Source organism: Collimonas antrihumi (assembly GCF_018304965.1).
Lineage (GTDB): Bacteria > Pseudomonadota > Gammaproteobacteria > Burkholderiales > Burkholderiaceae_D > Collimonas > Collimonas antrihumi.
In genome coordinates this window covers 57,206-107,176 of sequence record NZ_JAGQED010000013.1, presented here as the reverse complement: position 1 = coordinate 107,176, position 49,971 = coordinate 57,206, and the positions used below count along the sequence as shown (strand labels likewise).

Here is a 49,971-nt window from a genome sequence, read left to right as displayed (position 1 = left end):
AGATCAACGGGGATGAGGCTAGGTGCTTTCTGCTTCTTCGGTTTCTTTGTGGTCATTACGTCGGTCATGGAATTTCCCTTTCGGTATTATTTCATAACCCCGTTCACACAGAAAATCTGACAGGCTCGAAAGCGGCTAAAATATTTGACCGCTATGGCACCTGAGCTGCGGCGCAAGACATCATCTCTGCACGTGCGCCACTCATCCACTAAGTCTTCAATACCGAGTACAGCGTTGCTCTTGATACTCCATACTCATCAGCCAGCGCGGTCTTGCTCTCAGTTACAGCGCGTTGCTTGATTGCTGCAATTTGGTCGGCGGTAAGTTTCGCGGTACGTCCCATGTGCTTCCCTTCAGCTCGTGCCTTGGCTTGGCCCTCAGCTCGTCGCTCATTGATCATCGATAACTCGAATGCACTGATAGCACCGATGATGGTGAGTAGCATTGTATTCATCGGATTATCTTTGCCTGCTGCAAACGTCATCGATTCTTTAATGAAAGACACCGTCACGCCTTTGCCGGTCAATCGCTTTACGAGGTCGAGCAGATCGGCAGTGTTACGTGCTAATCGGCTTATCTCATGCACCACAACTGTATCGCCTGATCGAGCATGTTTGAGCATGGCCGTTAGTTGCGGCCTATCTGTCGTGCTACCACTGCACTTGTCCTCAAAAACTTGATCTAGCGCAATGCCGTCAAGTTGCCGCGCTGAATTCTGTCCAGCGGTCGATACGCGAAGGTATCCGATTGTCTGCCCTGTTGCCATTCTGTTCCCCTCGTTTGATTATGTATAACAAGTATTTAGTACTTTATAGAATATGTAAAGAAAATCTTAAATGTATACTTGTTGGACAAAAGCTATGGGGCATAGAACGTTGGGTATTGAATGACAAGAAAGTATGCCTTGTTGGACGGGCTGGCAATATCAATATCAAGCTGAAAATTATCAGCACTTGAGCAACACTAATAATTGCCACATGCAATAGTGCATACTCCGGTAACGATGGCTCTCTCCTATAGAGGTACAGCAAGCATGACACATGAACCTTCTAGTCGCGACTGGCACGGCGCACATCACCCGTGGTCATATGGGCCTCGCTGCTTTCTGTGGTTAGGCTCCGATATTGCTGGTATCAACTTTCTGCCGCTTGCGACAGAGATGCGGGCGTGGCTTAAACGAAAAGGAAACCTCTCGCTTGTACTGGAACGCGGGGAGGAAGGTAAAGGTGGCTACAGCAACCCATATACATTCAGTGGAGCGTCACTGGGCGTTATTTTTAGTCGCGTTGTCAACTCTTGGCATGACTACACCAACTCGGAATCCATTGATCACGATGAGGTCGCTGCAGAGATTGAGCGGCTGCGCATCTACAACGAAGTGGTCCTTTACGCAGCAAGGTTCTGCGAAGCAGTGATTAAGCAACTGTTGTACTGCACACAAGTTCCCGAAAAGCGGTTCAAGGGTATGGCTCTTGGTGCATTGCTCGAATCGCCGTGTCCGAGTTGCAAGAGGGCGAATGGCAAACAACCACACAGCGTCTCGATGGTTGGTACTTTGGCGCACCCCTTTCACCTGTGCCTAGAATTTGAGCATTGCGCGATGGACCACATGGCATTAGTCAATACGCTGCGGAATACGGAGGCGGCTCACTCGGACATTCAGATGTTGGACATCCGAACTGTGGCGGAGTCAAAAGCTCAGCTTGCCAAGGATTGCGACGAGGTTCTATCGGGGTTCCTCCACATGCTTTCGCACTTGGAAAATTTAGAACAATGCATGCTTGAAGATTTGGCCCTAAAGGGTGATGCAATCATGCTGCTAAAGCTAAAGGGGCTCGCCCCCGAGGATTGCAACTTCGATTTGGTCCCGGGACAGGCCGTGGTGGTTCAAAAATCGGGCGATTAGTAGCCCAGAAGTAGTTGCTGCGTATGACTGCCCGCTTAGGGGCGGCGGCTCAGCGCAATACGCGTCGGTCGGTCATTCATGAGTAGTAAGGTTAACGCCATCAAGATAAGTTGGCGCAAACCAGCACGACAGGTCGGCCTAAACCAGCGCAGTGGTCAATTTGCACTAGCGTCTGTCGCAACGACACTTCCGCTCCTCGTTAAGGACGAAGCATTTCCCAAAGCGGCAGTTCTACCGCATCTGCCAATCGCTCCATGTTATCAATGGAGATATTTCTTTCTCCGCGTTCCACTTGCCCAATATAGGTACGGTGCAAACCAGCCATTTCAGCTAAAACTTCCTGCGACAACTGTAATTCTTCCCGAGCGTGACGAAGCACCAAACCAAATCGTATTTTGGCAGGCTGGCGTTTTGACGGCTTAGATTCTTTGGTTTGCACGAACCAAAGGTTGATTATTTGATGACTTTAGGTCTACAGAGTTTAAGTAGCAATGCTAAAATCTTGCGAGCCCGTCTGATATCTCAGCGGAACTAGGGACACCAAAATAACAACGTCAGGACAAGCCACATGATCGGACTAAACACCTCCTCCGAAGAAGCATCGAATCATCCTAAGTTCAAAAAATCAGCTTCTATAGGGGCTCTAATATGTACTGGACTGGGCACAATTGCCTTTTTTGGCTACGGAATATTAGCCTTTACCGAGTGGAATTTAGTGGCGGGAACTGTTGCATGGCTTTTCGGTGTTGGGTTCTGGTTGGTAGGACCAATTGCTTGGAATTTAGGCGACGCGTTTCGACGTTTTGCGCACCCTGACTTCATATTTGCAAGCGGCGCGCAGGACATGTTTTCGAAGAAATTGTTTTGGATGTTTGGACCCCAGATTGTAGGAGTTTGGTTTGCTTTTCTCCTTATGTTCATTCTGGCGGGCTATATTAGCCCGAAATCAAATCCCGAAGTTTTGCGCGCAAAAGCTGAGAGAGTGAAAGCTGAAGAAGCACAAGCTCTTGTTGATAGAGTGAAAGCTGACAAAGCGTATATTCTAGCCACACAAATGAACAGTCGGCCTGTCGCTACTGTGGTGAAGAGTCCACCTGTCGCTGTTGAAGTGAATAGCCTGCAACCAACAACAAGTCCAGCGCAAGCAGAACCAGTAAAACAGCCGTCTCAAATCGCCAATTTGCCGGTCGCTACACCGCCAGCACCAGCACCAGCACCAGCACCAGCACCAGCACCAGCACCAAGTGTGCCGGTAGCAGTTTCAAATTCAAATAACTTTGCAACCACTTGGTCTCCGAGCTTCGACTGTGGAAGGGCTTCAACCAAGTCTGAACATCTCATTTGTGCCAGCCATGAACTATCTCAGGCGGACATGAAGCTCACGAGAGCATATAGGACAGCGCTTCTTCATTCCTCCGACAAAGACACGCTTCAACTTCAACAAAATGCTTGGCTAAAAAATGAACGGGACCAATGTAACGATGAGACTTGTATGCTCGAAGCGTATAAAAACCGGATTGCGCAATTCGTCACGAATTGATTTCCGGTTTCGCTCTGAGTACGAATTTCGGTTTTATTTAAAGCCATGGATGGCTGTTTTATAGAATTTTCAGAATACGAAAAGACGACGGGCATTTAATGAAAGATATTGGATACATCTACGTACTCGCAAACGGCTCGATGCCAAATGCTGTCAAAGTTGGAAAAACGACTCGCAGCAGTGCGGAACGGGCACGGGAGCTTTCCGGAGTGACAAGCCTACCTACAGCGTTCATTGTCGTCTACGAGCAGCTTTTTGAGGACTGCACTGCTGCTGAAAATTTTGTCCACGCGCTACTTGAGCAAAAAGGATTTCGAATTTCTGCCAACCGTGAATTTTTCAGCGCACCAGTTAGCGAAGTCGTTAAGGCCATCACTTTAGCCCCAGGTGCAATTCAGGGGAGTGAAGCATTGCCAGCGGCATACACCGACGAAGAAGATGAGCTTTTTGGCGAGCACGGCCAAGATGAACTAGACGACCTAATTCTTGAGGATGACTTTCTTCCGGAATCATATCTGTGGTATCCGCTGTTTGAAGAGGCAGAGAATTACCGCTATGGACACGGCGACACCATCCAAGATTATGCGGAAGCGCTACGTTTGTATAGCAAGGCTGCAAAGTTAGGAAGCCTAGCGGCTTATGCGAAGATAGGAGAAGCGCATGAGTACGGAATAGGTACAGCAAAGAGTAAAGAAAAGGCGCTAAGTTATTATAAGGAAGGTGCTCGGAGAGGAAATGCCTACTGCTACTGGCTAATGGGCTCTATCTTCACGGATCAAAAACATTACTCAAATGCCAACAAGGCTTTGTCGCTATTTCTCAAAAACCAAAAAAACGAGCTTCCAGATAAGCAGCATAGGTTTCTATTTGATGAAGCGAATATTATCTATTCGTGTATTACATCTCTCGTCTTGGGCCTATGCTTCGATACTCCAATTCCTGATGTGTTACATCAAGTTATTGTCGAAAGAAAAGATGTTATTTCCCTGCACGTACAGAAATCAATTGACGAAATCATTGAATCTACCGAAGAGGATGACGAACAATGCGTTAGAGAGTTTAGAGTGGTACTTTCTTACTTAGAAGATATCCACGAATATAATGACTAGCTTAGCGGATCTATAATCACATCCTCAATACTGCGCAAAATATTTTGCATGATATGTGCTGCACCATAGAGGCGCAAACACATTTATAGAATAAATTTTGGTCTAATTTATATTGCAATATGAAATTAGCTATCATTTGACTCGCCCTTCACTCTTAAACTACCAAAAATAACTAATTCGGCACATTAAATCTCTGACAAATGCCTATATAAAAAAAAGATTGGAGTCTCCAAACCCGACTCTTTTGTTTCTTGGTGGCTTCCTCAAACCTGACTGCTTACTGCCAGACTTCCTCTCCCTGGAACCAGAATAGATATTCGAGATATCAGTTGGCTTTGATCTTTTCTTTACCAAGTAGGATATCCAGATTAGGCAATCGGCTAATTTCTCACCTGCTAAAGTGGCGTAGTTTAACTGGCTGCCGTCTTTTGCATGGTGAATTGGGGATTTTGGTGGCGCAATGTAGTACTTAATACCTCTTTTTAGAGACATTATATTCAACCACCCTTGTTTGTTGTGATTGAGGATAGAACAAGGATTTATGTATTTCGCTTCAACTAAAAAAAATACATGATAGTGCAATCCTTTGGTTTCATCGACTTCTATACAACCCCTCCACTTACAAGGAATATTGTTCCTTCTTAGTTCAAAGCGTAGTGCCTTTAAATGAGATAAATACTCTTTTTTTATCTCGCTGCCCATTAAAACAAGATGATAAAGCCGGGGGTGTACATAGCTGTGCTCGGTGAGCATGGCCTTCATCTTTGCATAGGCTTTTTGGCTGTGCATACCGCCATTCATTAACGTAATTTTTGTTTCTTCTTTTACCATAGTTACCTTCTTTAGCTTGTTTGAATTAGTTATCTGAATAGATCACTTACTAATACAATAAAATTTTTAGGACAATAAATTCCCTTGCAAGCCTTTTAGGTTATGCATTTGGGTCATTTCATTTTAAATTTAAAAAATAGATAATTGGCGACAATAAAATTGCCGATTACCATAGAGGGAATTTCGTAAATTTCACGAAAATTGGAACATCTTCTAACAGAGCGAATGTTGGTACATATTTTCTACCGCCAACCAAGCCGGAATTTGCAATAAGTACCAACTTCTTTGATGTTTTAAATTAAAATTTCAAATCCACGATTGCGACTTGCTATAAACGCTTTGAATGCATCAAAATAAATTGCCGCACCTCACCCATTACCCACCCCCAATAAACCGCTCAAAACCTCTTCTAGCGCATCCAAATCGATAGATCAAATGTCCTACAGACTCAATATCTCGAGACGATAGGAATTATTTCCATAGAAAACTGGATTTTGAAAAGCTGTTTGAATTGGCGTTACTGATTATCAGATAGCAAAACCGCGAACTTATGCCGGAGTACTATTGAATTGATGCGCTGTTGGAATATGCTTTTTTACGGCATTTTTGATGCAAGGGGGTATTACTGAAGTATATGGCCGATTAAAAAATCAGCATTGTGATGCGTATTTGAATGACTTAATGCATTAGGCTTTTTTGTCGCTCTGAAAGTACCCACTCATCCACGTCACTTTCGAGATAGTACACACCTCTTCCGCCCATCATTGAAAATCCAACGGGAAATTCAGCTTCTTGATTCTGGATCAGTTTGTAAATGGTACTGCGAGACATACTCAGCTTCTTCGTTAACTCTTTCATTTGTAGACATGCTAAAGGTGTTGTCATAAATCTCCTGTGACTAAATGGTTAAAATACAAAAATGGCCGATCCAAATTTGTGTTTATAAATATTGAAATACTCAAATATTTCAATATTCACTTGACAAATATTGAAAAACAATGTTTGCATTAAGTGAATAGCGAGATTATACACAAATGTCTCGCTTTAGCAACATATTTTTCATTTAGTCGAAATTCATATTGTGCTTTAATAAGATTTGAGTACTGCGCTGCTACGTGATTGTTTAAGAAATAATTTTTGCAGATGTCTTCGATGCGTAAACAATAAATCTTTATGTATAAGGCATTCTGGCCTTTATATGAGTCTGCCAAGTACTAGGCTGCAGCCTTACCAAAATTCCCAATTACAATCTTCCTGCCGTCGTCTATCTGCTCATCAACGAAATTCGCCCAGAGCTGTAGGATTTTGCGTCGTTCCTCCGCGTATTGTGCGCGGTTATACACGCCCTTAATACCCCTGATCGAATGTGCTAAGGCTTTCTCGATAGCATCGGATGACAAGCCCATCTCATGCAAGTGTGTTGACGCAGTACGGCGGAAATCGTGAATGACGAAATGTTGCACGTCACTATTCATGGCTCTAACGGCGGCATTGAGGGTTGATTTGGCGATTGGTCGATCATCACCGTAGCCGCGACGCATTGGCAGTATGTAGCGATCACTATGCGACAACTCTCGCAACTCAGTTAAGAGTGCAACAGCTTGGCTGGATAGATGCACCCAATGCTCGCGATCTTTTTTCATCCGCTCGGCAGGAATGCGCCAGATGCTAGCGCCGAAATCAAACTCGGACCATTCTGCCTCAATCAATTCAGATTTCCGGACCATTGTGATGAGTAGGAGATGTAGTGCCAACTTTGACGCCCGCGCCATATCGGAAGCGTACACGGTACGCAGTACGCTTCCAATCTCGTCTGGTGTAAGAACTCGTGTACGGCTTTGGGGTGTTGCGATAAATCGTGCGACTAGTTGCTGGGCGGGATTGGTTGTTGCTACCTGTCGCGAAACCGCATATTCATACATACGCTTAATGACGTTGCGGGTGACGAGAGCAGCCTGCGGCGATCCTCTGCCTTTGATTCGGTCGCAGATAGCCAGCACGTCGCCCGCATTGACGTCCGATAGCGCTTTGTTGCCGATGGCTGGGAAGATGTCTTTATCCAGCTGACGCCGAGTGCTATTGCGGTATGACTCCGATTTGCTCGCGATTTCTGCTATGTACCAGAAGTCAGCAAATTCTCGTACCGAGTTCAATGCCTTGGATGCGCCCCGGTCTCTCTTGGCATCGGCTATCGGAGAAACGCCAGCTGCAACGATCTCTGTGTAGTGGCGTGCACGCTCCCTGGCGTCGGCTAAGCTGACGGCGGGGTAGTTGCCAATCGTAACTGGCGCTTGTCGCTTTGCGTTGAGTGAATAACGGTAGCGCCAGATTTTCGAGCCCGACGGCATCACTTCAAGAATCAAGCCGCCGCCATCAGAGACTGGATAGCGGCCAGCCTTGGGTTTCAGGGCCTTAATGCGTGTATCTGATAGTAGGGGAACAGTTTTTGGCATACGTACTTTCGGAGTGCATGATTTGTATGCCTACTTGTATGCCAAAAATAAGTGGATGTCAATTGATTGCGTTGGACGATACGAGACAGTAAATCTAGGTTTTATAAGGGATAGCAGGAAATTAGGAGACGCTATTGGACGCCATTAGACAGCTACTTATTTTCCGATACAAAACCGCGAAAAAATCACCCCCAGCAAATCATCCGGCGTAAAAGCCCCCGTAATGCTGCTGAGCTTGTCCTGCGCCAGCCGCAACTCTTCCGCAAACAAATCAAGCGACTGATCGTTGACGCGGTTGTCGAGAGACGCGTGCTGATCGGCAATATCCAGGTGATCTCGCGCCGCCTTAAGCGCAATCAAATGCCGCTCGCGGGCCAGATAGCGCGATTCGCCGGTTTGCTGCCAGCCGGCGATGCGTAGCAACTCCCCGCGCAGCAGATCGATGCCAAGATGGTCGGTGGCCGACAGGTAAATATGGGTGGCGTCATTCATCACATCGACCGCAGGCCGGTGGCCGGACTGGTCGATCTTGTTCCAGATGCGGATGATCGGCGCGCTGTTCGGGAAGCGGGCAACGATTTTTTCATCCGCCAGCGACGGGCCGTGATTAGCATCCAGCATGTGCAGGATCACATCGGCGCTGGCCACTGCGGCCCAGGTGCGTTCAATGCCGATCCGCTCCACTTCGTCGTTGGCGTCTTCGGCATCGCGGATGCCGGCGGTGTCGATGATGTTGAGCGGTATGCCTTCCAGCTGAATGGTTTCGGTTACTTTGTCGCGGGTGGTGCCGGCGATCGGCGTGACAATGGCGACATCGGATCCGGCCAGTACATTCAGCAAGGACGATTTGCCGACATTCGGCTGACCCGCCAGCACGATGTTCAAGCCGTCGCGCAGCAAGGCGCCCTGCGCGGCCTGGCTGAACACATTATCCAGCGTGCTGCGAATAGTCGCCAACTGGCCGCGCGCATCGGACTTTTCCAGGAAGTCGATTTCCTCTTCCGGAAAATCCAGCGTTGCTTCAACCAGCATGCGCAGATTGGTAACCTGCTCTACCAACGCGTGGATCACCTTGGAAAACGCACCGGACAGCGATTCCGAAGCCGATTTGGCTGCCGCCTCGGTGGACGCTTCAATCAAGTCGGCCACCGCTTCAGCCTGGGCCAGATCCAGCTTGTCGTTGATAAATGCACGTTGCGTAAATTCACCCGGCTCCGCCATCCGCAGTCCGATATCTGCACCCGCCTCCAGGCAGCGGGTCAGCAGCATCTGCAACACCACCGGGCCGCCATGACCTTGCAGCTCCAGCACGTCCTCACCAGTGTAGGAATGCGGTGCCTTGAAATAGATAGCCAACCCCTGGTCGATGACGCTGCCGCCGGTATTCTTGAAAGGCAGATAGGTGGCGTGGCGCGGGATCAGCTTGCTTTCCGGTACGCCGCAAACGGCCTCGATCAGGGAGCCCAGCTGCTTGCCGGAAATACGGACTACGCCGATGCCGCCGCGTCCGGGTGCGGTGGCAATTGCGGCGATGGGAGAGGAATCGAAAGACATGGAATTATTCTACGAGGGTTGTTGGATAATAGAAACAACGATAAGCAAATGGCCACAAAAAAGCCCGTGAATTTTTAATTCACGGGCTTTTTTACGACAATCGTATTACCGATTTAAGCCTTGGCCGGACCTGCGCCCATCTTGCGGGTAATCACCCACTGCTGTGCAATCGACAGCACGTTGTTGGTAACCCAGTACAGCACCAGGCCGGACGGGAAGAAGAAGAACATGACCGAGAAAATCAGCGGCATGAACATCATCACCTTGGCTTGCATCGGATCCGGCGGCGTCGGGTTCAGCTTGGTCTGGATGAACATCGAAATCGCCATCACGACCGGCAAGATGTAGAACGGATCCGGTGCTGCCAGATCGTGGATCCAGCCCAGCCACGGCGCGTTACGGATTTCGACGCTGGCCAGCAACACCCAGTACAGCGAGATGAACACCGGAATCTGCACCACGATCGGCAGGCAGCCGCCGAGCGGGTTGATCTTTTCGGTCTTGTACAGCTCCATCATGGCCTGGTTCATCTTTTGCGGTTCGGATTTGAAACGCTCGCGGATCGACGTCATCTTAGGCGTGACCAGCTTCATCTTGGCCATGCTGCGATAGCTGGCAGCCGACAATGGGAAGAACGCCAGTTTGATCAGCACGGTCAGCGCGATGATGGTCCAGCCCCAGTTGCCGAGGACTTTGTGGATCTGCGTCATCAGCCAGAAAATCGGCTTGGCGATGATCGTCAGCCAGCCATAATCCTTGACCAGTTCCAGGCCAGGAGCGATCGCTTCCAGGTCAGCCTGCACTTCCGGACCGGAATACAAACGCGCATCCATGGTCACGCTGGTGCCGGGAGCAATCGTGCCCAGCGGCAGGATGTTACCGACTGCATACAGGTTGGTAGCGATCTTCTTGGTGAAGATTTCGCGCGGCGCCTTGTCTTGCGGAATGAATGCCGAGACAAAGTAATGCTGGATCAGTGCAAACCAGCCGTCGTCAGACTTGGTCGCATGGTCGGCTTTGCCGCTTTCGATCTTGTCGAAGGCAAACTTCTGGAACTTGCTGCCTTCGGTATACACCGAAGCGCCAGTGAAAGTATGCACAAAACGTTGTTCGCCTTCTGGCGCATTGCCATCACGCACCAGTTGCAGGTACAGCGATGGCGTGACTGGCGCACCGCTGTCGTTGGTGACTGTGTGCTTGACGTCGATCGAGTAATCGCCGCGTTTGAAGGTATAGGTCTTGGTCAACTTGACGCCGCCTTCAGTCGATTCCAGCACCAGTTGCACCTGGTTGCCGTTGTCCAGGGTGCGCGCACCTGGCAAGACGGTGAAAGGCGACTTGTGGTTAGGGAAAGGACCGCCGATCAGGCCGGTTTCAGCCAGATAGGTACGGATCGGGCTTTGGTCGAACAACACCAGGTTCTTGGTCGGGTCGACCGTGTCCTTGTGGTGCAACAGTTCCAGGCGCTTCAGTTCACCGCCAACCGTATCGATGTCAGCTTTGAAGACATCGGTAGTGATGGTGATGACTTCGCCCTTGGCTTCCGCGGCAGTAGCAGGCACTGCGCTAGCCGATGCACCGGCGGCGCCGGTGACAGCAGAAGCAGCAGAAGCATTGGAAGCTTGCGGCACCGAAGTGCTGGCGTCGGCCGACGCAACAGCGCTGGCAGAACCGGCAGGACCGGTTGCAACAGGCGCAGTCTGGTTAGCGCTTGGAAAGAATAGTGACGGCTGGCCGTTATGGCGCTGCCATTGATCCCAAAGGAACAACAGCGAGACCGAAAATACAACCCACAGGACGGTACGTTTGATATCCATAAGAGTATTTATCTATGATTCAGGAATGGCCGCAACCACACGATCGGGAAACCGATGCGGGTTTGGTTGCAGAGGGAGATGTGGATGACTGGTGTGGCGGTACCGGATCGAGTCCGCCCGCATGCCACGGATGGCATTTGCACAGGCGACGTCCGGCCAGCATGCTGCCCTTCAGGGCGCCATGCGTGCGGATTGCTTCGGCTGCGTAATCGGAGCAGCTGGGATAAAAACGGCAATTCTGTCCCAGAAACGGGCTGATGCCCAGTTTGTAGAGGCGCAACAGGAACAGTAGAGGCATTTTCATGACAGCTTTTTTCCTTCTTCTTCCGGGCCTGGACTATGGGCTAGTGCTATCTATAGCCAGGCTGGAACAATACAAGCCCTGAAATACAACGTTACAAGGCTGCACTGCTACGGCGTGCCAGCCGCCAGACGTTGCGACGCGAACAGTTGTTTCAGTTCGCCATGCAGCTCTCGCTTCAAGCGCGCAGTCGTAGCCGGGCCTGCTTTGGTGTTTACCGGTTTGGATAAACGCACAACGCAGTCGATTGACGGCAATGGTGTCAGACGAAACAACTCGCGCGTAACCCGTTTTACCGTGTTACGCGTCACAGCGCGTGGTGCCAGCCGTTTTGCCGCCACTACGCCCAGACGGGCATGCGGCAGCGCATTAAGGCGGGTATACAACACGAAATGCGCCGTTCTAAAGACAGGGCGCAAACGAAAAACGGATGAAAATTCATCCGTTTTAACGATGCGCCGTTTACGTGCAAAGTCTTGGACGCAGTTCTCGCACTTCTTTAAACGGTCGTCTGGATTCTCTGTCACGCAAGCAACGCTTTAAGCGTCAGGCTTGAGATTAAGCTGCCAGACGCTTGCGGCCTTTAGCGCGACGTGCATTGAGCACAGCGCGGCCACCGCGGGTTGCCATACGGGCGCGGAAGCCGTGAGTACGCTTACGGCGCACGACGGAAGGTTGGTAAGTACGTTTCATGTTGGTCTCGCTAATCAGCAAAAATAAATCGGATCTTCACACTCAGAGCGCTGGGTTTTTACCCTTTCGCCATTGGATCTGAGCCTGGTCGCCACGGTATCGAACAACGAAATCGGGACAAGTACAGAGAGCAGTCAACGCGCAAACCGGCAATTCAGCGGACAGTGAACCTTGAATTAGAACCCATTTTCTGCTTGTTTGTCAATCACTTAGCGCCCTTTTACACTTAGGCTTTTTACTTTAATAGTCAGTATTAATTGGCCGTGCCTGTGGATAACTTGCGCCGGCAAGGGTAGAATAGCGGCTTATGTGTGGCACGCCCGCCAGTTATGCATTGCTCAGTAGTACGGAATTCATTACTGAACCCAGCGTGCAATAAAAATACCAAGCCAGGGCGTAGAACCTCATCCCGCACACCTTCACATAGAACGATTCATGGAAAATTTCTGGCAGAGCTGCTCTACCCAGTTGGAGCAGGAATTGACGCCTCAACAATTTAGCGCGTGGATAAAACCACTGACGCCACTCGATTACGAGGATGGACGATTGCGCATAGCTGCGCCGAATCGCTTTAAGCTGGATTGGGTCAAAACACAATTTGCAAGCCGCATCACGACCCTGGCGCACCAATATTGGGAGGCGCCGATCGAAGTGGTGTTCGTGCTCGATCCACGCAAGTCGACGGCAGCGCCGGCCAGCTCCGGCATGCCGGTCGCTATTAACAATAGTAATAATAGCGAGCAGTCGAGCGGCCAGTCGTCCGCTGCCAGCGGTGGCAGTTATGGCAACAGCAACTTCGATCGCCTGCCGGAAGTGCAGACCGAGAACAGCGCTGTCAGCGCCAGGCGTGACCAGTCGCGCATCAATACCGCCCTTAGTTTTGACAGTTTCGTAACCGGTAAAGCCAACCAGCTGGCACGGGCGGCAGCTATCCAGGTAGCGAATAATCCAGGTGTTTCCTATAATCCGCTGTTCTTGTATGGCGGTGTCGGACTCGGTAAAACCCATCTGATCCACGCCATCGGCAACCAGCTGCTGGCCGACAATCCGAACTCCAAGATTCGCTACATCCACGCAGAACAGTACGTTCGCGACGTAGTGACCGCTTACCAACGCAAGGGTTTTGACGATTTCAAACGTTATTACCACTCGCTTGATTTGCTGCTGATCGATGATATCCAGTTCTTCGGCGGCAAGAGCCGCACCCAGGAAGAATTCTTCTACGCATTCGAAGCATTGATTGCAGCAAAGAAGCAAATCATCATCACCAGCGATACCTATCCAAAAGAAATCACCGGTATGGATGACCGCCTGATTTCCCGTTTCGACTCCGGTCTGACGGTGGCCATCGAGCCGCCGGAACTGGAAATGCGGGTAGCGATTCTGCTCAAAAAAGCGGCATCGGAAGGCGTCACCTTCTCCGACGACGTTGCGTTTTTCGTTGCCAAACATTTACGTTCCAACGTCCGTGAGCTGGAAGGCGCACTGCGCAAGATTCTTGCTTACTCACGTTTTCATGGCAAAGACATCAGCATCGATGTTGTCAAGGATGCATTGAAAGATCTGCTGTCGGTACAGAACCGGCAGATCTCCGTCGAGAACATCCAGAAAACCGTAGCCGACTTTTTCAACATCAAAGTTGCCGATATGTACTCGAAAAAGCGGCCTGCCAATATCGCCCGTCCGCGCCAGATCGCCATGTATCTAGCCAAAGAGCTGACCCAGAAGAGTTTGCCGGAAATCGGCGAATTGTTCGGTGGCCGTGATCACACCACGGTGTTGCATGCAGTCCGCAAGATCGCCGGCGATCGTACCAAGAATCCAGAGTGCAACCACGAATTGCACGTGCTGGAACAAACGCTCAAAGGCTAATTTCAAGAGTGCCTTGTCCACAGCCTGGGTTGCCTGCAATCCTGTGGATAAGTTTGGATAAGGCAATTTTGAAAATCGGTTGCAAGTGTGGTTTTTTTGTCGTTAAGCCAAAATAAAGATGATCGGCGGAAACTGTAAAAAAACCTGAAACATGCGCAGATTTGCTTGGTTTATGAGTCGTTGGCAGTCGAATTAAGTTACATTTATAGACTGCTTGAAAGTAATCGCAAAGTAATAAGCAAAGCATGCAAGCAAGTGGCAATATTTGATTTTTAAATAACAAGGATATAGCTATGCAATTGGTCAAAACCAACCGAGATACCCTTCTCCGGCCACTGCAGATCGTGAGCGGTATTGTCGAGCGTCGGCACACATTGCCGATTCTGGCCAATATCCTCATTCGCAAAGACGGCGAAAAGGTCTCTTTCCTGTCGACCGACATCGAAGTGCAAATCACCACCAACGCCAAGGTCGGCAGCGGTAGCGAAGTTGCAGCAACGACTGTTGCAGCACGTAAGCTGCTGGATATTCTGCGCGCCTTGCCGGACACCGGCGAAGTCTCGCTGACCCTCAGCAACAAACGCATGACAGTGCAATCCGGCAAATCCCGTTTTGCACTGCAAACACTGGCCGCCGAAGAATTTCCGACGGTAGCCCAGGCAGATCATTACAACGCCACCGTCACCCTGCCGCAAAAGACCCTCAAGCATTTGTTCAACATGGTCCATTTCTCGATGGCCCAGCAAGACATCCGCTATTACCTGAACGGCCTGTTGCTGGTACTCGATGGCAAGAACGTTATAGCCGTCGCTACCGATGGCCACCGTCTGGCGTTTTGCCAGGTCGCCACCGAGCAGGAATTTGCGCGCCAGGAAGTCATCATCCCGCGCAAGACCATCATCGAACTGCAGCGCCTGCTGGAAGAAATCGACGAACCGGTCCAACTCGAAATCGCCAACAACCAGGTCAAGCTGTCGTTCGCCGATATCGAACTGATCTCCAAGCTGGTAGAAGGCAAGTTCCCCGACTACACCCGCGTGGTGCCGAAGGGTTACAAGAACGACTTCACCATCAGCCGCGACCAGTTGCTGCGCTCCCTGCAACGCGCCGCCATCATGACCAGCGACAAGTTCAAAGGCGTGCGTTGGGTAGTCACCCCGGGCAGCCTCAAAATCAGCTCCACCAACGCCGATCAGGAAGAAGCGATTGAAGAACTCGAAATCGATTACGGCGGCGATAGCGTCGACATCGGCTTCAACGTCACCTACCTGTTGGATGTACTCAACAACCTGAAAGGCGACAACGTCAACATCGCCCTCGGCGACGCCAATTCCTCAGCACTGATCACCGTGCCGGAAAACGCCGACTTTAAATATGTCGTGATGCCAATGCGTATTTAAGCAACGAAGCAGCGATTTTGCCAGTTAGTCGCCGTCATCCCCGCGCACGCGGGGATCCATTTTACTGACTAAACAACCGGCAAAAGAATAGATTCCCGCTTGCGCGGGAATGACGCACCGAGAATTATTCGATCGTCCCACAGCGCATACCCAGTGTCCCGAAATCAGTAATCCGAAGTAAGCTTTTCAGAAGGTAGCCATGTCATCAGCCCCTCAAGACAACACCAATCAGCCGCAACCCAATGCATACGGAGCGTCCTCGATCCAAATTCTCGAAGGCCTGGAAGCGGTACGTAAACGCCCCGGGATGTACATCGGCGACACCTCTGACGGCACCGGCCTGCACCACCTGGTATTCGAAGTGCTGGACAACTCCATCGATGAATCGCTGGCTGGCCACTGCACCGAAATCCACGTCACCATCCATTCCGACAATTCGATCTCGATCACCGACAACGGCCGCGGCGTGCCGACCGGTATCAAGTTCGACGACAAGCACGAACCAAAGCGCAGCGCAGCCGAAATCGTCATGACCGAGCTGCACGCCGGCGGCAAGTTCGACCAGAACTCCTACAAGGTATCCGGCGGCTTGCACGGTGTGGGTGTGTCTTGCGTTAACGGCCTGTCGAAACTGCTCAAGCTGACCATCCGCCGCGACGGCAAAGTGCATTACATGGAATTCGTGCGCGGCGTACCGCAAAATCGCGAAACCGAAATGCAAGACGGCGTGCTGGTCTCCCCGATCAAAGTCATCGGCGATACTGACAAGCGCGGCACCGAAGTCCACTTCTGGGCTGACGAAGAGATTTTCACGCACGTTGAATTCCACTACGAAATCCTGGCCAAGCGCATCCGCGAACTGTCCTTCCTCAACAACGGCGTGCACATCAAGCTGACCGACCAGCGCACCGGCAAGGAAGAAAATTTCGCCTTCGAAGGCGGCACCCGCGGTTTCGTTGAATACATCAACAAAGCCAAAAGCGTCCTGCACCCGACCATTTTCCAAGCCACCGGCGAAAAAGACGGTGTCACGGTCGACGTCTCCATGCAATGGAACGACGCCTACAACGAACAAGTACTCTGCTTCACCAACAACATCCCGCAACGCGACGGCGGCACCCACCTCACCGGCCTGCGCGCCGCCATGACCCGAGTGCTCAACAAGTACATCGAAGAACATGACTTCGCCAAGAAAGCCAAGGTAGAAACCAGCGGCGACGACATGCGCGAAGGCCTGACCTGCGTCTTGTCCGTAAAAGTGCCAGAACCGAAATTCAGCTCGCAAACAAAAGACAAACTGGTCTCCAGCGAAGTCCGTCTGCCGGTAGAAGAAATCGTCGCCAAGACGCTGAACGATTATTTGCAAGAACGTCCGAACGACGCCAAGATCATCTGCGGCAAAATCGTCGAAGCCGCTCGTGCGCGTGACGCTGCCCGCAAAGCGCGTGAGCTGACACGTCGTAAAGGTGTGATGGATGGGCTTGGTTTGTCCTCCAAACTGGCCGATTGCCAGGAAAAAGATCCGGCGCTGTGCGAACTCTACATCGTCGAGGGTGACTCAGCGGGTGGCTCCGCCAAGCAAGGTCGCGATCGTAAATTCCAGGCGATTTTGCCGTTGCGCGGTAAAGTGCTCAACGTTGAAAAAGCACGTTTTGAAAAAATGCTGTCGTCGGAGCAGATCACTACGCTGATCGCCACCCTCGGCACCAGTATCGGTGCCGATGAATTCAACGCTGATAAGTTGCGCTACCACCGCATTATTATCATGACCGATGCGGACGTTGACGGCGCCCACATCCGTACGCTGTTGCTGACATTGTTTTATCGCCAGATGCCGCAATTGGTTGAGCGTGGTCACATCTATATCGCCCAGCCACCGCTGTACAAGGTCAAGCATGGCAAGGACGAGCGTTATCTGAAAGACGACGCCGAAGAAGTCAGCTATATGATGCAAGTCGCGCTGAACGACGCCGCCCTGATACCAAGCGAAGGCGCGCAGCCGATCAGCGGCCCGGCCTTGGCTGAGCTGGTGCGTCAGTACAACATGGCGAACTCGATCATCACCCGCCTCACCCGCGCGGTAGACGGCGCCGCCCTCACCTCCATCATGACCGGTGTTACGCTCAAGCTGGATACGTTGGTAGATGCACAAGCATCGGCGAAGGCACTGCAGGCATCGATTAATGAGCCATCGGTAGAAGTCTTCGTCAAATCCGATGAGCTCTCCGACAAGCATGCTCTGCGTATCCACCGCCGGTACCATGGCAATATTAAAGCCAGCGCTATTGATAGTGATTTTGTTGCTAGCCCGGATTACACGGTGTTGGTTAACGCTGCAGAAACCTTCAAGGGTTTGATCGGTCCTGGCGCAGTGATCCGTCGCGGTGCTGGTGAAAAAGTAAAAGAATCAGCCATTATCGATTTCCACCAAGCCATGGCTTGGCTGCGTGACGAAGCAGAACGCGGCGTTAGCAAGCAGCGCTATAAAGGTCTGGGAGAGATGAATCCTTCGCAATTGTGGGAAACTACGATGGATCCGACTGTGCGCCGGTTGTTGAAAGTGCAGATTGAGGATGCTATTGCTGCGGATCAGATCTTTATGACGTTGATGGGGGATGATGTTGAACCTCGGAGAGCGTTTATTGAGTTGAATGCGCTGCAGGCTGGGAATATTGACGTTTGATTTGTGTAGCTTGCCGAATGGGGCAGAAGGTGAAAACCGTACCAAGAAAATGAAAAATCTGTGTCACAGATATTGAAAAAGCCAGCCCATTGAGGTTGGCTTTTTCGTTCATGGAGCTGAACAATACTTATAAAACCTTTGGAAGCTTAGATGCCCAAATGAACACGGCCCCGAGGGGCCGTGTAAGAATTGCTGCCACTTATGACGTTACGCTATAGGTCAATGCTTTTTACTTCCCTTACAGTCGCAGACGCGAAGAAGCAAAGCGACAACGTAGGATCGTGAACATAACGGAAACTGAGGTCTAAAAAGGCAACTACGGTATTTCTAACTGGAGACGAATTGAAGCTCAGGGATGACGTATATAACTTGTTCTCTTCAACCGATATTGACGGAATCTCGTTTTCATCAGCAAGGAACGAGTCCTCAAGCAGTTCGATCGCGCAGGAAAAACGGTTCTTTCCACCAGCAGTTATCTAGCCCCCGACTTCGTCCGCTCTTTTTACTAAATGCCTTGTATCAGTCTCTGATTGAGCATGGTAGAAAAATCTCGGCTGGTGTCTACAAACATATGAACATACACGTCGTGTTCTTTGACTTGGTAAATGATCCTGGTTTGACCAACGAGCCGTTGGCGATAATCAGTTAAACCAAGCTCTGAAACTTCCTCTACTATCAGTCCAGCGAAAGGCATTTCGCCAATTTGAGTCAGAATTTTTTTGAAATCGGCTTCAACTTCCGTCCAGACATGTTCACCAAATTTCATCCTCAACCACTTCTTGATTTCCCGATAATCAATCTTGGCATAATCAAGAACTTTTACTTTGTGAGTCATTGCTGATCTTCTTTCTCCATCTCAGCAAAAAAGGCAGCGGCATCTTGAAATTTACCTTGTTCGATCTGCTTTTGACCAAGTGCAAGAATTTTTAACAGTGCCATCGTTTCCTGTTGTTGCTCGTAGCTGCGGATATCGATGACAACCATCTTGGCTTCGCCATTTTGGGTGATGATGAGAGGATTTCTGTTGTCGTCAAAATCCCTGATAATTTCGGCAGCATGGGATTTGAGATAAGAAATCGGTTTGATCTGTTCAGAAAATTTCATGGTTGCTTCCTTGTGACTCTAATTGTTAAGGTAACGCCCCAGTTTTCCTCAATAATTCGATGTGGTCAAAATATAGACCAAATTTAGTTTTATATCTACTTAAATTGCATCGTAGCTTACGTCGACGCACCGGTACCAAGCCACCACGTGCTTTACCTGTCGACAGACCTTGCCCTGCTAGCACATCGTCCGCTGCCAGCTTGTTCGCCGCCGCACGTTCGCCTTCTAGCTGTACGCAACGCAGCCGGGAGCATACCGATCAGGCAGCAGCGATGAAGAATCTAGTCCTTGGCTTTCATGCTCATTTGAGCTAATATTATTGCTCAAAGGAGCGAATCATGACAGTTTCAACTGAGAAACGCCCTCAAGCCAAAAAAGCCCTTCGGGTAACAGCGTTTGCCGCCGAGTCCAGCTTGATTTCGCTGACTGACTTTCGTAACGTGTATGGCTCTACCCCGGCTTTGCGTGTGAGATTGATACGGCAAGGTGTGCGTGCCGTTGAGGTGAAAGACATGGTGCGCATGATGGATACCCCCCAGGACAGGGTTTTCAAGTTTCTGAGGCTGTCAACGGCCACCGTCAATCGCAAGGCGAGCAGGGATGAAGAGCTTTCCGCGGAAGACAGCGAGCGTGTGGTCGGCATGTCCAATTTGATCGGACAGGTGCAGGCAATGGTAGAGCAATCCGGCAACCCGGAAGGATTCGATGCCGCAAAATGGGTTGCGCACTGGCTGGAAGAACCGATTCCCGCCTTAGGCGGTGAATGTCCGGCGAGTTACATGGACACCATGGAAGGTCAAAAACTGGTTTCCAATCTTCTGGCCACAATGCAAAGCGGGGCCTACGCTTGAGTCGGGTGGTGTGGCGCATTGCTGCCGACACGCCTGACTATACTGCTGACGACCTGACTGGCGCCGGTGCGAAGGACACCGGCGGCCGCTGGAATCGCGCCGGAACTGCTTTACTTTACTGTGCAGAAAACATTGCTCTGGCTTGCCTGGAAACATTCGTCCATGTGAAGTCAGCCGGGCTGCCTTTAAATCGTTACCTGGTGCGCATCGAGATCCCTGACGTCGCATGGAAAGCGGCCGTACAGGTAACGGCGACAAGCGCGCCTGTCGGATGGGATGCCCTTCCAACAGGCAGGGTAAGTCTTGATGCTGGCGATGCCTGGGCTGCCAGTGGTGTTTCTGCCTTGCTTCTGGTGCCGTCTGTCATTGTTCCGGAGGAACAAAACGTCCTGATTAATCCGTTGCATGTGGATGCCAAAGGCATCACCGCAACCAAACTTCGGAAATGGCTATATGACCCGAGAATGGGTTAAGGTCCACTCTGGATGAACATGTCATGGTGCTGTTGCACGGCTTTATTAAAAAGTCTCAGGCCACACCAAAAGACGACTTAAAAACAGCGAACAACCGCAAAAAAAAAAATAAGGGGCTAGTGATGAACAGAAAGCATATCGGCAGCAATTTCGATGATTTCCTTGCAGAAGATGCGACGCTGCAAGACGTAACGGCTGTGGCCGTTAAGCGTGTAATTGCATGGCAAATTGCGCGAAATGAAGGGTCAAAAAATGACCAAGACTGCACTGGCCAGGAAGGTGCATACCAGCCGTACTGCGCTGAATCGCCTATTGGATGAAAGCGACACCAGCCTGACACTAACTACGCTTGCCGGCGCGGCGGCGGCACTGGGAAAGAAAATCAAGATAGAGCTGGTTCCGGCCTAATAGGCACGGGGTGCGCGAATGCCAGTCTATGTGCTGCGCATTCTCAATCTCCTAGCTCCAGCACTGTCACTAGCGGCACCCCCTCCGGCGCTTCATAAAGCGCAATCACCCAAGCCTGCCCCGGATTGCCAACAACCTGATTCAACATCTTCACAACAAAATTGATCGACGCCTTATCCAACCCTGCAAATGGATCGTCCAGCAAATTAAGCACCGCCTCGGCGGCAAAAGCCGCAGCCAGCCAGACCTTCCGTTTACTTCCTGTGGATAACTTATACAGCTGCTTGTCCAGATGCGGCGTCAGCGACAAACCCTCAGTGAGTACAGGCAACAGCGCGTCATCAAACTCCGGATACGCAGCATGCAACGAAGCAAAATACTCATGCGCCGTCATCTGATCGAACGCTTCCGAACGCGGATCTACCCAAAATACATGCCGCCGATAAGCGTCGGGCTGCTCCTGCAAGCGCATATCGTTGATTTGTAACTCCCCCGACTGGGCCGGCAGGTTGCCCGCCAGCAGCCGCAACAAACTACTCTTCCCTCGCCCATCGCCGCCGCGCACCAGCGTGATGCCGGCAGGAATTTCGGCTGACCAGTTGCTGAATAATTTTTGCTCGGGATAATGAAAAGTGAGATCGACGGCTTGAAGGATGGTTGTTTGATGGTGCTTCATGGCATGTTTTTTAAATATAAGCGGGAGACCGGGTAATGCTTGAAGCGAGTCAGCCAATGCGCTTCCGTGAAGCCCGGCGAGGGTCGCAGGAACAGGTCGAAACCATTTGTAATCGGTCAAGACGTGCACTAATCTTCACTCAGTGAAAACACATTTTGACGATGAATTCAATGCGTCACTTACGTTCATGGAACGTCTCAATGCTGAAGCACAACATGTCTCGATTGTAAGTACTCAAAGGATCTGCTGACCTGCTTCAGGCTCGCATGTTGATCGCGTCGAACTACGATGCGTTCACAAACACTGACAGGAGAATAACATGGCACAAGCTGACTGGCGCCTCGAAGGCGAATGGATCAAGAACTGCACCTGCGCATTCGGATGCCCTTGCGACTTCAACGCGAACCCGACGCAGGGTAGCTGCAAGGGCCTCGCAGGCATGCGTATCACCAAGGGCCATTTCGGCACTACCAACCTGGATGGCTTGAGTTTCTTCGTAGTGGTGTCGTTCCCGGGTGCATTGCATTTAGGAAACGGGCAGCTGCAGCCGATCATCGAAGAACGTGCCACACCGGCTCAGCGCGAGGCATTGTTCAACATCATGTCGGGGCAGAACTCGGCGGAAGGTACGCTGTTCCATATCTTCAGCCTGATCGTGACGACGATGCACGATCCCATTTTCGCGCCCGTCACGTTTGAGTTTGACAAGGCTGCCAGGGTCGCGCGCCTGGTTATCCCCGGCGTGCTTGAAACCGAAGTGGAACCGATCAAAAACCCGGTGACCGGTGCACCGCATCACATCCAGGTGGTGATGCCGGAAGGTTTCGAGCATCACGGGGCCGAGGTAGCTTCATCCAACATCCGTAGCAACGGGGCCATCAAGTTTGAGACGAAGGGTGGGCACAGTACGCTTGCCAACGTTGTGCAGACACCGCAAGGCGTGGCGGCTTGAGTGGCTGATAGCGCATTCATGCAGCGCGTGTTGCAACGAGGGCTGAAACACGATCGTGTTCTGGTCGTATCCGGACTGCTGGTCGTCGTCATCCTGTCCTGGACGTATTTGCTGACTGGCGCCGGGATGATGCAAGCGATGGGCGACATGCTGATGCCGATGAGCATGGGGCCGTGGACGCTCGGCCATGCAGTTCTTGTGTTCGTGATGTGGGCGGTAATGATGGCGGCCATGATGCTGCCAAGCGCCGCGCCGATGATCCTGCTCTATTGCACCATCGCACGGAACCAGGCAGCAAGAGGTGAATCGGTGACCGCGTCGGGCGGCTTCATGCTTGGCTATGTCGCGGTCTGGGCTACGTTCAGTCTGGTGGCCGCCATGCTTCAGTATGGGCTGGAGCAAAGTGCGCTGATATCGCCGATGATGGAAACCACCAGCACCGTCCTGGCGGGAGCGGTGTTGATTACCGCTGGCCTGTATCAGTGGACGCCGTTAAAGCAGTTTTGCCTGCGACACTGCCGTTCGCCGATTGAGTTCCTGACGACGCATTGGAGAACAGGGGTGCGTGGTGCATTCATGATGGGTTTCCGGCACGGAGCTTACTGTGTCGGTTGCTGCTGGCTGCTGATGCTGCTGCTCTTCGTCGGCGGCGTGATGAATTTCACGTGGATCGGCGGCATCGCTCTGTTTGTCCTGATCGAAAAACTCGCGCCCGCTGGCCATTGGATCGGCCGCGGCGTCGGCGTCCTGCTGATGGCTTGGGGTGCAGCGACCTTATATTCCATCGCCTGACTGGAAAACCTCGTATCGCGGGCTTGCCTACTGGCTCGTCTCTACCTCGCTGGCAACAGATGCGCAGTAGTCAGTTTTATTTCGCCTGCAACCTGCGCACAATCGCATCGGTAAACTCTTGCGTGGATGCCTTGCCTTTGAGATCGCCGGTAGCAACGTGATCCTTGTTAAGCGTGTCGGTGATCGCGGTGCGCAGTCGCAGGGCGAGATCATCATGGCCGACATGGTCAAGCATCTGGCCCGCTGCCAGCAGCAGGGAAATCGGATTAGCGATGCCCTTGCCCGCAATGTCCGGCGCCGATCCGTGCACTGCTTCGAAGATCGCGACGTCATCGCCGATATTCGCGCCGGGCGCCATGCCGAGTCCGCCCACCAGCCCTGCCAGTTGATCCGACAGAATATCGCCGAACAGGTTGGTGCATAAGAGCATATCGAACTGCCACGGATTCAGCACCAGTTGCATCGCGCAGGCGTCGACGATCATGTCGTTCATCTGCACTTTGCCTTCGTACTCGCGCGCTATTTCCCGGGCGGCTTCGAGGAAGATGCCGGTCAGCGCCTTGAGGATGTTCGCCTTATGCACCACGGTGATTTTCTTGCGGCCGTTCTTTACCGCGTATTCGAAGGCGAAGCGGGCAATCTTCTTGCAGGCTTCGCGTGTGTTGATGCCGGTAGAGACGGCAACTGCGCGGGGATCGTCGCCGACCGGAATGTAGTATTCGTGCGCCACATAGAAGCCGCCGATGTTTTCCCGGATCAGGACGACGTCGATGTCTTCGAAGCGGCCGGGAACAATCGTCCGTGCCGGCCGGACATTGGCATATAGCTGGAATTCTTCGCGCAGACGGACGTTGGAGGAGCGGAAGCCTTCGCCTATCGGTGTGGTCAGCGGGCCTTTGAGGGCGAGCTTGGTCTTGCGGATGCTGGCCAAGGTTGCTTCCGGCAGCGGGTCGCCGCTGGCATTGACGCCGGCTACACCTGCTTGTTGTATATCCCAAGAGAAAGGGGATCCCAACGCGGCCAACACCTGGACCGTGGCCTCGACCACTTCAGGGCCGATGCCGTCTCCGGGGATCAGCGTGGCGGGAATTTGTTTAAGTGTCGGGTTATTCATGGAATCCTCTTGAGAGCGCAGTGATAGGACAAGCCGGGACAGCAAGCGAGACTGACAATATTAGCACCGTGAAGCTTTCGGTCAGTTTACAAAGAGGTCGTGCAGGGGAAGGCGCGCGGCATTGCTGCTGCGTTGTGTTTCAAACAAATAAGGATGGGATTAAAGGCAGGTCGCTTACTTATGATGACCTCTAAAAACTCCGTCATCCCCGCGAACGCGGGGATCCAGTTTACTGATTTAAAATGGATTCCCGCGTTCGCGGGAAGGACGGGGTCGCCTAGACGGGGGCGCCGAGCTGGGGGCGCCAATGACATAACAGGGGTTATTCGAAGTTCCCTTATGCAGCGACAGTCTCGGCTTCGCTGACAACATCCTCTTCATCCGAGTCCGAACTACGGATCAGATAATCGAATGCGCTCAGCGAAGCCTTGGCGCCCTCGCCCACCGCGATCACGATCTGCTTGAATGGCACGGTGGTGACGTCGCCCGCGGCGAATACACCCGGGATCGAGGTCTGGCCCTTGGCGTCGACTTCGATTTCACCATGACGCGACAAGGCCAGCGTACCCTTCAGCCATTCGGTATTCGGCACCAGGCCGATTTGCACGAACACGCCTTCGAGTTCAACGGTATGCACGGCATCGGTCTTGCGGTCCTTGTACACCAGGCCATTGACCTTCTTGCTGTCGCCGGTGATTTCGGTAGTCTGCGCCGAGGTGATCACGGTGACTTTGGCCAGGCTGTGCAGCTTGCGTTGCAACACTGCATCCGCACGCAACTCATCGCCGAATTCGATCAAGGTGACATGACTCACCAAACCAGCCAGGTCGATCGCCGCTTCCACGCCGGAATTACCGCCACCGATCACCGCAACGCGCTTCCCTTTGAACAGCGGGCCATCGCAGTGCGGGCAGTAGGCGACACCGTGGTTACGGTATTCGCGTTCGCCCGGCACGTTGATTTCGCGCCAGCGGGCGCCGGTCGCCAGCACCACGGTTTTGCTTTTCAGCGAACCGCCGTTGGCCATCTTGATTTCAATCAGCTTGCCTGGAATCAGGGCCGACGCCAGTTGCACATTCATGATGTCGACTTCATAGGTCTTGACGTGCTGTTCCAGTGCGGTGGCGAACTTCGGCCCTTCGGTTTCTTTTACCGAAACGAAGTTTTCAATCGCCAGCGTATCCAGCACCTGGCCGCCGAAGCGTTCCGACACCACACCGGTGCGGATGCCCTTGCGCGCTGCATAAATCGCAGCTGCCGCGCCGGCAGGACCGCCGCCGACGATCAGTACATCGTAGGGATCCTTGGCGCTCAGTTCGACCGCTTTGCGGGCGCCGGCGCCAGTATCCAGCTTGGCGAGGATTTCTTCGACGCTGGTGCGGCCCTGGCCGAATACTTCACCGTTCAGGTAGGTAGTCGGCACAGCCATGATTTCGCGCTTTTCCACTTCATCCTGAAACAACGCGCCGTCGATCGTGACTTGACGGATGCGCGGATTGATCAACGCCATCACGTTCAATGCCTGCACTACTTCAGGGCAGTTCTGGCACGACAAGGAGATATAGGTTTCGAACACATAATCGCCATCCAGATTGCGGATCTGTTCGATGATGGCTTCGTCCAGCTTCACCGGATGGCCGCCGACTTGCAACAAGGCCAGCACCAGCGAAGTAAATTCGTGGCCCATCGGAATTGCGGCAAAGCGGATGCCGGTATCGACGCCTGGGCGATTGATGGAGAACGAGGGTTTGCGTTCGTTGTCGTCGCTACGCTCGATCAGCGTAATGCGTTCCGACAGCGTCGCGATTTCTTGCAACAGCGATTGCAGTTCACGTGATTTGTCACCGTTATCCAGCGACGCAACGATCTCAATCGGCTGCACGATTTTTTCCAAATAGCTTTTCAATTGGGTTTTGAGATTTGCATCAAGCATGGCGGTTCCTTGCGTTTGTCACGATGTTTGTGACGATTTGAATAGGGGTACTGCCGGTTCGAGCCCTGCTTCAGGCTCGAACCGTAAAACACTTGCAACTAATATCTAGCGGATATCAGATCTTAGATCTTGCCAACCAGGTCCAGCGATGGTGTCAGAGTCGCTTCGCCTTCTTTCCACTTGGCTGGGCAAACTTCACCTGGGTGCGATGCAACGTATTGCGCTGCCTTGACTTTGCGTAGCAGTTCCGAAGCGTCACGGCCGATGCCGTTGTCGTGGATTTCGTACAGCTTGATCAGGCCTTCTGGATTGATCACGAATGTGCCGCGCAGTGCCAGGCCTTCTTCTTCGATCAGGACTTCAAAGTTGCGCGACAGAGTTGTAGTCGGGTCGCCGATCAGCGGGTAGTTCACTTTCTTGATCGCGTCCGATGTGTCGTGCCATGCCTTGTGAGCGAAATGGGTATCGGTCGAGATGCCGTAGATTTCCACGCCCAGTTTTTGGAATTCAGCGTAGTTGTCGGCCAGGTCTTCCAACTCAGTTGGGCAGACGAAAGTGAAGTCGGCCGGGTAGAACACGAATACAGACCATTTGCCCTTCAGGGTGTCCTGAGTGACTGGAACGAATTTGCCATTGTGCAGGGCAGTTGCCGAGAACGGCTTAATTTGGGTATTGATCAGAGACATAGTGTTTTCCTTACTAAGTGCTGGGTTGAGAAGTCTAGGTAGCAACGATAAACCAGGTTGGTCCATTTGTATAATTGATTTAATTTTGTGTTTCGATTTGAAATAACTATCGATAACAGATTAATTCCTCCTCTGAGTGCATTTTGCCTTGGTACAAATCATGCTTTCCAGGCAATCAAAAAACTGACCAGAAATGAATGGACGCTATATCGGCCCATAAGTTTAAGCAAACTGCTCCGATTAGCAAATGCAACGCAATGTAATGAACGGGAAATATTTCCAAAATATAATTTCCGCCCGGAACGCCCTCAAAAAGTGCGTGTTAGTGGTGCCAGCTTCTTACCAAGATCAGCCCCGTAAATATTTCCGAAAGTTATCATGCATAAAAAGATGCGTTTGCCCGCCTTGAACGTCCTGGCCGCAGTGGCCGCACTGGTCGTTTCAGCCTGTAGCAGCAACGGTGGCAGCAACCTGGAGGTTACCATTCCGGAGGGCACGGTACTCAAGCTGGCATTGCTGGAAACCACCGACATCCATCAAAACGTCCTCAGTTACGACTATTACGGCTTGAAGGCTGATACCAGCCTCGGCCTTGAGCGTACCGCAACCCTGATCAAAGGCGCGCGCCAGGAAAATCCCAATAACCTGTTGCTGGACGATGGCGACGTTATCCAAGGCACGCTGCTCGGCGATTACCAGGCGGTTGCCGCGCCGGTTACCTGCAGCGGCACGTTGGCGGTGCATAAGGTGATGAATGCCTTGCAGTACGACGGCGCCGGCATGGGCAATCATGAATTCAACTACGGCCTGGATTTCCTTAGCCAGATCACCAATACCGACTTCGGCGTTCCGGGCGTGCAAAAAGGCAGCAACTGCGGCGCGCCGAATTTCCCGCTGGTGTTATCCAACGTGGTTGGAGTCGCATCGGGCAAGCCGATCTTTAATCCGTATGCGCTGATCGCCAAACAATTCACAGCCACCAAGCCTGATGGCAGCACCATGAATGTCGCACTGAATGTCGGCATCATCAGCTTTGTGCCGCCGCAGATCATGGATTGGGACCAGAAGAACCTGGCCGGCAAGGTGATGGTCAACGGCGTGCAGGAATCGGCGCTCAAATATGTGCCGGAGATGCGCAGCAAAGGTGCCGACCTGGTGGTCGCCCTGTCGCACGGCGGGCTGGATGCTTCGCCGTACAGCCCCAAGATGGAAAACGGCAGCTTGTATCTTGCCACCACCGGCATCGACGCACTGATGCTGGGTCATTCCCACCTGATTTTCCCGCAAGCGCGTGAAGCCGGCGCGCCAGCCGTCGATGCTTCGTTGTCGGCCTTGCCGAGTAATCTGGTGGATACCGGCAAAGGTTTGGTCAATGGCATTCCGGCAGTGATGGCGCAAAGTTGGGGGCGCCGCCTGGGCATCATCAAGATGGTGCTGAAATATCAAGGCGGCAAATGGGTGGTGCAAAAAGACCAGACCAATGTTGAAGCGCGCGGCTTCAAATATACCGACGGCAAGACCAACATCAATGCCGATCCTGCGATTGCGCCGCTGGTCGCCGCCGAGCATCAAGCCACGCTCTCCTACGCCACGCAGCCGCTCGGCACCACGACCGATTTCGAGATGTCGGCCTATTTTTCGCTGGTCGGCGATGTTAGCGCGATCCAGATCATCAACCAGGCGCAGATCGACTATGTGAAGAATTTCCTCGCCAATTCCACCGATCCGGTACTGGCCAGCTACAAGGCGATCCCGGTGATTTCCTGCAGTGCGCCGTTCAAAGCCGGCCGCAACGGTCCGACCGACTTTACCGATGTCGCTCCGGGTGCATCCCCGGCCGCGCCATTCGGTTTGCAAGTACGGAATCCGGGTGATCTGTACTTATATGGCAACAACAACCTGCAAGCGGTGAAGATCAAAGGTTCCGACCTGAAAAAATGGCTGGAAACCGCGGCGAAACAGTTCGCCATGATTGATCCGGCCAGCACTGCCGAGCAAGACCTGGTGCCGTCCTACTCGACGATCTTCAACTACGACGTGTTCTATGCCGAAAACAACGCGATGCAATATCAGATCGATGTCACCAAACCTGTCGGCAGCCGCATCAGCAACCTGACTTATGCCGGCAAAGCGGTGGCTGACGCTGACGATTTCATCGTCGCCACCAATGACTACCGTGCCGGTGGCGGCGGCAATGTGCCGGGCATCGACGGCAGCAAGACCATCATCAAATCGCCGGACGCCAACCAGGCGGTGGTCAGCGCTTATCTGAAAAAGCAGGGCAAGATTACCAACGCAACAAACGGCAGCGGGCAAAGCTGGAGCTTCGTCAAGGTGACCACTCAAGGTCCGGTCATCCTGCGCTCGGCGCCGGGCAAGTTGCCGGTTGCGCAAGCGCTAGGCTTGAGCCGGGTGAAAGCGGAAGGCGCGCTGGATGCCAGCGGGTTTGCCAAATACGCAATCGACTTGAGCAAGTGATGGGAAATAAAAAATCGCATCTGATTGCAGTTTTACTGGCTACGACCGCCTTGGGTGCATGTACGCAGAGCCAAGACATGGGACCAGACAATGCCCGCATCGAATCGGTGGGTTTGCTGGCCTTGCACGGCCGCCAGGCAAGTGCGATTGCCCAACTGCGGGTCTGGGCCGTCGCAGGCCGGCCGGTGGCGCAACGTGAACTGGCGTTGGCGCTGGCTTCGCTTCCTGAGGAATCCACTCAAGCTGGCGCATGGCTGCAGAACGCGGCAGCCGCAAATGATATTGAAGCGCAGTTTCAGCTGGGGCAAGCCTTTTATCAAGGTGGCCTGGGGTTCCAGCTTGACTACGGCCAGGCCTGGAACTGGTATGAGCGCGCGGCCACATCAGGCAATGCAAAAGCCAGTTTCATGCTGGCCCGCATGGCGAAATATGGCGAAGGCGTGCCACGCGATCTCAACCATTCGGCCAAATGGCTGCTGGAGGCGAGCGTCCAAGGCAATGCGCAGGCGATGTTCTTGCTGTCGAACGCCTATGCCGCAGGTGAAGGCGTAGAACAGAACCCGCAGTTAGCCCGCGATTGGCTCGAACGCTCGGCCGCAGGTGACTTCCCGGTAGCGATACAGGCGCTGGCCATGAGCCTGGAAAGCGGCGACCAGCATGCCAAACCCGATCCGGTGCGCGCTCGCCATCTGATAAAGGAAGCCACCGACGAACGCAGCATGCGCTGGAACAATTACCAGTAGGGTGGGCACCCCGTGCCCACGCGGACCGTGATAACCGGAGCGCAGGCGCAAGCGGCATCGAGACGAGCATGTACGTAGAGGAAGTTCACGCGTGGGCACGGGGTGCCCACCCTACAGAGAGTAGAATTAGCCAGGAACCTGTGTGCCGATCCGGCGTCAAATGCCGGCTTCATCCGCACACACCTGACCTGCTTCTCCATGAGGAATTTTCATGCTTTTGTCATTACGACGCACTTTCGTTGCCGCCCTGTTCCTCACCGCCACACAGATTACCTTCGCGCAAACGCCGAAAACCGTCGTCCTTGAAGACTTGACCTGGACCGAGCTGCGTGCCCAGATCGCAGCCGGCAAGACCACCATCATCATTCCCATCGGCGCCACCGAACAAAGCGGCCCCGACGTCGCGCTGGGTAAACACAACGCCCGCGTGAAGATCCTGTCGCAGCGGATTGCCGAAGGTTTGGGCAATGCACTGGTGGCGCCGGTGATCGCCTACGTACCGGAAGGCAGTTACGCACCGACCACATCCCACATGCGTTTTCCCGGCACCATCACGGTGCCGGACGATGTCTTTGAAAAGACACTGGAATCCGCCGCCAACAGTTTCAAGGTCCATGGCTTCAAGAACATCGTCTTTCTAGGGGATCATGGCGGTTATCAGAACGATATCAAGAAGGTGGTGGCGCAGCTCAACAAAGCCTGGGCCGGTTCGCCGGCGCGAGCTATCCTGCCGTCGGAATATTACGCTGCCAGCTCGGACGGCTATGCCCAAATACTACGCAAACACGGTTATCGCGATGACGAAATCGGCACTCACGCCGGGCTTGCAGATACTTCATTGCAGCTCGCCGTTGCGCCGCAGATGGTGCGCCAGGACAGCTTGCGCAATGGCCCGAAACTCGGGCTGGCCGACGGTGTCTATGGTGGCGATCCGCGCCGTTCAACCGCCGAGCTTGGTCAATTGGGGATTGATGCGATCGTGACGCAGACCATCAATGCTCTCAAGACGGCTACTGCCGCCCGCTAGATTTTTCCCAGTATTCGTTTACAGTTGCCACATACTCAGTTGCCACAAATTTAATCAAGGAATCTCTCATGGATTTTCAACCACGCCGCCTGTCGCGCCTTGCTTCCTCCATCAGCGTTGCGTTGGCTGCTTTATGCATCGCCGGCAGCGCATCCGCGGCGCCTGCTCCCGCTCCCGCGCCTGTATCTGCACCTGCAATTACTACGGTGCCGGGCATGCCGCCGGTGGTCAATCCGGCCAATCTGTACAGCGAAGCCGGCGCCGGCCATTTCAGCCCGGCGGTGGCAGGTGCGTTGCCACGGATCTACGTGCCGAATCTGCGCTCGAACGACGTCTACGTGATTGATCCTGCGACGTTCAAGGTGGTCGAGAAATTCAAGGTCGGTTTCAGCCCGCAGCACGTGGTCCCGGCATGGGATCTGCAAACCCTTTGGGTGGCTAACAATGCCGAAGGCCGGCCCGATGGCAGCCTGACCCCTATCGATCCGAAGACCGCGAAGCCGGGTAAAGAAATACCGGTGGAAGATCCCTACAATATGTACTTCACGCCCGACGGCAAGGAAGCCATCGTGGTGGTGGAAGCGCACGCCCAGCTGGATTTCCGCGATGCGCATACGATGGCCTTGAAGTCGAGCCTGTCGGTGCCGGAATGCAAAGGGATCAATCACGCCGATTTTTCCATCGACGGTAAATACGCCCTCTTCACCTGCGAGTTCGGCGGCCGCCTGGCGAAGATCGACCTGGTCAACCGCAAGGTAGTCGGCTACCTGCAACTCGACAAGAAAGGCATGCCGCAGGACATCCGTATTTCACCGGACGGCAAGGTGTTTTTTGTCGCCGACATGATGGCTGACGGCGTGTTCGTGATCGATGGCGACAATTTCACCAAGGTCGGCTTCATCAAAACCGGCACCGGCACCCATGGCCTGTACCCAAGCCGCGACGGCACCAAGCTGTACGTTGCCAATCGCGGATCGAACAAGATCCATGGCGCGCGCAATGGCAAAGGCAGCGTCTCGGTGATCGACTTTGCCACGCGCGAGGTGGTGGCCAACTGGCCGATCCCGGGCGGCGGCAGTCCAGACATGGGCAACGTCAGCGCGGATGGCAAGATGCTGTGGTTATCCGGCCGCTTTGACGATGTCGTGTATGCCATCGATACTACCAGCGGCGCTGTCAAAAAGATTGCAGTCGGGGCGGAACCGCACGGCCTCACCGTCTGGCCGCAGCCTGGCCGTTATTCGCTGGGCCACACCGGTAATATGCGCTGATCATGCCTGCGATAGAGACCTTTGACGTTGCCTACGAAAATTTCACGTTGAAAGGTGATTTTCATCCCGGCACAGGCACCTCAGGCACGTCGGCTTGCCATGCATTGATACTGCATGGCGCCGGCGGCAGCTCGCGCGCCACCGCCAGCCGCTCGGGGCTGCGGCCGGCATTGCAGGCGCGTGGCGTGGCGAGTACTTCTTTCGATTGCATCGGCCACGGCGAAACCGGAGGCCTGCTGCAGTACTCCTCGCTGAGTAGCCGCACCCGTCAGGCCGAGGCGGTGATCGCCGCACGCAATGTACCGGAACCGCTGGTGATATTCGGCAGCAGCATGGGTGCTTACAACGCCATCAAACTGACGCAAACGCACAAGGTCGGCGCCTTGATTCTGATTGTGCCGGGTGTGTATGAGCCTGCTGCATACGATGTGCCGTTCGGTCCGCAATTTTCAGAGATCATCCGGCGCGACCGCAGCTGGGCCGATAGCGATGCCTGGGCGATCCTGTCGGAATTCACAGGCAACCTGCTGATCATAGCCGCCGAACACGACGCCGTGATTCCGTTGGAAATACCGGAGCAGTTACTGCTGTCGGCGCGCAAAGCACGTTCGCGCCAGTTGCGGGTGGTGGCCGGAGCTGACCATCAGCATCTGTTTCCATTGTTGAGTCAAGAGCGTCCGGATGAATTTGACGAGCTGATGGGCTTGATTGTCGAGTGTGCCCAAGGTTCGTCGCCCCAGCCCTAGCGCGTAGGTCCCACAGTTTCAAGGCGTCATGGTTTCACGGTTTCATGGTTTCATGGTTTTACAAACGGCAACGCCGAAGATGAAGCGAAAAAATATCGATTCCCGATTTCCCGATCATGCGGGTGGCGTTTGAAGATGCTAAGCTGGATAATCCGGGCTGGAACGTTCCGCTCCGCAGCATGTCTGTTAGAGCTACCATTCAACTTATGAGACAACCATGCGCCTGTTTTTCCCTCTGATTGCAAGTCTCCTGCTGGCAGCTTGCGGCCATGTAACATCGCCCACTGGCGAAAGCGGGACCACCATTACCCCTTATGGCGTGATCGATACCGGTGTCACGCGCAGTACGAATCGCTAATTTCTCGACTGGAGTGCAGAATTGAAGCAACCCGTGAAACAAGATTTGAAGCAACACATCAACGCCAGCCTGGTCGAAGCGCAGCAAGCGCTGAATGCCTTGCTCGCTAACGACGCGGCACTGAAGTCTGTCGAACAAGCGGCTGACCTGTTGATCGACGTATTCGAACGCAAGGGCCGCGTGTACTCCTGCGGCAATGGCGGCTCCATGTGCGACGCCATGCACTTTGCCGAAGAACTGACCGGCCGCTACCGGCTGGATCGGGCGGCACTGGGTGCGACGGCGATCAGCGATGCCGGGCATCTCACCTGCGTCGGCAACGACCATGGTTATGACCAGGTGTTTTCGCGCTATCTCGAAGGGCACGGGCGTGCCGGCGATTGCCTGGTCGCACTGAGCACCAGCGGCACTAGCAAGAACATCATTCGCGCGGCGCAAACTGCGCGCGATCTCGGCATGCATGTGATTGTGTTGTCGGGCAAGCAGAGCGAGTTGCTGGCTTCTTTGAGCAGCGTCTATATCTGCACTCCGGGCGGTACATTCGCCGATCGCGTGCAAGAGCTGCACATCAAGGTATTGCACATCTTGATCGAGCTTATCGAGCGGCATTTCTTTCCAGAGAATTACGCCGGCAAGGCATAGCTTGCCGTCGAATCATATGCGCACAGCGCATTGGAATCTATCGGCAATCTACACTTCAACTTCAATCAAGCCAACGGTTCGGGTTTGCCTTCGCCCGGAACCGCCGCAGCGCTAAGCACGGCATCGCGCTTGTCCAGCAAATGCTGGCGCAGCACTGCCGCCAGCCGTTTGCCGTCGCGCGCTTCGAGTGCTTTTATCATTTCGTCGTGATCATGCGCGGCGCTATTCCATTTATGCGGCTGGAAATTCGATTTGAAGCGCAACGCCTGCAGGCGCCGGTTCAAGCCCAGGTAAGTCTGGCGCAGGACTGAATTGCGGGCGGCGTCATTGATCTTGTCGTGGATGGCCTGGTTGCGGCTGTAGTATCCCGGCAAATCATTCTGCGCCTTGCAGGCCAGCATCGCATAGTGCAAAGCCTTGATTTCAGCCAGTTCGACCGGTGTGATACGGTCGCACGCCAGTTCGCCTGACATTGCTTCCAACCCGCTCATCAATTCAAAGGTTTCCCAGATTTCGGTTTCCGACATCTTGGATACCGATGCACCTCGGTTCGGGGAAATTTCTATCAAGCCTTCGGCCGCCAGCACCTTGAGGGCTTCCCGCAAAGGGGTGCGCGAAATGCCCAGGGTTTCGCATAACTCGCGCTCGTTGAGTTTGGTCCCCGGCACCAAAACCGCTTCGACGATCAGGTTGCGCAAATGATCCACCACCGTGTCGTGCAGGCGTTGGCGTTCCAGTTTAGGGACCAGGGGAGCGGCTTTTTCCTCTTGTCCAGTTATCGCATTTTGCATTCAAAATCCTTCTTTACGCGTTTCGTCTATTTTAACATCAAATTTCCGGCGCCAGAATCAACGCCGCAGTGGCTGCCAAGGTGAATGTAAAAAAGGATTTAATGCGCTGAAAACTGGTATTTTTCAGGGATTATTAGCGGTTTAAGGTGAATTTCAGGCGATTTAAAACCTTTGCCAGAAGTCAGGTATTGCAAAAAAATGCCTTTACGATTGAAATTTTGACCGATAAAGTATTTTGAATGCTAAATACAATTAGTTAAAAGAGGCGTAAATGTTGACACTAGATTTCCATCCGGCCGGCCGTCATTCCTGCAAATCCCGGGCTCGAGTCCGGTCCCCGACCGGATCTTGCGGGCCATGAGTTATCCCACCATCGATCATCGCGGACCGGAATTCGGCGCGCTGGGTTTGCAGGTACTGGCGGGCATCAAGAAAATTTTCAAGACCGAGCAGCCGGTGGTGATTTATCCGGCTTCCGGCACCGGCTCATGGGAAGCGGCGTTGAGCAACACCATGAACCCCGGCGACACGGTACTGATGTATGAAACCGGGCATTTCGCCACCTGTGGCATGTTCCGTATCGGCCATCTGGGCGAAGCCAACGATCTGACCCTGATGGCGACATTGGCCGGTTGTGAAATGGGCTTGAAGCTGGCGCAGTCGGCCTATCTTTTTGAAGAATTCCTGGTTGAGGAAAAACAGGCATCAGATTCACGATGGCGCGGATACGGCTGCATTGCATGTGGCGCGGGTCTCGGCCTTGTCTTTATCGGGAAAAAGTTGAGTTGAGTTGATGCAACCTCAGTGGCAATTTCAGTTGAGCTCGCGCAGCCGGCTGTGCTTGGGCAGCCTGGCCGCCAGGTAGTCATGCTGGTCGGCCAGGACGTTTCTGCCGCTGAGCAGATAGTGCTCCGCACGGCATGGCACATAAGGCACATACAGCAGCGGGCGAAAGCTTTCCAGCGGCTTGTTGCCCTTTTCCTGGTTGCAGTCCTTGCAAGCGGTGACGCAATTCATCCAGGTATCTTTGCCGCCGTGGGAACGCGCATGGATGTGATCGCGCGATAGTTCGTTGTGGGGGAAGTGGCCGCCGCAGTAGGCGCAAGTGTAGCGGTCGCGTTTGAACAGCAGATCGTTGTGGTGGCCCAGCGGCAGTTCCAGGTGCAGCATGCGCGCCATGATGGCGCTGCCGGCGATGGCGATGATAGGTTTGACGGCGATGCGCGATTGCACGCCGGTGCGGGAGTAACCGCCGCGAAAGACGATGTCGTCATCGCCGAGTTCCCAAGCCACCTTCCCGCTCGCATAATAGAGCACAGCATCTTGTGGCGAAATCCAGTCGAACGGATTACCTGCGATATCCAGAGTCAGAATATGGGAATTCATTTTCTTCACCTTTGCCGCTGATTATAACCAGCATCCAGCTATTTCGGAAAGCATGTGCTTTTTCGTTGTTTTAGCTGGCAAATAAGCTGGCAAGCAAAGGTGAGGCGCATCAATCTTGGCATTCAGGCATACGGCGGCCCCTTGAGCTCGACCACATTACCCTCGGGATCAGTGATGTAGATCGAGGGGCCTTCTCCTTCCGCGCCGTTTCTTGAGGCAAGCTCGCCAGCTGCCACGCCGTTGGCGGCGAGGTGGGCACGAATCGCAGCTTCATCGAAGGGTTCGACGCGAAAGCAGAAATGGTCCAGGTTGCGGCCTTCCTTGCCCGGCGCGGCGCCGCCTGCGCTGCCAAGTTTGCCGTCTACCGGCACCAGGTCGAGCATGGCACTGCCGGCCCGAAGTTGCACCAGGCCAATGCTGTCCACTCGGCGGTCAATGCTGCACCCAAGCGCGTCGCAGTAAAAACCCAGCATCCGGTCAAGGTCGGTCACACGCAATACCAGGTGGTCGATTTCACGAATACGTATCATCTTGGCGCTCGCTCAAAAATTTTATTGTAGACCGCAAATCAACGAATCCGCGCAGCCCCTGTCTATTCTGGCAATGCAGTCTGAGGCCGCATTCATGCCGGCTTGCGCCATACCACCAGTTTGGATACGAACAGCTGCAGCACCTCGCCGCGCTGGTTGCGGGTCTCGCTGCGCAGCTTGACCATGCCGCGTTCCGGACGCGAGCGGGAAGGCGTAATTTCCATGATCTCGCTTTCCACATGCAGGATGTCGCTGGCGCGGGTCGGCTGCGGCCAGCTGATTTCGCCGCCGGCGCCGATGAGACCGTCTTGCAGCGGCATGCCGCTGGTGACCAGCAAGCGCATGGTGATAGCTGCGGTATGCCAGCCGCTGGCCGCCAGTCCGCCAAACATGGTGTTCTTGGCGGCTTCGTCGCTCAAATGGAAAGGCTGGGGATCGAATTGGCGGGCAAATGCGAGGATTTGCTGTTCGTCCAGTGCATGTTCGGCACTTATGAAGCGGTCGCCGACTTTAAGGTCGTCCAGGTACAGCGTGGGCTGTGAGGTGGGGTTGTTGGTGGTGCCGCTCATTACGGGTTCCTCGCTGTAGTCGAAGCTTGCTGTGGTCAAGAATCAAAGGCCAGGGGTACGGTGGGTCAGGTAAGTAACCAATAGTCATTTGAATGTGTGCTACCGAACAGATGTAATCTTACATGCCGTCTACAGTTTAATCATGATTGCGTCAGGCGCTGGGAGGTTATGGAAGCTCAGTCAGAAATGCGGGTTTATACATGTACTTTGCAATATGTAACTTGCAAAGTTATTTAATCGTTATTGCTTTGATGGAGAAAAAAATGCGAAAAAATTCCTCTTTCCCTTCCAAGGGACTTGCAGCTATCGCGGTCGCCATGGCCAGTCTCACATTTGCCGGTTGCACCACCACCATGCCGGGCCACGATGCAAGCTCCAAAACCAGCCGCACCGATATGAATGCGGGTGTGGATGTCACTTTATCCAAACTGTATCAGACCGCACCCGCTTCGCGCGAGCTGGTAGCCCGGGCCAAGGGCGTGCTGGTGTTCCCGGAAGTGCTGCAAGCCAGTTTTGTGCTCGGTGCTGAATATGGCAAGGGCGCACTGCGCGTCGGTGGCCGCACCGAAAGCTACTACAGCACCACGGCAGGTTCGATTGGTTTCCAGGCCGGTGCGCAATCGAAAGCGATCATCTTGTTATTCATGACGCAGGATGCTCTTGATAAATTCCGTAGCAGCAATGGCTGGACGGTGGGTGCTGACGCCACCGTGGCGCTGGCTAATATCGGCGCCAACGGCAGCATAGACACCAATACAGCGCAGCAGCCTATTGTTGGCTTTGTCACGACCAATGGCGGATTGATTGCCGGTGTATCACTGCAAGGCGCGAAGATCTCGAAGATTTCGCTCTAAATCAATACCGGTAAATCAGTACCTGCAATACTGTAGACGCAACACAGATACGGCATCCATCTGAGGATGCCGTATTTTTTTATTCGGCGGATAGGTGGATAGCCGGCGGATTTCCGTTTAGTCACCCAGCAGCTCGGCCACCGCATGCATGCCATCGACACGTTTGGCGATGACTTTGACGATGACAATGATCGGAATGCCGAGCAGCAGGCCCCATATTCCCCACAGCCATCCCCAGAAAAGCAGCCCGATAAATACCGCCGCCGCATTCATTTTGGCGATCCTGCCAGTCATCCAGGTCGTCACGAACGTGCCGATCAGCGTGGCGATAGCCAGGGTCGATGCCGACACCAGCAACATCATCGAAAACGATTGAAACTGCATGAACGCGGTCAAGCCGGTGGCGACGGCGATCAGCAGCGGGCCGAAGTACGGAATGATATGCAAGAAGCCGCCGGCTACCGCCCAGGCGCCGGCATTTTCCAGCCCGACCCAGCGAAATACTACCCACATCATGGTCGCCAGCAAGGCATTCGTCACCAGCAGCATGAACATGTAATTCTGGATCGAGGTATTGATCTCGAGCAGGATATTGACGGCGATCTTTTTGTTGGCTAAAGACGGCCCGGTCAGTTTAACCAGCTTGCGTTTGAAGGTGTCGCCGGACAGCAAGAGAAAAAAGACCAGGAAAACCACCATCAGCACCTGCCCCATGAACAGCATCGCGCCCATCGATCCGGTCCAAAGCCATTCGCCCAATTGAAACGATGGCGGCGCCGGACTAGCCTGGCGTTTGTTATCCGGCCGTACGCCAGCTGCCTGGCCGGCGGCGGTTTGGATTTCGTTCGCTGCGGCCTGCATTTTCTGGATAGTGCTGGTCCCTCCGTCCTGTGTCTTGGCTTGTATGCTGACCATGGCGCGCGATAATTGATGGGCTGCGGCTGGCAGGCGCTCGACAATCGATTGGAATTCACCGCGTAAAGAATAGGCAACCTGCCCCAAGCCAAGCAGCAAGGTCGCCATCACGACGCAAGTGCCGATTAAACGCGGGATACGGATACGCTCCAGGCAAGCCACCAAAGGATTCAAGGTGTAGGCAATGAAAATGCCGAACAGCAAAGGGACCAGGAAACTGCGCGCCCATTGCAGGGCAAACACCAATGCCAATACGGTAAGTATTCGCAGGCAAAGATTGCGGACATTGGTCGAGCCGACAGGGGAAAATGACGCCAGCGGCCCGATCATTACGGGGTCGGCTGCCGCGCTTGTATTCGGCCCATCCTCGGACACACCCGCAGATACATGCTCAGGCGCATCGTTGGCGCTTGCTTCTGTTACTACAACTGCGGCTGCATGGGCGATTGGTGGTTTCATTAGATAATTTGCTGCGCAACGCTTGAATCTGGGTTTATGGGATGAGATTACCTGCCTTAACCCAAAAGTTAAGTACGTCACCGTACAGAGGCTGCATTATTTCCGCCGGACGATTGCCTGACGATTATGGTTGCAGCAGTCGATGATGATCAGAAAGACAAGTTAGGCTTGTCACTTTCCCATGAGATTTCGCAGGCTGTAGAAAAAGAGTATTCTTGATCTGGAATATTACAAAAAATTCACTGCCGACCAGATCCGTTCGCAACTCTTGAATTCTTACAACACCTCCCCGGAGCTTCCTGCATGACTGAATCGCCCGAGCCGCGCATCACCGGCTATCACGCCCACATCTATTTCGATGCAACCACCCTGGCGCAGGCGCAAGCCTTGTGCGAGGAGGCGGCGCGGCGGTTTACGTTAACCATGGGCCGGGTTCATCAACGACCGGTCGGGCCGCATCCGGACTGGAGTTGTCAGCTGGCGTTCGAACCGGTCGTGTTTGGCGAGTTGATTCCATGGCTGGCCTTGCATCGTGCGGGGCTGGTGGTGTTTATCCATCCATTGAGCGGCGACGATCTGCTGGATCATCGCGATCATGCCATCTGGATGGGCGCGGTACGGCCATTGAAATTGTCGATTTTCTCCAGCGAATCAGAGACAGCGAGCCAGGAATAATGCAACCAGGCCGGCGCAGAAAGGCGGGTCAGTATCATGCTTAATCAAGCTATGCGTAACCGAATCTTGACGCAACTTCCAGGGTTGGCGTTGTTCGCCCTGCAACTGGTTCCCGGCATCAGCGCGGCCGCCGGCCCGGTGACCGTGATCGATCCCGGCCGTGCCGACAAACCGGGCTTCCTGGTCGTCATCGAACAAGCGGGACATTACCGGCTGTCCGGCAACTTGAAAGTACCTGACGCCAACACCACGGCGATCGAGATCAATGCCGACAACGTTACCCTGGACCTGAACGGCCACGTCATCCAAGGGCCGACGCGGTGCCAGCAATTGCCGGCGCCTTGCTGGCCGAGCGGTGTCGGGAATGGCATACATGCGGTTGGTCGCAACGGGATCGCAATCAGGAACGGGATTATCCAGGGCATGGGGAATTACGGTGTCTACCTGGAAACCAATTCGGTTAGTCTCGACCATATAGTCGTTAACCGGAACGGCCATGGCGGTGCGGTGTTCTTTGGCGGCTCCATCAGCAACAGCGTGGCCGAAGGTAACGGTGGTGATGGCATCTTCGGCGTCGATCTGAAGGTGCGCAGCAATGTGATGCGTGGCAATCAGATGCTGGGGCTTGCGGCTTTTGGCCGATCCAGTTTCAGTAATAATCAGTTCAAGGGCAATAACAACAACGCCGCGCAAACCAATCTGAAATCGTCCGCCGCCGATCGCAATGTCTGCAATGCGGCGGCTTGTCAGTAACTGCTTAGCGGTCGACCCAAGCCATGCGTTCCTTGCTATAGCGTTCGCCTGCAACCTGCTGCAGGGCATTTTCCAGCAGCGTGGTCTCGCTTTGATCCAGCGTCACTTCAACTGCGCCGGCATTTTGTTCAAGGTAGGTGCGGCGCTTGGTGCCCGGAATCGGCACGATGTCGTCGCCTTGCTGCAATACCCAGGCGAGCGCAATCTGGCTGCTGCTTACACCTTTCGCCAAAGCGATCTCGCCGACTACTTTTGCCGCCCGCATATTGGCATCGAAGTTGGCGCCCTGCATGCGCGGATCAAGATGGCGGAAATCAGAGGCGGGATAATTTTCCGCACGTTGCGCGGTGCCGCTCAGGAAACCGCGGCCTAGTGGACTGAATGGCACCAGCCCGATACCGAGTTCGCGCAAGGTCGGCAGAATCTCGGCTTCCAGGTTGCGCTCCCATAGTGAATATTCGCTTTGCAGGACGCTGATCGGATGTACTGCGTGGGCTTTACGGATATTCGCGACGCCTGCCTCGGACAGGCCCAGAAAGCGTACCTTGCCTTCACGTACCAGATCGGCCATGACGCCCACCACTTCCTCAATCGGCACGGCCGGATCGACCCGGTGCTGATACAGCAAATCAATGTAATCGGTATCGAGGCGGCGCAGCGATCCTTCTACCGCCCGGCGTATGTGGCCGGGTTCGCTGGTGATGCCGGTGGTGACGCCATTCTCTATCTTGAAGCCGAATTTGGTAGCCAGCACCACTTCATGCCGGCGGCCCTTGAAGATGCGCCCCAGCAGAGCTTCATTCTCGTAGGGACCGTATTGTTCCGCGGTGTCGAAAAAGTTGATGCCTAATGCCAGCGCCCGTTCCAGGGTGGCGATGGATTCCGCTTCGTCGGCTGCGCCGTATGCGGTGCTCATGCCCATGCAACCGAGGCCGATAGCCGATACTGTCAGTCCGGCTGATCCCAGTTTCCGTTGTTTCATCGTAGATTGCTCCGGATAGAGTTAACGTTGGCGCGCTAGCCTGATCCCGCGTTGAGGGTTGACCCGGCAAAGCGCTGCAAGTTAGTATAAGCGATGCTTACGCAATTCATCATCTCCTCACCCCGCCACGTCTGCACGCACTGCTCATGTTGTTGCTGCACGCTGTCAATGCAGCGCGCCTGATTTCTTCCGGTTCGCTGACCCGCATGTGGTCTGTATTTGGCCAACTTATGGCCAACTTGTTTTTCGCTGGCTCATCTAGCCTGTCTAGTTAATTTTTTGAAAAAAAACGGCATGGAACTCCATCTGTACGATAGCTGGGAGCGTCGCGTCCGGCGCTTTGAAAGTATTACGGCGGGGCGCGTCGGTTTGTACTGCTGCGGCCCGACGGTTTACGACTATGCCCATATCGGCAACCTGCGCACCTATATTTTCGAAGATTTGTTACGGCGTACGTTGAGCTTCAATCATTATCAGGTGCAGCATGTGGTCAATATCACCGACGTCGGCCATCTGGTTTCAGATGCCGACGACGGTGAAGACAAGATGGAAAAAGGTAGCCGGCGCAGCGGCAAGAGCGCCTGGGAAATCGCAGCGTTTTATAGCGCAGCGTTCATGGCGGATTTTCGTGCCCTGAATTTGCTGGAACCAGCCACCTGGTGCCGCGCCACCGAATATCTGCCCGAGCAAATCACCTTTATCCAGAAACTGGAAGAGAAGGGCTATACCTATCGCACCCAGGATGGTATCTACTTCGACACCAGCCGGCAAAGCGATTATGGCTGGCTGGCCAGGCTTGACCGCACCGCTCTGCAGGCCGGTGCGCGCGTGGCCTTGGGAGAGAAGCGCAGTATTACCGATTTCGCCCTGTGGAAATTCAGCCCCGCAGACTCCCGCCGCCAGATGGAATGGAATAGTCCCTGGGGCCGCGGTTTTCCCGGCTGGCACATCGAGTGTTCGGCGATGTCGGCAGCCCATCTCGGCACCTGGTTTGATATCCATTGCGGCGGCGAAGACCATATCGCCGTCCATCACAGCAATGAGATCGCGCAGACCGAAGCATGCCACGGCACCCGCCTTGCGAATTTCTGGATGCATGGCTATTTCCTGCAGACAGGCAGCGAAAAAATGTCGAAGTCCGGCGGTGATTTCCTGCGTCTGCAGACATTGATCGACCAAGGAATCGACCCCCTTGCATATCGCTATTTGTGCCTGATGGCGCACTACCGGAGTCAGTTGGAATTTAGCTGGGATGGCTTGCAAGCCGCGGCAACCGGTTTGCAACGCTTGAGAGAGGCTTACCATCGCTGGCCAGATGGGGAGCAGATCGACCACACATGGCTAACCCGCTTCCGCGATGAAATCAACAACGACCTGAATCTCCCGCGCGCATTGGCTATCGTGTGGGAGTTGGTGCGTAGCGAGACCGGCACTGCAATATGCAAAGCGACATTGCGTGAGATGGATCAAGTTCTGGGGCTTGATCTGGATGGCTGGATTCCGGCCAGCTATGAGATACCCGAAGTGGTGGAGGCGTTGGCCAGACAACGCCAGGCTGCACGGGAAATGCGGCAGTGGCAAGAGGCCGACCGCTTACGCCTGGAAATAAAGGCGCATGGATTTATGGTGGAAGACAATGCTTCCGGCTCAACGCTTAAACCTTGTGAAAACTAGAATCGCCGCCGTTCGCCACGCAACGTGGCGGCTGGCGACGATAGTCCGACTTGCTTAGCTACTTACTTTGCCGTAGGCATGGTGAACTCGGCACCCTTGGCGATGCTATCCGGCCAGCGCTGCATGATGCTCTTGTAGCGGGTATAGAAGCGGATGCCTTCCTCGCCGTAAGCATGGTGATCGCCGAACAGCGAACGCTTCCAGCCGCCGAAGGAATGCCACGCCATCGGCACCGGAATCGGCACATTGATGCCGACCATGCCAACCTGGATCTGCCGTGCGAAAGCGCGGGCGACACCGCCGTCGCTGGTAAAGCACGAAACGCCGTTGCCGAATTCATGGGCATTGATCAGCTCCACCGCGCTGGCCAGGTCGGGCACACGCACTACCGACAGCACCGGGCCGAAGATTTCTTCCTTGTAGATGGTCATCTCCGGCGTGACGTGATCGAACAAGGTACCGCCGACGAAGAAACCGTTTTCATGGCCGGCAACACGCAAGCCGCGGCCGTCGATCAGCAGCTTGGCGCCCTCTTCCACACCTTTGGCGATGTAAGCCTCGACCTTGGCCTTGTGCGCGCCGGTAACCAGCGGACCCATTTCGGAGTCGGCCTGATCGCCGTTGCCGATCTTGAGCGCGGCAGCGCGTTGTGCCAGCCGTTCCACCAGGCGGTCGGCGACATCGCCCACCGCAACCGCCACCGAAATCGCCATGCAGCGCTCGCCGGCGGAACCGTAGGCGGCGCCGATCAAGGCATCGACCGCCTGATCCAGATCGGCATCCGGCATCACCACCAGATGGTTCTTGGCGCCGCCCAGCGCTTGCACGCGTTTGCCGCGGCGCGCGCCTTCGGTGTAAATGTATTCTGCAATCGGGGTTGAACCGACAAAGGAAATGGCTTGTACATCCGGATGCGCAAGCAATGCATCCACTGCCAGCTTGTCGCCTTGGACCACGTTGAACACGCCGTCAGGCAAACCGGCCTGCTTGAGCAGGTCGGCGATCAGCAGGCTGGCCGAAGGATCGCGTTCGGACGGTTTCAGAATGAAGCAATTGCCGCATGCCAGCGCCACCGGAAACATCCACATCGGCACCATCACCGGGAAGTTGAACGGCGTGATGCCGGCCACCACGCCCAGCGGCTGGCGCAAGTTCCAGTTATCGATACCGCCGCCGATATTGTCGGTGTGGCTGGTTTTCAGCAGGTGCGGAATGCCGCAGGCGAATTCCACCACTTCGATACCGCGCACCACTTCGCCTTTGGCGTCCGAAAACACTTTGCCGTGTTCACGTGTAATCAAGGCTGCCAGCTTGTCGTGATTCTGCTCCAGCAGTTCCTTGAACTTGAACATGACACGGGCGCGACGCAACGGCGAAGTCTCGGACCAGTCCGGAAATGCTGCACGCGCGGCGGCGACGGCTTTATCTACTTCCTGCACGGATGCCAGCGCAACGTGGCCGACAACTTCGCCGGTGGCTGGATTGAAAACGTCGGAATAACGCTCGGAGCGGCCGGTCGCGGAGGCGCCGGAAATGAAATGATTGATTTGGGGAATACTCATGGCTTGTCTCGTTTATCTGGGTTCAGTTATTTGGTTGCGGTTATTTTGTTTCGTTGAGTGCTTCACGCACCGTGCTGAACATGCGTTCGATTTCTTCGGGCTTTACGATCAGCGGTGGCGAGAAGGCCAGGATGTCGCCGGTGTAGCGCACCATTACGCCCTTTTCATAGCACTTGCGGAACACTTCGTAGGCACGCGCGCCCGGTGCCTGTGGCCGCGGCTCCAGTTCAATGCCGGCCACCAGGCCGAGGTTGCGGATATCCTTGACGTGCGGTGCGCCGGCCACGCCGTGTGCGGCTTTCTCGAACAGCGGCGACAACTCGCGCGCCCGCTCGAACAGCTGCTCGCTCTTGTACAAATCGAGGGCAGCGATGGCGGCGGCTGCGGCCACCGGATGGGCGGAATAGGTATAACCGTGCATCAGTTCGATCGCCCCGGCGGCGGCGGATTGCACCACCGTATCGTGGATCTCGCGTTTGACGGCCACCGCGCCCATCGGAATCGCAGCGTTGTTGATGCCCTTGGCGAGCGTGATCAGGTCCGGCGTGACTTTGAAGTATTCGCTGGCGGTGGCGGCGCCGAGGCGGCCGAAACCGGTAATCACTTCATCGAAAATCAGCAGGATGCCGTGCTTGGTGCACAGTTCCCGCAAGCGCTCCAGATAACCCACCGGCGGAATTAGCACACCGGTCGATCCTGCCAGAGGTTCGACGATGACGGCGGCGATAGTTGATGCGTCGTGCAGCGTAACCAGGCGTTCCAGCTCATCCGCCAGATGCGCACCCCAGGCCGGCTGGCCACGGCTGAAGCCGGCTTCTGCGATATTCAGCGTGTGTTGCAAATGATCGACGCCCGGCATCAGGTTGCCCGAGAACGCCTTGCGGTTGTTCAAAATGCCGCCGACCGAGATGCCGCCGAAACCGACGCCGTGATAACCGCGTTCGCGGCCGATGAAACGGGTACGCTGGCCCTCACCGCGTGAGCGATGGTAAGCCAGAGCAATCTTGAGCGCGCTGTCGACCGCTTCCGAACCGGAGTTGGTGAAGAAAATCCGATCCAGTCCGGCCGGCATCAGTCCGGCTACCTTGCGCGCCGCTTCGAACGCGAGCGGATGGCCCATCTGGAACGAAGGCGCGTAATCCATCGTACCGATCTGGCGCGTCACGGCGGCGGTAATTTCATCGCGGCAATGACCGGCGTTGACGCACCACAGGCCGGCGGTGGCATCCAGTATCGAGCGGCCGTCGGCGGTCTGGTAATACATGCCCTTGGCCGAGACGAACATGCGCGGCGCCTCCTTGAACTGCCGGTTGGCGGTGAATGGCATCCAGAATGCCGACAGATCCTGATCCGATTTATTTGTGTTCATAGTGGCTTCGCTGGTGGTGGTGGCGCTGGTTGACGGGGTTTGACCATAGCGCCGATTATTGCAGTTACAACCCAGATTGTTAGATACACTTGATACAAATCGTAGAAAGTGTATTGTTGTGAATGACAAACTGTACTGAATACACTTGAAGACGCCATGACTGAACCACAAGTTTCACGCTTTCCCTCGCTGCTGCAGCCGCAATCCGCGCTGGGCCTGGTCGAACAGATAGTCGCCGGCTTGAGCCGGATGATCGAAAACGGCAAGCTGCGGCCGGGCGAACGCCTGCCGTCGATCCGTCAATTCGGGTTGGAACAAGGCGTTAGCAATTCGACTATTGTCGAAGCCTATGAGCGCCTGGTGGCCAGCGGCATGCTGATTGCGCGGCGTGGTTCCGGCTTCTTCATCGCCAAGCGCGAGCTACCGGAAATCAGTGACATGCCAGCCATCCGCCTCAATCCGGTGATCGATTCGGCGTGGCTGTTTTCTGAAGTGTTTGCCGACGAACGAGTGCCCATCAAAGCCGGTTGCGGCTGGCTGCCGAGCAGCATGCTGGATGGCGAGGGTTTGCACGCAGCCGAGCGGCGCATCATCCGGTCACCCGGCGCCCAGCAGGTTGGCTACGGCCATCCGTTCGGCTACGGCCCGTTGCGGCAAACCATCGCTAAATCGTTCGCCAACTGGTCGCTCGATATCGGTCCGGACCAGGTGATAACTACTCACGGCGTAACCCAGGCGCTGGACTTGATCATGCGCACCTTGGTCAAGCCGGGCGATACCGTGTTCATTGAAGAGCCCGGTTATTGCAACCTGATCGCCATGCTGCGGCTGGCCAATATCCATGTGGTCGGCGTGCGGCGCACTGTGAGCGGGGTCGATCTTGAGCAGCTGGAAGAACTGGCGCAGCTTCATCGGCCGAAGATTTTCTTTACCAATCCGGTCCTGCAAAATCCGACCGGAACCACCTATACCCCGGCCTGTGCGATGCGGGTATTGCAAGCTGCCGAGCGGCATGGCTTCTGGGTGGTGGAAGACGATTTGTACCGCGAACTGGCGCAACCTACCGATCCCATGCTGGCTGCGCTGGATGGCTTGCGGCGGGTAATTTATGTCAGCGGCTTCTCCAAAACCATCGCGCCATCGTTGCGGCTGGGTTTCATCGTCTGCCAGAGCGATCTCGCCAAGGAGTTTGCGCGCACCAAGATGGTATTGACGCTGACCAATTCCGAAATTACCGAACGCCTGGTCTACAACGCGCTGACCGAAGGCCATCACCGGCGCCACGTCGAGCGCCTGGCCAGCACGTTGCTCACCGCGCAAGCGCAAGTCAGCGCCCGGTTGGAAGATGCGGGTTTGCTGCCGTTCGGGCCGCTGCGGGGCGGCATGTTTTATTGGGCCAGGATGCAGCGCACGACATTAAGCGCCAAGGAAATCGGCGATCAAGCCTTGAAAGAAGGTATCTGGCTGGCGCCGGGAGAGTTCTTTTATGTGTCGGAACCTGAACATCCCTGGTTCCGTTTTAATGTCGCTTTCTCGGATCTGCCTAAGCTCTCCGATTTCTTCCGCAACTTGGCAACAGCCGGCTAGGAGTTCTTATTGCGCCAGCCGGTGTCGTAGGGTGGGCACTTTGCCCACGCGTTACCGCGATATCCGAAGTGCGGCTTACGCGACACAAAAGAAGTCATTTGCGCGGAGTGAGTTCACGCGTGGGTAAAATGCCCACCCTACAAGGTTGGCGGTCGCCGGCCTTCAATCAATTACCAGTATTTGCTTCAAGCGGATATTGTGAGCCGGCAAAATCGAGTTCTCCGGCAGCGCGAGCCCTTGCCAGTTCTGACTGGACTTGAGCGCGGGTGAGGAGCGGCGGATTTTCAATTCCCTCATTCGCATCTCTGTTGTACGCCACGCACAACAAATCCTCATAGCGCCAACCCGGTCTTTCAGTCGTTGCGATTGAAATTGCGATTGACATGGAAAAATTTCGCCTCTACCATTGTTTCATATATCAATACGCTGTTTTGTTAGATGAAACATTAGAGCGGCCGGGACCGACCTTTGATTTTCAGAACACCTGGAAAAAGAAGCGCCGTTCGACCCGAGCCGCCATTGAATTTTTTTCAACCGGGAGGAGTAATTCATGAAGAAGTCCATCGTTGTATTGTCAGTACTTGGTGCTTTCAGCTACGCCGCGCATGCGCAAACCAATGTGACCGTGTACGGTCTTTTGGATTCAGGCGTCACCTACGTCAACAAGATCGCCGCACCGACTGCCGCCAATGCACGCGGTACCGGCAGCCGTTTCAGCGTCGATTCCGGCGATTTGCAGCAATCGCGTTTCGGTTTCAAGGGAGTGGAAGATCTGGGCGGCGGCATGAAAGCCCTGTTCAACCTGGAGGGTGGATTTTCTGTCGATACCGGCGCCTCGGGCCAGGGCGGCCTCGTGTTTGGCCGGACCTCGACCGTTGGCCTGTCCGGCAATTACGGTACCGTGCAACTGGGACGCCGTAAAGACTTCATCGATGAAGTGGCGACCTACTATTCCAGCGTCTACGATTTCGGCGTGTTCATCAACGGCGTCCACGATAACAATCTGGACCGCGTGGGCGGCAATCGCGCCAACAATCAGATTCGCTATGACACGCCGCTGCTCAAGGGTCTGGTCCTGAACGCAACCTATGGTTTCGGTGAAACGGCCGGCTCGACATCGACCGGGCAATCGTTAGGATTCGGCGCAAACTATGCCAACGGTCCGTTCGGCATCGGCTTCGGCTACTGGCAATCGAAACTCGGCACTCTGTCAGGCGGTGTCAACACCTCCAGCGATCAGGGTACGACCCTGGGCGCCGGTTGCACACCGAGTTACGGCCATCCGGGCGATACCTGCATCAAGACCTGGATGCTGGGCACTAGCTATAAGGCCGGTCCGTGGCGCGTGTTCGGCGCCTGGTCCAAAGTGTTGCAACCGCTGGCTACCTACGGCGGCAACCGGGCGCCGCTGGCAGCCAAGTTTGTGGGTGCGGCCGGCGCGGCGCCATTTGC

At 54.3% G+C, this 49,971-nt stretch carries 48 protein-coding genes and 3 pseudogenes (1 of these 51 running past the window's edge); 26 read left to right on the top strand and 25 right to left on the bottom strand.

All coding sequences use genetic code 11. The annotated features are described in order from the left end of the window. Nucleotides 1-208 precede the first annotated feature (208 nt). Complete coding sequence (locus KHU29_RS13095; RefSeq protein WP_211453233.1) at nucleotides 209-766, bottom strand: recombinase family protein; 558 nt, start codon at nucleotides 764-766, stop codon at nucleotides 209-211. Between the two features lie 267 nt (nucleotides 767-1,033). Between KHU29_RS13095 and KHU29_RS13090 the strand changes: the two genes are divergently transcribed. Further along, the gene (locus tag KHU29_RS13090; protein ID WP_211453232.1) at nucleotides 1,034-1,906 is read left to right on the top strand and encodes a hypothetical protein; all 873 of its coding nucleotides are present in this window, start codon (nucleotides 1,034-1,036) and stop codon (nucleotides 1,904-1,906) included. 199 nt (nucleotides 1,907-2,105) lie between these two features. Here KHU29_RS13090 and KHU29_RS13085 read toward each other — a convergent pair whose 3' ends face one another. After that, complete coding sequence (locus KHU29_RS13085) at nucleotides 2,106-2,345, bottom strand: helix-turn-helix domain-containing protein (RefSeq protein WP_211453231.1); 240 nt, start codon at nucleotides 2,343-2,345, stop codon at nucleotides 2,106-2,108. Between the two features lie 129 nt (nucleotides 2,346-2,474). Here KHU29_RS13085 and KHU29_RS13080 point away from each other — a divergent pair, with 129 nt between their 5' ends. Both KHU29_RS13080 and KHU29_RS13075 read left to right on the top strand, forming a co-directional pair. After that, nucleotides 2,475-3,446, top strand: coding sequence for a lysozyme inhibitor LprI family protein (locus KHU29_RS13080; protein ID WP_211453230.1), 972 nt, complete (start codon nucleotides 2,475-2,477; stop codon nucleotides 3,444-3,446). A 98-nt stretch (nucleotides 3,447-3,544) separates the two neighbouring features. After that, nucleotides 3,545-4,555, top strand: a complete 1,011-nt coding sequence (locus KHU29_RS13075; RefSeq protein WP_211453229.1) for a GIY-YIG nuclease family protein — start codon at nucleotides 3,545-3,547, stop codon at nucleotides 4,553-4,555. 204 nt (nucleotides 4,556-4,759) lie between these two features. Here the strand turns inward: KHU29_RS13075 and KHU29_RS13070 are convergent, their stop codons facing one another. From KHU29_RS13070 to rpmH, 8 genes are all read right to left on the bottom strand, one after another. Next, a complete protein-coding gene (locus KHU29_RS13070) occupies nucleotides 4,760-5,386 on the bottom strand; it encodes a rolling circle replication-associated protein (RefSeq protein ID WP_211453228.1) in 627 nt (208 codons plus the stop codon). 678 nt (nucleotides 5,387-6,064) lie between these two features. Next, a complete protein-coding gene (locus KHU29_RS13065; RefSeq protein ID WP_211453227.1) occupies nucleotides 6,065-6,271 on the bottom strand; it encodes a helix-turn-helix transcriptional regulator in 207 nt (68 codons plus the stop codon). A 329-nt stretch (nucleotides 6,272-6,600) separates the two neighbouring features. Beyond that, complete coding sequence (locus KHU29_RS13060) at nucleotides 6,601-7,839, bottom strand: tyrosine-type recombinase/integrase (protein WP_211453226.1); 1,239 nt, start codon at nucleotides 7,837-7,839, stop codon at nucleotides 6,601-6,603. A gap of 156 nt (nucleotides 7,840-7,995) precedes the next feature. Then, nucleotides 7,996-9,393 (bottom strand): tRNA uridine-5-carboxymethylaminomethyl(34) synthesis GTPase MnmE, encoded by a 1,398-nt coding sequence (mnmE, locus tag KHU29_RS13055; RefSeq protein WP_211453225.1) that lies wholly within the window; start codon nucleotides 9,391-9,393, stop codon nucleotides 7,996-7,998. 113 nt (nucleotides 9,394-9,506) lie between these two features. After that, nucleotides 9,507-11,210, bottom strand: a complete 1,704-nt coding sequence (gene yidC, locus KHU29_RS13050; RefSeq protein WP_211453224.1) for a membrane protein insertase YidC — start codon at nucleotides 11,208-11,210, stop codon at nucleotides 9,507-9,509. 19 nt (nucleotides 11,211-11,229) lie between these two features. After that, nucleotides 11,230-11,514: a membrane protein insertion efficiency factor YidD gene (gene yidD, locus KHU29_RS13045; protein ID WP_092413065.1), complete on the bottom strand. Its 285-nt coding sequence runs from the start codon at nucleotides 11,512-11,514 to the stop codon at nucleotides 11,230-11,232. Nucleotides 11,515-11,621: 107 nt separating this feature from the next. Beyond that, nucleotides 11,622-12,038 (bottom strand): ribonuclease P protein component, encoded by a 417-nt coding sequence (gene rnpA, locus KHU29_RS13040; RefSeq protein WP_211453223.1) that lies wholly within the window; start codon nucleotides 12,036-12,038, stop codon nucleotides 11,622-11,624. A 31-nt stretch (nucleotides 12,039-12,069) separates the two neighbouring features. After that, entirely contained in the window at nucleotides 12,070-12,204 is a 135-nt protein-coding gene (rpmH, locus tag KHU29_RS13035; protein ID WP_061535510.1) for a 50S ribosomal protein L34, read from the bottom strand. A gap of 435 nt (nucleotides 12,205-12,639) precedes the next feature. Between rpmH and dnaA the strand changes: the two genes are divergently transcribed. The 3 genes from dnaA to gyrB all read left to right on the top strand — a co-directional run bounded on the left by dnaA (nucleotide 12,640) and on the right by gyrB (nucleotide 18,159). Next, entirely contained in the window at nucleotides 12,640-14,076 is a 1,437-nt protein-coding gene (gene dnaA / locus KHU29_RS13030) for a chromosomal replication initiator protein DnaA (protein ID WP_211453222.1), read from the top strand. 293 nt (nucleotides 14,077-14,369) lie between these two features. Further along, complete coding sequence (gene dnaN / locus KHU29_RS13025; RefSeq protein ID WP_211453221.1) at nucleotides 14,370-15,476, top strand: DNA polymerase III subunit beta; 1,107 nt, start codon at nucleotides 14,370-14,372, stop codon at nucleotides 15,474-15,476. Between the two features lie 199 nt (nucleotides 15,477-15,675). After that, nucleotides 15,676-18,159 carry a DNA topoisomerase (ATP-hydrolyzing) subunit B gene (gene gyrB / locus KHU29_RS13020; RefSeq protein ID WP_211453220.1) on the top strand — a complete coding sequence of 828 codons (2,484 nt, stop codon included), beginning with the start codon at nucleotides 15,676-15,678 and terminating at the stop codon, nucleotides 18,157-18,159. A gap of 505 nt (nucleotides 18,160-18,664) precedes the next feature. On the opposite strand, the gene KHU29_RS13015 is transcribed toward gyrB, so the two are convergent. Together KHU29_RS13015 and KHU29_RS13010 are read right to left on the bottom strand one after the other, a co-directional pair. Beyond that, the gene (locus KHU29_RS13015) at nucleotides 18,665-18,994 is read right to left on the bottom strand and encodes a type II toxin-antitoxin system RelE/ParE family toxin (protein ID WP_211453219.1); all 330 of its coding nucleotides are present in this window, start codon (nucleotides 18,992-18,994) and stop codon (nucleotides 18,665-18,667) included. Continuing rightward, nucleotides 18,991-19,263: a type II toxin-antitoxin system Phd/YefM family antitoxin gene (locus KHU29_RS13010; protein ID WP_211453218.1), complete on the bottom strand. Its 273-nt coding sequence runs from the start codon at nucleotides 19,261-19,263 to the stop codon at nucleotides 18,991-18,993. The genes KHU29_RS13015 and KHU29_RS13010 overlap by 4 nt, the downstream gene beginning before the upstream one ends. A 338-nt stretch (nucleotides 19,264-19,601) precedes the next feature. On the opposite strand from KHU29_RS13010, the gene KHU29_RS13005 reads away from it, so the two are divergent. The 4 genes and pseudogenes from KHU29_RS13005 (at nucleotide 19,602) to KHU29_RS12990 (ending at nucleotide 20,995) form a co-directional block, all read left to right on the top strand. Further along, a complete protein-coding gene (locus KHU29_RS13005; RefSeq protein WP_211453217.1) occupies nucleotides 19,602-20,114 on the top strand; it encodes an antitoxin Xre/MbcA/ParS toxin-binding domain-containing protein in 513 nt (170 codons plus the stop codon). Next, nucleotides 20,111-20,587, top strand: coding sequence for an RES family NAD+ phosphorylase (locus tag KHU29_RS13000; protein ID WP_246541954.1), 477 nt, complete (start codon nucleotides 20,111-20,113; stop codon nucleotides 20,585-20,587). The genes KHU29_RS13005 and KHU29_RS13000 overlap by 4 nt, the downstream gene beginning before the upstream one ends. 23 nt (nucleotides 20,588-20,610) lie before the next feature. After that, nucleotides 20,611-20,679 (top strand): annotated as a pseudogene (locus KHU29_RS22370) (type II toxin-antitoxin system RelE/ParE family toxin); the annotation flags it as partial. Nucleotides 20,680-20,709: 30 nt separating this feature from the next. After that, a pseudogene (locus KHU29_RS12990) lies at nucleotides 20,710-20,995 on the top strand (XRE family transcriptional regulator). Between the two features lie 43 nt (nucleotides 20,996-21,038). On the opposite strand, the gene KHU29_RS12985 reads toward KHU29_RS12990, so the two are convergent. After that, complete coding sequence (locus KHU29_RS12985) at nucleotides 21,039-21,671, bottom strand: ABC transporter ATP-binding protein (protein WP_211453215.1); 633 nt, start codon at nucleotides 21,669-21,671, stop codon at nucleotides 21,039-21,041. 319 nt (nucleotides 21,672-21,990) lie between these two features. Here KHU29_RS12985 and KHU29_RS12980 point away from each other — a divergent pair, with 319 nt between their 5' ends. Both KHU29_RS12980 and KHU29_RS12975 read left to right on the top strand, forming a co-directional pair. Continuing rightward, nucleotides 21,991-22,623 (top strand): DUF1326 domain-containing protein, encoded by a 633-nt coding sequence (locus tag KHU29_RS12980; protein WP_211453214.1) that lies wholly within the window; start codon nucleotides 21,991-21,993, stop codon nucleotides 22,621-22,623. Next, complete coding sequence (locus KHU29_RS12975) at nucleotides 22,624-23,415, top strand: DUF2182 domain-containing protein (RefSeq protein ID WP_343216055.1); 792 nt, start codon at nucleotides 22,624-22,626, stop codon at nucleotides 23,413-23,415. It abuts the gene before it with no gap. A gap of 76 nt (nucleotides 23,416-23,491) precedes the next feature. On the opposite strand, the gene KHU29_RS12970 is transcribed toward KHU29_RS12975, so the two are convergent. The 3 genes from KHU29_RS12970 to ahpC form a co-directional block, all read right to left on the bottom strand. Then, a complete protein-coding gene (locus KHU29_RS12970; protein WP_211453213.1) occupies nucleotides 23,492-24,529 on the bottom strand; it encodes an isocitrate/isopropylmalate dehydrogenase family protein in 1,038 nt (345 codons plus the stop codon). 337 nt (nucleotides 24,530-24,866) lie between these two features. Continuing rightward, entirely contained in the window at nucleotides 24,867-26,462 is a 1,596-nt protein-coding gene (ahpF, locus tag KHU29_RS12965) for an alkyl hydroperoxide reductase subunit F (RefSeq protein WP_211453212.1), read from the bottom strand. 122 nt (nucleotides 26,463-26,584) lie between these two features. Then, a complete protein-coding gene (gene ahpC / locus KHU29_RS12960) occupies nucleotides 26,585-27,148 on the bottom strand; it encodes an alkyl hydroperoxide reductase subunit C (protein WP_092433366.1) in 564 nt (187 codons plus the stop codon). Between the two features lie 378 nt (nucleotides 27,149-27,526). Between ahpC and KHU29_RS12955 the strand changes: the two genes are divergently transcribed. From KHU29_RS12955 to KHU29_RS12925, 7 genes are all read left to right on the top strand, one after another. Continuing rightward, a complete protein-coding gene (locus KHU29_RS12955; protein ID WP_246541952.1) occupies nucleotides 27,527-29,626 on the top strand; it encodes a bifunctional 2',3'-cyclic-nucleotide 2'-phosphodiesterase/3'-nucleotidase in 2,100 nt (699 codons plus the stop codon). Further along, a complete protein-coding gene (locus KHU29_RS12950; protein ID WP_211453211.1) occupies nucleotides 29,626-30,369 on the top strand; it encodes a tetratricopeptide repeat protein in 744 nt (247 codons plus the stop codon). Before KHU29_RS12955 ends, KHU29_RS12950 begins: the two co-directional genes overlap by 1 nt. Before the next feature lie 211 nt (nucleotides 30,370-30,580). Continuing rightward, nucleotides 30,581-31,396, top strand: coding sequence for a creatininase family protein (locus tag KHU29_RS12945; RefSeq protein ID WP_211453210.1), 816 nt, complete (start codon nucleotides 30,581-30,583; stop codon nucleotides 31,394-31,396). 68 nt (nucleotides 31,397-31,464) lie between these two features. After that, nucleotides 31,465-32,667, top strand: a complete 1,203-nt coding sequence (locus tag KHU29_RS12940; RefSeq protein ID WP_211453209.1) for a YncE family protein — start codon at nucleotides 31,465-31,467, stop codon at nucleotides 32,665-32,667. A gap of 2 nt (nucleotides 32,668-32,669) precedes the next feature. Further along, complete coding sequence (locus tag KHU29_RS12935) at nucleotides 32,670-33,413, top strand: alpha/beta fold hydrolase (RefSeq protein WP_211453208.1); 744 nt, start codon at nucleotides 32,670-32,672, stop codon at nucleotides 33,411-33,413. A gap of 217 nt (nucleotides 33,414-33,630) precedes the next feature. Further along, on the top strand, nucleotides 33,631-33,771 hold the full coding sequence (locus tag KHU29_RS12930; RefSeq protein WP_211453207.1) for a hypothetical protein: 141 nt from the start codon (nucleotides 33,631-33,633) through the stop codon (nucleotides 33,769-33,771). Between the two features lie 33 nt (nucleotides 33,772-33,804). Next, complete coding sequence (locus tag KHU29_RS12925) at nucleotides 33,805-34,413, top strand: SIS domain-containing protein (RefSeq protein WP_343216054.1); 609 nt, start codon at nucleotides 33,805-33,807, stop codon at nucleotides 34,411-34,413. Between the two features lie 65 nt (nucleotides 34,414-34,478). On the opposite strand, the gene KHU29_RS12920 is transcribed toward KHU29_RS12925, so the two are convergent. Further along, nucleotides 34,479-35,204: a GntR family transcriptional regulator gene (locus tag KHU29_RS12920; protein ID WP_211453206.1), complete on the bottom strand. Its 726-nt coding sequence runs from the start codon at nucleotides 35,202-35,204 to the stop codon at nucleotides 34,479-34,481. A 271-nt stretch (nucleotides 35,205-35,475) separates the two neighbouring features. On the opposite strand from KHU29_RS12920, the pseudogene KHU29_RS12915 reads away from it, so the two are divergent. Next, nucleotides 35,476-35,772 (top strand): annotated as a pseudogene (locus KHU29_RS12915) (serine--glyoxylate aminotransferase); the annotation flags it as partial. 245 nt (nucleotides 35,773-36,017) lie between these two features. On the opposite strand, the gene KHU29_RS12910 reads toward KHU29_RS12915, so the two are convergent. The 3 genes from KHU29_RS12910 to KHU29_RS12900 all read right to left on the bottom strand — a co-directional run bounded on the left by KHU29_RS12910 (nucleotide 36,018) and on the right by KHU29_RS12900 (nucleotide 37,689). Then, nucleotides 36,018-36,590, bottom strand: a complete 573-nt coding sequence (locus KHU29_RS12910; RefSeq protein ID WP_211453205.1) for an HNH endonuclease — start codon at nucleotides 36,588-36,590, stop codon at nucleotides 36,018-36,020. A gap of 122 nt (nucleotides 36,591-36,712) precedes the next feature. Beyond that, on the bottom strand, nucleotides 36,713-37,120 hold the full coding sequence (locus KHU29_RS12905; RefSeq protein WP_211453204.1) for a VOC family protein: 408 nt from the start codon (nucleotides 37,118-37,120) through the stop codon (nucleotides 36,713-36,715). A 92-nt stretch (nucleotides 37,121-37,212) separates the two neighbouring features. Then, nucleotides 37,213-37,689, bottom strand: coding sequence for a MaoC family dehydratase (locus KHU29_RS12900; RefSeq protein WP_211453203.1), 477 nt, complete (start codon nucleotides 37,687-37,689; stop codon nucleotides 37,213-37,215). 263 nt (nucleotides 37,690-37,952) lie between these two features. Here KHU29_RS12900 and KHU29_RS12895 point away from each other — a divergent pair, with 263 nt between their 5' ends. Continuing rightward, nucleotides 37,953-38,543 carry a BPSL1445 family SYLF domain-containing lipoprotein gene (locus KHU29_RS12895; RefSeq protein ID WP_211453202.1) on the top strand — a complete coding sequence of 197 codons (591 nt, stop codon included), beginning with the start codon at nucleotides 37,953-37,955 and terminating at the stop codon, nucleotides 38,541-38,543. Between the two features lie 117 nt (nucleotides 38,544-38,660). On the opposite strand, the gene KHU29_RS12890 is transcribed toward KHU29_RS12895, so the two are convergent. Further along, the gene (locus KHU29_RS12890) at nucleotides 38,661-39,917 is read right to left on the bottom strand and encodes an AI-2E family transporter (protein WP_425514473.1); all 1,257 of its coding nucleotides are present in this window, start codon (nucleotides 39,915-39,917) and stop codon (nucleotides 38,661-38,663) included. Between the two features lie 303 nt (nucleotides 39,918-40,220). On the opposite strand from KHU29_RS12890, the gene KHU29_RS12885 reads away from it, so the two are divergent. Both KHU29_RS12885 and KHU29_RS12880 read left to right on the top strand, forming a co-directional pair. After that, nucleotides 40,221-40,592: a DOPA 4,5-dioxygenase family protein gene (locus KHU29_RS12885; RefSeq protein WP_211453201.1), complete on the top strand. Its 372-nt coding sequence runs from the start codon at nucleotides 40,221-40,223 to the stop codon at nucleotides 40,590-40,592. A gap of 36 nt (nucleotides 40,593-40,628) precedes the next feature. Then, nucleotides 40,629-41,345: a right-handed parallel beta-helix repeat-containing protein gene (locus KHU29_RS12880; protein WP_211453200.1), complete on the top strand. Its 717-nt coding sequence runs from the start codon at nucleotides 40,629-40,631 to the stop codon at nucleotides 41,343-41,345. A 4-nt stretch (nucleotides 41,346-41,349) separates the two neighbouring features. Here the strand turns inward: KHU29_RS12880 and KHU29_RS12875 are convergent, their stop codons facing one another. Beyond that, the gene (locus KHU29_RS12875) at nucleotides 41,350-42,327 is read right to left on the bottom strand and encodes an aldo/keto reductase (protein WP_211453199.1); all 978 of its coding nucleotides are present in this window, start codon (nucleotides 42,325-42,327) and stop codon (nucleotides 41,350-41,352) included. A gap of 294 nt (nucleotides 42,328-42,621) precedes the next feature. On the opposite strand from KHU29_RS12875, the gene cysS reads away from it, so the two are divergent. Beyond that, entirely contained in the window at nucleotides 42,622-44,001 is a 1,380-nt protein-coding gene (gene cysS, locus KHU29_RS12870) for a cysteine--tRNA ligase (protein ID WP_211453198.1), read from the top strand. A gap of 62 nt (nucleotides 44,002-44,063) precedes the next feature. Here cysS and KHU29_RS12865 read toward each other — a convergent pair whose 3' ends face one another. Further along, nucleotides 44,064-45,563 (bottom strand): CoA-acylating methylmalonate-semialdehyde dehydrogenase, encoded by a 1,500-nt coding sequence (locus KHU29_RS12865; protein ID WP_211453197.1) that lies wholly within the window; start codon nucleotides 45,561-45,563, stop codon nucleotides 44,064-44,066. A 40-nt stretch (nucleotides 45,564-45,603) separates the two neighbouring features. Then, the gene (gene aptA, locus KHU29_RS12860) at nucleotides 45,604-46,932 is read right to left on the bottom strand and encodes an omega-aminotransferase AptA (RefSeq protein WP_211453196.1); all 1,329 of its coding nucleotides are present in this window, start codon (nucleotides 46,930-46,932) and stop codon (nucleotides 45,604-45,606) included. 156 nt (nucleotides 46,933-47,088) lie between these two features. On the opposite strand from aptA, the gene KHU29_RS12855 reads away from it, so the two are divergent. Continuing rightward, entirely contained in the window at nucleotides 47,089-48,519 is a 1,431-nt protein-coding gene (locus tag KHU29_RS12855; protein WP_211453195.1) for an aminotransferase-like domain-containing protein, read from the top strand. 166 nt (nucleotides 48,520-48,685) lie between these two features. Here KHU29_RS12855 and KHU29_RS12850 read toward each other — a convergent pair whose 3' ends face one another. Next, nucleotides 48,686-48,904 carry a DUF4148 domain-containing protein gene (locus KHU29_RS12850; protein WP_211453194.1) on the bottom strand — a complete coding sequence of 73 codons (219 nt, stop codon included), beginning with the start codon at nucleotides 48,902-48,904 and terminating at the stop codon, nucleotides 48,686-48,688. Nucleotides 48,905-49,069: 165 nt separating this feature from the next. Between KHU29_RS12850 and KHU29_RS12845 the strand changes: the two genes are divergently transcribed. Further along, on the top strand, nucleotides 49,070-49,971 hold the 5' portion of the coding sequence (locus KHU29_RS12845) for a porin (RefSeq protein ID WP_211453193.1). The gene runs 310 nt beyond the window's last position; the window shows 902 of its 1,212 coding nt (coding positions 1-902); the start codon lies at nucleotides 49,070-49,072; the stop codon falls past the right edge of the window.

Bases quoted from the DNA above. Each gene is read 5' to 3' on its own strand.
- KHU29_RS13095 (WP_211453233.1), bottom strand. From the start codon at position 766: ATGGCAACAGGGCAGACAATCGGATACCTTCGCGTATCGACCGCTGGA.
- KHU29_RS13090 (WP_211453232.1), top strand. From the start codon at position 1,034: ATGACACATGAACCTTCTAGTCGCGACTGGCACGGCGCACATCACCCG.
- KHU29_RS13080 (WP_211453230.1), top strand. From the start codon at position 2,475: ATGATCGGACTAAACACCTCCTCCGAAGAAGCATCGAATCATCCTAAG.
- KHU29_RS13075 (WP_211453229.1), top strand. From the start codon at position 3,545: ATGAAAGATATTGGATACATCTACGTACTCGCAAACGGCTCGATGCCA.
- KHU29_RS13070 (WP_211453228.1), bottom strand. From the start codon at position 5,386: ATGGTAAAAGAAGAAACAAAAATTACGTTAATGAATGGCGGTATGCAC.
- KHU29_RS13065 (WP_211453227.1), bottom strand. From the start codon at position 6,271: ATGACAACACCTTTAGCATGTCTACAAATGAAAGAGTTAACGAAGAAG.
- KHU29_RS13060 (WP_211453226.1), bottom strand. From the start codon at position 7,839: ATGCCAAAAACTGTTCCCCTACTATCAGATACACGCATTAAGGCCCTG.
- mnmE (WP_211453225.1), bottom strand. From the start codon at position 9,393: ATGTCTTTCGATTCCTCTCCCATCGCCGCAATTGCCACCGCACCCGGA.
- yidC (WP_211453224.1), bottom strand. From the start codon at position 11,210: ATGGATATCAAACGTACCGTCCTGTGGGTTGTATTTTCGGTCTCGCTG.
- yidD (WP_092413065.1), bottom strand. From the start codon at position 11,514: ATGAAAATGCCTCTACTGTTCCTGTTGCGCCTCTACAAACTGGGCATC.
- rpmH (WP_061535510.1), bottom strand. From the start codon at position 12,204: ATGAAACGTACTTACCAACCTTCCGTCGTGCGCCGTAAGCGTACTCAC.
- dnaA (WP_211453222.1), top strand. From the start codon at position 12,640: ATGGAAAATTTCTGGCAGAGCTGCTCTACCCAGTTGGAGCAGGAATTG.
- dnaN (WP_211453221.1), top strand. From the start codon at position 14,370: ATGCAATTGGTCAAAACCAACCGAGATACCCTTCTCCGGCCACTGCAG.
- gyrB (WP_211453220.1), top strand. From the start codon at position 15,676: ATGTCATCAGCCCCTCAAGACAACACCAATCAGCCGCAACCCAATGCA.
- KHU29_RS13015 (WP_211453219.1), bottom strand. From the start codon at position 18,994: ATGACTCACAAAGTAAAAGTTCTTGATTATGCCAAGATTGATTATCGG.
- KHU29_RS13010 (WP_211453218.1), bottom strand. From the start codon at position 19,263: ATGAAATTTTCTGAACAGATCAAACCGATTTCTTATCTCAAATCCCAT.
- KHU29_RS13005 (WP_211453217.1), top strand. From the start codon at position 19,602: ATGACAGTTTCAACTGAGAAACGCCCTCAAGCCAAAAAAGCCCTTCGG.
- KHU29_RS12985 (WP_211453215.1), bottom strand. From the start codon at position 21,671: ATGAAGCACCATCAAACAACCATCCTTCAAGCCGTCGATCTCACTTTT.
- KHU29_RS12980 (WP_211453214.1), top strand. From the start codon at position 21,991: ATGGCACAAGCTGACTGGCGCCTCGAAGGCGAATGGATCAAGAACTGC.
- KHU29_RS12970 (WP_211453213.1), bottom strand. From the start codon at position 24,529: ATGAATAACCCGACACTTAAACAAATTCCCGCCACGCTGATCCCCGGA.
- ahpF (WP_211453212.1), bottom strand. From the start codon at position 26,462: ATGCTTGATGCAAATCTCAAAACCCAATTGAAAAGCTATTTGGAAAAA.
- ahpC (WP_092433366.1), bottom strand. From the start codon at position 27,148: ATGTCTCTGATCAATACCCAAATTAAGCCGTTCTCGGCAACTGCCCTG.
- KHU29_RS12955 (WP_246541952.1), top strand. From the start codon at position 27,527: ATGCATAAAAAGATGCGTTTGCCCGCCTTGAACGTCCTGGCCGCAGTG.
- KHU29_RS12950 (WP_211453211.1), top strand. From the start codon at position 29,626: ATGGGAAATAAAAAATCGCATCTGATTGCAGTTTTACTGGCTACGACC.
- KHU29_RS12945 (WP_211453210.1), top strand. From the start codon at position 30,581: ATGCTTTTGTCATTACGACGCACTTTCGTTGCCGCCCTGTTCCTCACC.
- KHU29_RS12940 (WP_211453209.1), top strand. From the start codon at position 31,465: ATGGATTTTCAACCACGCCGCCTGTCGCGCCTTGCTTCCTCCATCAGC.
- KHU29_RS12935 (WP_211453208.1), top strand. From the start codon at position 32,670: ATGCCTGCGATAGAGACCTTTGACGTTGCCTACGAAAATTTCACGTTG.
- KHU29_RS12930 (WP_211453207.1), top strand. From the start codon at position 33,631: ATGCGCCTGTTTTTCCCTCTGATTGCAAGTCTCCTGCTGGCAGCTTGC.
- KHU29_RS12920 (WP_211453206.1), bottom strand. From the start codon at position 35,204: ATGCAAAATGCGATAACTGGACAAGAGGAAAAAGCCGCTCCCCTGGTC.
- KHU29_RS12910 (WP_211453205.1), bottom strand. From the start codon at position 36,590: ATGAATTCCCATATTCTGACTCTGGATATCGCAGGTAATCCGTTCGAC.
- KHU29_RS12905 (WP_211453204.1), bottom strand. From the start codon at position 37,120: ATGATACGTATTCGTGAAATCGACCACCTGGTATTGCGTGTGACCGAC.
- KHU29_RS12900 (WP_211453203.1), bottom strand. From the start codon at position 37,689: ATGAGCGGCACCACCAACAACCCCACCTCACAGCCCACGCTGTACCTG.
- KHU29_RS12895 (WP_211453202.1), top strand. From the start codon at position 37,953: ATGCGAAAAAATTCCTCTTTCCCTTCCAAGGGACTTGCAGCTATCGCG.
- KHU29_RS12890 (WP_425514473.1), bottom strand. From the start codon at position 39,917: ATGAAACCACCAATCGCCCATGCAGCCGCAGTTGTAGTAACAGAAGCA.
- KHU29_RS12885 (WP_211453201.1), top strand. From the start codon at position 40,221: ATGACTGAATCGCCCGAGCCGCGCATCACCGGCTATCACGCCCACATC.
- KHU29_RS12880 (WP_211453200.1), top strand. From the start codon at position 40,629: ATGCTTAATCAAGCTATGCGTAACCGAATCTTGACGCAACTTCCAGGG.
- KHU29_RS12875 (WP_211453199.1), bottom strand. From the start codon at position 42,327: ATGAAACAACGGAAACTGGGATCAGCCGGACTGACAGTATCGGCTATC.
- cysS (WP_211453198.1), top strand. From the start codon at position 42,622: ATGGAACTCCATCTGTACGATAGCTGGGAGCGTCGCGTCCGGCGCTTT.
- KHU29_RS12865 (WP_211453197.1), bottom strand. From the start codon at position 45,563: ATGAGTATTCCCCAAATCAATCATTTCATTTCCGGCGCCTCCGCGACC.
- aptA (WP_211453196.1), bottom strand. From the start codon at position 46,932: ATGAACACAAATAAATCGGATCAGGATCTGTCGGCATTCTGGATGCCA.
- KHU29_RS12855 (WP_211453195.1), top strand. From the start codon at position 47,089: ATGACTGAACCACAAGTTTCACGCTTTCCCTCGCTGCTGCAGCCGCAA.
- KHU29_RS12850 (WP_211453194.1), bottom strand. From the start codon at position 48,904: ATGTCAATCGCAATTTCAATCGCAACGACTGAAAGACCGGGTTGGCGC.